The organism is uncultured Parabacteroides sp. (genome assembly GCF_947855115.1).
Lineage (GTDB): Bacteria > Bacteroidota > Bacteroidia > Bacteroidales > Tannerellaceae > Parabacteroides.
Window position 1 is genome coordinate 57,672 of the sequence record NZ_CANTZW010000014.1, and the last position, 53,823, is coordinate 111,494.

Annotated in this window: 39 protein-coding genes, 2 tRNA genes and 2 pseudogenes; 23 read left to right on the plus strand and 20 right to left on the minus strand. The window is 46.1% G+C overall.

All coding sequences use genetic code 11. The features are described 5' to 3' along the window. The first annotated feature begins 115 nt into the window (after nucleotides 1-115). The 9 genes and pseudogenes from Q0110_RS10220 to Q0110_RS10260 all read left to right on the plus strand — a co-directional run bounded on the left by Q0110_RS10220 (nucleotide 116) and on the right by Q0110_RS10260 (nucleotide 9,351). Nucleotides 116-676, plus strand: a complete 561-nt coding sequence (locus tag Q0110_RS10220; RefSeq protein WP_297906050.1) for a UpxY family transcription antiterminator — start codon at nucleotides 116-118, stop codon at nucleotides 674-676. Nucleotides 677-937: 261 nt separating this feature from the next. Next, nucleotides 938-1,757: pseudogene (locus Q0110_RS10225) on the plus strand (polysaccharide biosynthesis protein); the annotation flags it as partial. Next, nucleotides 1,757-1,936 (plus strand): annotated as a pseudogene (locus Q0110_RS10230) (DegT/DnrJ/EryC1/StrS family aminotransferase); the annotation flags it as partial. The pseudogenes Q0110_RS10225 and Q0110_RS10230, both read left to right, overlap by 1 nt. A 475-nt stretch (nucleotides 1,937-2,411) precedes the next feature. Next, complete coding sequence (locus tag Q0110_RS10235) at nucleotides 2,412-3,461, plus strand: DUF3810 domain-containing protein (protein ID WP_297906051.1); 1,050 nt, start codon at nucleotides 2,412-2,414, stop codon at nucleotides 3,459-3,461. Between the two features lie 167 nt (nucleotides 3,462-3,628). Then, nucleotides 3,629-7,051, plus strand: a complete 3,423-nt coding sequence (gene ileS / locus Q0110_RS10240; protein WP_297906052.1) for an isoleucine--tRNA ligase — start codon at nucleotides 3,629-3,631, stop codon at nucleotides 7,049-7,051. A 168-nt stretch (nucleotides 7,052-7,219) separates the two neighbouring features. After that, nucleotides 7,220-7,600, plus strand: coding sequence for a TraR/DksA C4-type zinc finger protein (locus Q0110_RS10245; protein WP_005855535.1), 381 nt, complete (start codon nucleotides 7,220-7,222; stop codon nucleotides 7,598-7,600). Continuing rightward, the gene (locus Q0110_RS10250; RefSeq protein ID WP_297906053.1) at nucleotides 7,601-8,218 is read left to right on the plus strand and encodes a lipoprotein signal peptidase; all 618 of its coding nucleotides are present in this window, start codon (nucleotides 7,601-7,603) and stop codon (nucleotides 8,216-8,218) included. Further along, a complete protein-coding gene (locus Q0110_RS10255) occupies nucleotides 8,219-9,001 on the plus strand; it encodes a DUF4296 domain-containing protein (RefSeq protein ID WP_297906054.1) in 783 nt (260 codons plus the stop codon). A gap of 20 nt (nucleotides 9,002-9,021) precedes the next feature. Further along, the gene (locus tag Q0110_RS10260; RefSeq protein ID WP_297906055.1) at nucleotides 9,022-9,351 is read left to right on the plus strand and encodes a hypothetical protein; all 330 of its coding nucleotides are present in this window, start codon (nucleotides 9,022-9,024) and stop codon (nucleotides 9,349-9,351) included. On the opposite strand, the gene Q0110_RS10265 is transcribed toward Q0110_RS10260, so the two are convergent. Continuing rightward, on the minus strand, nucleotides 9,274-10,041 hold the full coding sequence (locus Q0110_RS10265; RefSeq protein WP_297906056.1) for an RNA methyltransferase: 768 nt from the start codon (nucleotides 10,039-10,041) through the stop codon (nucleotides 9,274-9,276). The two genes, Q0110_RS10260 and Q0110_RS10265, sit on opposite strands and share 78 nt — an antisense overlap. A 76-nt stretch (nucleotides 10,042-10,117) precedes the next feature. Between Q0110_RS10265 and Q0110_RS10270 the strand changes: the two genes are divergently transcribed. Both Q0110_RS10270 and Q0110_RS10275 read left to right on the plus strand, forming a co-directional pair. After that, the gene (locus tag Q0110_RS10270; protein WP_297906057.1) at nucleotides 10,118-12,478 is read left to right on the plus strand and encodes a BamA/TamA family outer membrane protein; all 2,361 of its coding nucleotides are present in this window, start codon (nucleotides 10,118-10,120) and stop codon (nucleotides 12,476-12,478) included. 77 nt (nucleotides 12,479-12,555) lie between these two features. Further along, a tRNA-Arg gene (locus Q0110_RS10275) sits at nucleotides 12,556-12,629 on the plus strand. Between the two features lie 212 nt (nucleotides 12,630-12,841). On the opposite strand, the gene Q0110_RS10280 is transcribed toward Q0110_RS10275, so the two are convergent. Further along, on the minus strand, nucleotides 12,842-14,425 hold the full coding sequence (locus Q0110_RS10280) for an AbgT family transporter (protein WP_297906058.1): 1,584 nt from the start codon (nucleotides 14,423-14,425) through the stop codon (nucleotides 12,842-12,844). Next, nucleotides 14,422-15,693: a DNA recombination protein RmuC gene (gene rmuC / locus Q0110_RS10285; RefSeq protein ID WP_297906059.1), complete on the minus strand. Its 1,272-nt coding sequence runs from the start codon at nucleotides 15,691-15,693 to the stop codon at nucleotides 14,422-14,424. Before rmuC ends, Q0110_RS10280 begins: the two co-directional genes overlap by 4 nt. Nucleotides 15,694-15,857: 164 nt before the next feature. On the opposite strand from rmuC, the gene tpx reads away from it, so the two are divergent. Then, nucleotides 15,858-16,358, plus strand: a complete 501-nt coding sequence (gene tpx / locus Q0110_RS10290) for a thiol peroxidase (RefSeq protein WP_297906060.1) — start codon at nucleotides 15,858-15,860, stop codon at nucleotides 16,356-16,358. A gap of 103 nt (nucleotides 16,359-16,461) precedes the next feature. After that, a complete protein-coding gene (locus Q0110_RS10295) occupies nucleotides 16,462-17,745 on the plus strand; it encodes an MATE family efflux transporter (RefSeq protein ID WP_297906061.1) in 1,284 nt (427 codons plus the stop codon). Between the two features lie 45 nt (nucleotides 17,746-17,790). Here the strand turns inward: Q0110_RS10295 and Q0110_RS10300 are convergent, their stop codons facing one another. The 9 genes from Q0110_RS10300 to Q0110_RS10340 all read right to left on the minus strand — a co-directional run bounded on the left by Q0110_RS10300 (nucleotide 17,791) and on the right by Q0110_RS10340 (nucleotide 29,332). Next, nucleotides 17,791-19,497 (minus strand): acyl-CoA dehydrogenase family protein, encoded by a 1,707-nt coding sequence (locus tag Q0110_RS10300; protein ID WP_297906062.1) that lies wholly within the window; start codon nucleotides 19,495-19,497, stop codon nucleotides 17,791-17,793. 4 nt (nucleotides 19,498-19,501) lie between these two features. Then, a complete protein-coding gene (locus tag Q0110_RS10305; RefSeq protein ID WP_297906063.1) occupies nucleotides 19,502-20,521 on the minus strand; it encodes an electron transfer flavoprotein subunit alpha/FixB family protein in 1,020 nt (339 codons plus the stop codon). 4 nt (nucleotides 20,522-20,525) lie between these two features. Beyond that, nucleotides 20,526-21,404 carry an electron transfer flavoprotein subunit beta/FixA family protein gene (locus Q0110_RS10310; protein ID WP_297906064.1) on the minus strand — a complete coding sequence of 293 codons (879 nt, stop codon included), beginning with the start codon at nucleotides 21,402-21,404 and terminating at the stop codon, nucleotides 20,526-20,528. 160 nt (nucleotides 21,405-21,564) lie between these two features. Then, nucleotides 21,565-22,950: an MFS transporter gene (locus Q0110_RS10315; RefSeq protein ID WP_297906065.1), complete on the minus strand. Its 1,386-nt coding sequence runs from the start codon at nucleotides 22,948-22,950 to the stop codon at nucleotides 21,565-21,567. A gap of 116 nt (nucleotides 22,951-23,066) precedes the next feature. Further along, nucleotides 23,067-24,176 (minus strand): hypothetical protein, encoded by a 1,110-nt coding sequence (locus Q0110_RS10320; RefSeq protein WP_297906066.1) that lies wholly within the window; start codon nucleotides 24,174-24,176, stop codon nucleotides 23,067-23,069. 84 nt (nucleotides 24,177-24,260) lie between these two features. Further along, nucleotides 24,261-27,125 carry an aminomethyl-transferring glycine dehydrogenase gene (gene gcvP, locus Q0110_RS10325; protein WP_297906067.1) on the minus strand — a complete coding sequence of 955 codons (2,865 nt, stop codon included), beginning with the start codon at nucleotides 27,123-27,125 and terminating at the stop codon, nucleotides 24,261-24,263. Between the two features lie 12 nt (nucleotides 27,126-27,137). Continuing rightward, nucleotides 27,138-27,776, minus strand: a complete 639-nt coding sequence (locus Q0110_RS10330; protein ID WP_297906068.1) for an MBL fold metallo-hydrolase — start codon at nucleotides 27,774-27,776, stop codon at nucleotides 27,138-27,140. After that, nucleotides 27,773-28,456: a 16S rRNA (guanine(527)-N(7))-methyltransferase RsmG gene (gene rsmG / locus Q0110_RS10335; protein ID WP_297906069.1), complete on the minus strand. Its 684-nt coding sequence runs from the start codon at nucleotides 28,454-28,456 to the stop codon at nucleotides 27,773-27,775. Before rsmG ends, Q0110_RS10330 begins: the two co-directional genes overlap by 4 nt. Nucleotides 28,457-28,477: 21 nt before the next feature. Further along, nucleotides 28,478-29,332: a DUF3298 and DUF4163 domain-containing protein gene (locus Q0110_RS10340; protein WP_297906070.1), complete on the minus strand. Its 855-nt coding sequence runs from the start codon at nucleotides 29,330-29,332 to the stop codon at nucleotides 28,478-28,480. Nucleotides 29,333-29,793: 461 nt separating this feature from the next. Here Q0110_RS10340 and Q0110_RS10345 point away from each other — a divergent pair, with 461 nt between their 5' ends. From Q0110_RS10345 to rseP, 8 genes are all read left to right on the plus strand, one after another. Beyond that, nucleotides 29,794-31,608, plus strand: coding sequence for a sugar-binding domain-containing protein (locus Q0110_RS10345; RefSeq protein ID WP_297906071.1), 1,815 nt, complete (start codon nucleotides 29,794-29,796; stop codon nucleotides 31,606-31,608). Nucleotides 31,609-31,769: 161 nt separating this feature from the next. Continuing rightward, complete coding sequence (locus Q0110_RS10350) at nucleotides 31,770-32,267, plus strand: GNAT family N-acetyltransferase (protein ID WP_297906072.1); 498 nt, start codon at nucleotides 31,770-31,772, stop codon at nucleotides 32,265-32,267. 66 nt (nucleotides 32,268-32,333) lie between these two features. Beyond that, nucleotides 32,334-32,939, plus strand: coding sequence for a DUF4290 domain-containing protein (locus Q0110_RS10355; protein ID WP_297906073.1), 606 nt, complete (start codon nucleotides 32,334-32,336; stop codon nucleotides 32,937-32,939). Beyond that, nucleotides 32,936-34,240: a UDP-N-acetylglucosamine 1-carboxyvinyltransferase gene (murA, locus tag Q0110_RS10360; protein ID WP_297906074.1), complete on the plus strand. Its 1,305-nt coding sequence runs from the start codon at nucleotides 32,936-32,938 to the stop codon at nucleotides 34,238-34,240. Before Q0110_RS10355 ends, murA begins: the two co-directional genes overlap by 4 nt. Nucleotides 34,241-34,251: 11 nt before the next feature. Continuing rightward, nucleotides 34,252-34,782 (plus strand): ribosome maturation factor RimM, encoded by a 531-nt coding sequence (rimM, locus tag Q0110_RS10365; RefSeq protein ID WP_297906075.1) that lies wholly within the window; start codon nucleotides 34,252-34,254, stop codon nucleotides 34,780-34,782. Beyond that, complete coding sequence (locus tag Q0110_RS10370; protein WP_297906087.1) at nucleotides 34,779-35,642, plus strand: M23 family metallopeptidase; 864 nt, start codon at nucleotides 34,779-34,781, stop codon at nucleotides 35,640-35,642. Before rimM ends, Q0110_RS10370 begins: the two co-directional genes overlap by 4 nt. A gap of 6 nt (nucleotides 35,643-35,648) precedes the next feature. Beyond that, complete coding sequence (locus Q0110_RS10375) at nucleotides 35,649-36,800, plus strand: 1-deoxy-D-xylulose-5-phosphate reductoisomerase (RefSeq protein ID WP_297906076.1); 1,152 nt, start codon at nucleotides 35,649-35,651, stop codon at nucleotides 36,798-36,800. A 29-nt stretch (nucleotides 36,801-36,829) separates the two neighbouring features. Further along, entirely contained in the window at nucleotides 36,830-38,158 is a 1,329-nt protein-coding gene (gene rseP / locus Q0110_RS10380) for an RIP metalloprotease RseP (protein ID WP_297906077.1), read from the plus strand. A gap of 204 nt (nucleotides 38,159-38,362) precedes the next feature. On the opposite strand, the gene Q0110_RS10385 is transcribed toward rseP, so the two are convergent. The 6 genes from Q0110_RS10385 to Q0110_RS10410 all read right to left on the minus strand — a co-directional run bounded on the left by Q0110_RS10385 (nucleotide 38,363) and on the right by Q0110_RS10410 (nucleotide 47,101). Then, entirely contained in the window at nucleotides 38,363-39,106 is a 744-nt protein-coding gene (locus tag Q0110_RS10385; protein ID WP_297906078.1) for a hypothetical protein, read from the minus strand. A 150-nt stretch (nucleotides 39,107-39,256) separates the two neighbouring features. After that, complete coding sequence (ald, locus tag Q0110_RS10390; RefSeq protein ID WP_297906079.1) at nucleotides 39,257-40,351, minus strand: alanine dehydrogenase; 1,095 nt, start codon at nucleotides 40,349-40,351, stop codon at nucleotides 39,257-39,259. A 105-nt stretch (nucleotides 40,352-40,456) separates the two neighbouring features. Continuing rightward, a complete protein-coding gene (gene secA / locus Q0110_RS10395) occupies nucleotides 40,457-43,837 on the minus strand; it encodes a preprotein translocase subunit SecA (RefSeq protein WP_297906080.1) in 3,381 nt (1,126 codons plus the stop codon). 193 nt (nucleotides 43,838-44,030) lie between these two features. Next, complete coding sequence (locus Q0110_RS10400) at nucleotides 44,031-45,620, minus strand: alkaline phosphatase family protein (protein WP_297906081.1); 1,590 nt, start codon at nucleotides 45,618-45,620, stop codon at nucleotides 44,031-44,033. Continuing rightward, the gene (locus Q0110_RS10405) at nucleotides 45,617-46,804 is read right to left on the minus strand and encodes a DUF4105 domain-containing protein (protein WP_297906082.1); all 1,188 of its coding nucleotides are present in this window, start codon (nucleotides 46,802-46,804) and stop codon (nucleotides 45,617-45,619) included. Before Q0110_RS10405 ends, Q0110_RS10400 begins: the two co-directional genes overlap by 4 nt. A gap of 224 nt (nucleotides 46,805-47,028) precedes the next feature. Next, nucleotides 47,029-47,101 (minus strand) — tRNA-Gly (locus Q0110_RS10410). 77 nt (nucleotides 47,102-47,178) lie between these two features. Here Q0110_RS10410 and argB point away from each other — a divergent pair. Then, nucleotides 47,179-47,946: an acetylglutamate kinase gene (gene argB, locus Q0110_RS10415; RefSeq protein WP_297906083.1), complete on the plus strand. Its 768-nt coding sequence runs from the start codon at nucleotides 47,179-47,181 to the stop codon at nucleotides 47,944-47,946. Nucleotides 47,947-48,036: 90 nt separating this feature from the next. Next, the gene (locus tag Q0110_RS10420; RefSeq protein WP_297906084.1) at nucleotides 48,037-49,509 is read left to right on the plus strand and encodes an ATP-binding cassette domain-containing protein; all 1,473 of its coding nucleotides are present in this window, start codon (nucleotides 48,037-48,039) and stop codon (nucleotides 49,507-49,509) included. A 74-nt stretch (nucleotides 49,510-49,583) separates the two neighbouring features. Here Q0110_RS10420 and Q0110_RS10425 read toward each other — a convergent pair whose 3' ends face one another. Together Q0110_RS10425 and Q0110_RS10430 are read right to left on the minus strand one after the other, a co-directional pair. After that, nucleotides 49,584-50,954, minus strand: a complete 1,371-nt coding sequence (locus tag Q0110_RS10425; protein ID WP_297906085.1) for a RagB/SusD family nutrient uptake outer membrane protein — start codon at nucleotides 50,952-50,954, stop codon at nucleotides 49,584-49,586. 20 nt (nucleotides 50,955-50,974) lie between these two features. Continuing rightward, a complete protein-coding gene (locus Q0110_RS10430; protein ID WP_297906088.1) occupies nucleotides 50,975-53,788 on the minus strand; it encodes a TonB-dependent receptor in 2,814 nt (937 codons plus the stop codon). Nucleotides 53,789-53,823 lie beyond the last annotated feature (35 nt).

The window sequence follows — 53,823 nt, forward strand, 5'->3', positions numbered from 1 at the left end:
GAGAAAATAAAATATGATTTTTATATCATTGGTGTTAAGTGCCTGTTTTATAGATTTATATAGCCAATTTGGAGTAATTGGCTAGTAGGTATGGAGTGTATTGAACCTTAATTTTATGGAAAAAAAGGCACCTTTGAAAATGAGCTTTTGGTTTGTCGCACGTACGATAGCTCATGCGGAACTGAATATGCGGAAATACTTTGAGGACCATAATATAGAGTGTTTCGTTCCGACTAAAATAGAGATGCTTAAACGAAAAGGTGAAATAAGAGAGGTGGAAGTGCCCATTATCCATAATCTCATATTCTTCAAAGCTGATTATTTATTGGCGAACAATGTTTTTAACTTGAATTCCCAGAAACTTTATCGAATCCGTGATAAGAAAGGATTATTGTACGTGCCGGAGCAGCAAATGACCCCATTTATGCGTTTTATCCAAGAAAACTACAAAAAGGTGAAAATCTTAGATTCTTGTTATGTGGTCGGTGATAAAATGATGATCAAGAAAGGTCCATTCGCCGGTATGATCGGAAAAGTCATTTTGATCGACAATAAGAATTATTTTACCGTCAGTCTTGACGGATTGCTAGTTGCCGCCGTAAAATTTCCCAAAAGCTATCTGGTGAAAGTAGAGGATGCGGAAAAGAAAAATTCTACCAAAAACTATAACTTCTAATTTACGATAATCAAATCTCAATTAATAAAGGTGATTCTTGTCCGGCACCAGCCTATTTAGTTATCCGGAAAGAATTAAGATTGGAAAGATAAAGGCGACCGATATCGATCAAGTGGCCAGCTATCTCTAGTAGCGAGGAGCCCCCTTTTTCTTTAACCGATAGACTAAACCCTTGCTTTAGCTTATACCACTCCTGCCTCTTGGAAGGTTCGGTCGCTTAGTTTTTATGTTCTGATAAATAAGAATAAACAAATACATAAAATGAATGTGAGTTATGGTAGATGGCGTTTGGCCTTAGCCCGTCTGGTAAATTTACGGTATGTCAATCGTTGGATTATTTTTGGAGCGGATCTTTTCGTATCTCTATGTGTATCATTGATAGGTGTACTTGGATTGTTGTCTATTCTGCATGTGCGTATAGGAGAGGCTAATGTCCTGAAAGTAGGTATAGCCTCATTCGTAGCCAGTGTCCTTTCTTTTTTAGCGTTCAAAGTCTATCACGGGGTCATTCGTCATTCCACTTTACGAGGGTTATGGAGGATTGGAGGTGTCGCTATTTCCAAATCTATCCTTATGTTCCTGATTCTTGTAATGTTGAGAGCGAATTTCAGTCCTTCTGTATATTGGGTGTGGGGAATTACGGATTGTACGCTGACGATTGTGATGTTGATTACTTTGCGTGTATTCGTGATTAATGTTTATAATAGTGTCTTGTCTCAACTAGGGAAAAAACATAAACGGGTATTGGTGTTTGGCACAGAAGAGGAAAGCGTAATGATCGCAACCTCGGCAAACCGTCATGTATTTATGCAAAATTAATAGTATAGTGGGCTTTATAATGTTCGGAGGTTCCAAGAAAAGCCTTCGAATAGCCGAGCTGCCCGTTTATCAGATAGAAAACCTGGAGGACTTATATCGCTTGATTCCACGCAACAATTTGGATGGAATTCTCTTTCCCAATATAAAGGCGGCCCAATATGAACGTGATCGTTTGGTACGTTATTGTGAGCAGGCTTCCCTAAAAACATTAGTGGTTCCGGAGATGGAGGAACTTCATAATGGAAGCATGAAACGCTCTATCTACATTATAAACCTTTACCCATGATGACGGCCTATAAAAATTTAGGTTTTGATATCGTAGATTATCCAAATGCTTATAACCAATACCATAACGAGATTACTCTTCCTTTACATACCCAACTTTCTGATGAGGATATTGAGTATGTAATCTCTAATTTTATTGATATAATCTCTGAATAAAATAATCCAATAATTGATACTATATACCGAATGTATCCTTGATAATCCGTATAAAATAATCAAATATAATATGTCTGGTTATTTTGTAAATACATGAAGTGTGAAGATTGTGTTTACATAAATATAAGATAATAATTTAAAAATATCTACCACATTTACCATTATTGCTGAAGCTCTTTAATAGTTAATTGTTTATCTTATGGTGATAGATAGGAAAGTATCTGTCACCATAAGTTTTTTATTCATTACCATTTACAACTTTCCTACCGCTAGATATAACCTTCCTCTATCCATCTTCATCGGCTGTGTTATCGCCTGTCTTTCTCCTCGATATAAATAAAACAGCGGTTATCGTCAATATTTCCCAATTGTCTTTATAAAATCAATTACTTACGCAAACTTAGGGAGTGCCTAATAATTTATTTTCAGATAAAAATAATATGAATCGAAAAGTATATGATATCTTTGCCTTCCTATGATAAGGCTTGAATTTTTAAAAAAGATACGTGTTCGTTGGATTATATTAGTGATCCTTCTTGTCTTGGTATGGATCGTGATGGGAAATCCCAAAATGGGCGAATGGTATTCCTGCTCGATTTATCCATGGGTATCGGGTGTGCTGTCTCGTTTCTCCTGCTTGTTTCCTTTTTCCGTGGGAGACTGTTTTATTTATGGTAGCATCGCTGGGTTATTAGGGTATCTGTCGTATGCGATTATAAGGAGACGGAAGGTCGGGAGGACGTTAAGGCATATCGTAGAGTTTTTGGCGTGGGTGTATGTCTGGTTCTATATCGCTTGGGGATTGAATTATTTCCGGGAAGACTTTTTTACTCGTACGCAAACCCCTTATGTCTCTTTTTCCTCTGAACGTTTCCAATCTTTCTTGGAAGTTTATACGGACTCCTTGAATGCATCATGGGTTCCGATAGAAAAGATCGACCGGGAGGTAGTGAAAGAGGCTGTGCTGGAAGGGTATCGGGAATTACCGGCTCGTTTTGGCCTTACTGTTCCTGGAACGTATCTTCATCCTAAGACGATGTTGTTCTCCCGGTTGATGAGCGGAGTAGGGGTGATGGGATATATGGGACCGTTTTTTGCGGAGTTCAATCTGAATGGCCAGCTCTTGCCTGTACAATATCCCGCCACCTATGCCCATGAGATGGCTCATGTGCTTAGTATATCCAATGAGGCGGAGGCGAATCTATACAGCTATTTAATATGTACGGGTTCTTCCGTGCCAGAGATCCGGTTCTCGGGTTACTTTTCTTTGCTGCCTTATGTGTTGAGCAATGCGTATGTGGCTTTGGATAAGGATTCTTTTGAGGCTTGGAAAAAAAGATTACGCCCCGAGATCAAGGATTTGTATAACGAGAAAGTCGCCTATTGGCAATCCTTATATAGCCCGTTGATCGGTGAGGCGCAAGATGTAGTCTATAATCTTTTTCTGAAAGGGAATAAAATTTCTACCGGAACAGCGAATTATTCGGAGGTGATCGCTTTATTGATCGCCTTGGATGGAAAATGACTTGCTCTTTATTTAACCTCTTCCGGATAAGGTGGTCTGGCTTGGTAATTATTCGATTGGGTACCTTCATCACCTGCTTCCTTTAATGAAAATTCCATATTGTCTAATTCGAAAGAAATCACTAACTTTGCGGCAATTTTTTAGAAGCAAGATAAATACATCGCGATATGAGTAAGAAATTTACCGAATATTCTAGGTTTGACTTGTCGAACGTAAATAAAGAGGTGCTGAAGAAATGGAAGGATGGAGACATCTTCCATAAGAGTCTTGAAACAAGAAAGGGACATCCTTCGTTCGTATTTTACGAGGGGCCTCCTTCCGCAAACGGTATGCCGGGTATTCACCATGTTATCGCTCGTTCGATTAAGGATATTTTCTGCCGCTATAAAACCATGAAGGGCTTCTTGGTGAATCGTAAGGCAGGTTGGGATACGCATGGCTTGCCTGTTGAGCTGGGCGTGGAAAAGGCTTTGGGTATCACGAAGGAAGATATCGGTAAGAAGATTTCTGTCGCTGAGTATAACGCGGCTTGCCGTAAAGACGTGATGAAATTTACGAAGGAGTGGGAGGACTTGACGCAGAAGATGGGTTATTGGGTGGATATGGAAAATCCGTATATCACGTATGATAACCGTTATATCGAGACGTTGTGGTATTTGCTGAAAGAACTTTATAAGAAGGGACTTTTATATAAAGGGTATACGATCCAGCCATATTCTCCTGCTGCTGGTACGGGATTGAGTACGCACGAGTTGAACCAGCCGGGGTGTTACCGTGACGTGAAGGATACGACTTGTACGGCGCAGTTCTTGATCTTGGATCCGAAACCGGAGATGGCTGAATTTGGTGATCCTTTTTTCTTGGCCTGGACGACAACTCCTTGGACATTGCCTTCGAACACGGCGCTTTGCGTTGGGCCTAATTTTACGTATGTAGCCGTGCAGACTTATAATCCGTACACCGGTATGCCTATGACGGCGGTGTTGGCGAAAGACTTGCTGAATGTTTATTTTAATCCGAAAGCCGCTGAGCTGAACTTGTCGGATTATAAGGTCGGTGATAAGTTGATCCCGTTCCGTGTCGTGGGTGAATGGAAAGGGCCGGAATTGGCGGGTATGCACTATGAGCAATTAATTCCTTGGGTGAATCCGGGACAGAATGCTTTCCGTGTGATCACGGGCGATTATGTGACCGTGGAGGATGGTACGGGTATCGTGCATATCGCTCCGACATTCGGTGCGGATGATGATCGCGTGGCGAAAGCTAGTGGTATTCCTCCTTTGATGATGATCGATAAGGACGGTAATCAGCGTCCGATGGTAGACATGACGGGTAAGTTCTATAAATTGGAAGACTTGGATCCTGTGTTTGTACAGGATCGGATGAATGCTTCTGATTATGATCCGTGGCAAGGTAAGTTCGTGAAGAATGCTTACGATGACACGAAGACTGATAAAGACGAGACGTTAGATATTGAGATCTGTATGATGCTAAAGGCACAGAACCGGGTCTTCAAGATCGAGAAGCATGTCCACAATTACCCGCATTGCTGGCGAACTGATAAACCGGTATTGTATTATCCGTTGGATAGCTGGTTTATCCGTACGACCGCTTGCCGCGATCGTATGATCGAATTGAACAATACGATCAACTGGAAACCGCAAAGTACGGGTACGGGACGTTTTGGCAAATGGTTGGAGAATTTGCAAGACTGGAATTTGAGCCGTAGCCGTTACTGGGGAACTCCGTTACCTATTTGGCGAACGGAAGATGGTAATGAGGAGAAATGCGTTGGTTCTGTGGCTGAATTGTTTGATGAGATTGAGAAATCCGTGAAGGCTGGTTTTATGGAGTCTAATCCATATAAAGATTTTGTTCCGGGAGATTATACGAAGGAGAATTATGAGAAGATTGATTTGCATCGTCCGTATGTGGATGATATCATCTTGGTCTCCAATTCCGGTAAGCCGATGAAGCGTGAGACGGATTTGATTGATGTATGGTTTGATTCAGGCGCTATGCCTTATGCGCAGATCCATTATCCATTCGAGAACTTGAAGGAGTTCGATAATCGCCAGATCTATCCGGCTGATTTTATCGCTGAGGGTGTTGATCAGACGCGTGGTTGGTTCTTTACGTTGCATGCGCTGGGTACCATGATTTTTGATAGCGTGGCTTACAAGGCTGTCGTATCTAACGGTTTGGTATTGGATAAGAATGGAAATAAAATGTCCAAACGTTTAGGTAACGCTGTTGATCCATTCTCTACGATCGAGAAGTATGGCTCGGATCCGTTGCGTTGGTATATGATAACGAATGCCTCTCCTTGGGATAATATTAAGTTTGATATTGATGGTATCGAGGAAGTCCGTCGTAAGTTCTTCGGTACATTATATAATACGTATTCATTTTTCGCTTTGTATGCGAACGTGGATGGTTTCGATTACTCCGATCCGGATGTGGAATGGAACAAGCGCCCGGAGATCGACCGCTGGATCCTCTCTCTGTTGAATAGCTTGGTGAAGGATGTGGATGGTTATTTGGAGGCTTACGAACCGACTCGTGCGGGACGTGCTATCTCTGATTTCGTAAATGATAACTTGAGTAACTGGTATGTACGTTTGAATCGCCGTCGTTTCTGGGGCGGTGGCATGACGGAAGATAAATTATCTGCTTACCAGACTTTATATACTTGCTTGGAGACGGTGGCTAAGCTGATGGCTCCGATCGCTCCGTTCTATGCGGATCAATTGTTCTTGGACTTAATTGCCGTTACAGGACGTGAGAATGTTGAGTCTGTACATTTGTCTGACTTCCCGGTTTGCGATGAGTCTAAGATTGATAAGAATCTGGAGGAGCGCATGCGAATGGCGCAGGATATTTCGTCTATGGTATTGGCTCTTCGCCGTAAGGTGAATATCAAGGTTCGCCAACCGTTGCATACGGTGATGATTCCGGTTGTAGATACTCATCAACAAGAGAGTATCGAGGCTGTGAAAAACTTGATATTGAATGAGGTGAACGTGAAAGAGCTGAAGTTCGTAGATAATACGGCTGGTATCTTGGTGAAGAAGATCAAGCCGGATTTTAAGAAACTAGGCCCGCGTTACGGAAAGATCATGAAAGCCTTGGCTGCCACGATTCAGACAATGAGTCAAGAAGATATCAACGCTTTCGAGAAAGTCGGGACGTTTACCTTGATGGTAGATGGGCAAGAGGCGGTTTTGGAGCGCACGGATGTAGAGATCATCTCCGAGGATATCCCCGGTTGGCTGGTTGCGAACGAGGGGCGTTTAACGGTAGCATTGGATATTACCGTAACCGAGGATTTGCGTAAAGAAGGTTTGGCCCGTGAACTGGTGAACCGTATCCAGAACTTACGTAAGAGCAGTGGTTTTGATATAACGGATAAGATTCATATATCTATTCTTTCCAGCGAGGAAATGGATGAGGCAATCAATGATTATAAGGATTATATCGCAAACCAAGTACTGGCAGAATCTATCGAAATAATGGATAATGCGATCAGCGACGCTACGGAACTTGATTTCGAGGACTTCAAGTTGCCTGTAAAGATCGAGAAAGCTTAAAAATAGAATAGCATTTCTTACGGAAGAATTAGGAATGAAATATAGGAAAATCGATAATTATATTATCTTTGCATGCAAAGAAGAAATAATATGATTTTATATTCATTCTTAATTCTTCTTTTTGATTAATATTTGAACAATTGTTGAACCTAAAATTTTTTTAGAACCATGGCAGAGAAGACAAGATATTCAGACGCTGAGCTCGAGGAGTTCCGTGCTATTATATTAGAGAAGTTGGAGATAGCTAAGAGGGATTATGAGCTTTTGAGATCCGGGGTTACGAATTCCGACGGTAATGATGTGGCAGATACGTCTCCTACGTTTAAGGTGCTGGAGGAAGGTGCTTCTACGTTATCAAAGGAAGAGGCGGGCCGTTTGGCGCAACGCCAGATGAAATTTATCCAGAATTTACAGGCTGCTTTGATCCGTATAGAGAATAAGACTTATGGTATTTGCAGGGAGACTGGTAAATTAATCCCGAAAGAAAGGTTACGTGCCGTGCCTCATGCGACTTTAAGTATTGAAGCAAAACAAGGAGGTGCAAAGTAAATGAAATATTCTAAAGGTTGGGGAGCAGTGTTAATCATAATACTGCTCCTTCTTCTTGACCAAGCGCTGAAAATATGGATTAAGACCCATATGCAGTTGCATGAGAGTATAGAGATAACCCCGTGGTTTTATCTTTATTTTACCGAGAATCCGGGTATGGCATTCGGTATAGAAGTGATCGGGAAATTATTCCTTTCTATATTCCGTATCGTGGCTGTATTGTTTATCGGATATTATTTGTATAAGCTGGTTAAAGAGAATTATAAATTCGGTTTTATTGCTTGTATTTCTTTGGTTTTTGCGGGAGCGGTGGGTAATATAATCGACTCTATATTTTATGGCGTGATCTTCGACCATAGTTTCGGGCAACTTGCTACATTTATGCCGGAAGGAGGAGGTTACGCTTCTTGGCTGCATGGAAAGGTGGTGGATATGTTCTATTTTCCATTGATAGAGACTGTATTTCCGGATTGGGTCCCGATCTGGGGGGGGCAAGAGTTCATATTCTTTCGTCCTATCTTTAATTTGGCAGATTCGGCGATTTGCGTGGGAGTTTTCCTTTTGTTAATATTTTATCGGCATACTTTGTCGGCTAGCCTTTCGAAAGAGGAGAAATAAATGCGAAGAAAATTACGGACATATAGTATGGCTTTGTTGGCCGCGACATTGCTGGCTGCGTGTAGTAAAGTTCCGGATGGTATTCTGTCGGAGAAAAAGATGCAGAGTGTCTTGACGGATATGTTGCTGGCAGAAGCAATGGTGAATGTGGATTATAATACTTATAAGTCCGATACCATGAAGTTTGCGTTGTATGAATCTGTATTCCGTAAGCATGATATTACACAGGCGGTTTATGATAGTTCGTTGGTGTGGTATGGTCGTAATTTGGATATTTACATGGAGGTATACAACCGGGTCTTGGCCGACCTTAATGAACGAATCAATAACCTTGGGGATGTGCAAGCGGATGCGGCTCCTGTATCGAACCGGGATTCCGTGAATATTTGGCCCCGCCGTTCTTTTTTGGTCTTGTCTCCTGTCTCTGTTTTTAATGGGGTGACTTTTGATATACGTCCGGAAACCAGTTACTCTTCGGGAAGTAGTTTTGTGTTGGGTATGCGTGTATGGGGATTGGACGATAAGATGGCTTATAAACCGGAAGTCCGTTTAAGTGCGGACCAAGGAGATACGATCTTGACGGTCAATAATAAGATCGCCGAAGACGGCTATCACGAGACGATCCTTAAGACTGTACCTACCAAGAAAGTAAAACGAGTGTTTGGATATATCCGTATGGATAATATGGATACGACTTATTATAAGGTGTATATCGATAGCTTAAACTTGATGAAATATAACTATGGAAAGGAGTTTGCCGGGCTTAAGGACTCTATTAAATGATTTTTTTATTTACCCTTATTATGAGAAGAGTGGCCGCTCATTACGTTTGGTGTAAGCAAGTCTATCGTATGCATTATATTGAGCTGGATGATGAGGGGGCATTTTGTGGTATTTATCCCTTGAATGAGGAGATTGCCGGAACTGCGTTTTATGATGGAGTGCTGGTGCCGGTTCTTTCCTCGGAACCGGCGATCTGTTTTAAGCAAGTAGTGGAATTTTGGCCGGCGTTGACTGAAAAGATTATATGTGGGTGTCCGGTCTCTATATATCGTTTAAGCGGGATTCCCTTGGCGTCTGCGAAACTCGGCGCAGACTACGGCTGTAGCGATGGCCACATTGAGAGACTCTGAGGTGTCTCTTCCTTCCGGATAATTCGGGATATACAGTTTCTCGTTTATTAAAGCCTCGATAGCGGGGCGTATACCGTTTCCTTCATTACCCATTATCAAGATACCATTTTCGGACAAGGTTTTCTCGTATAGGTTTTCCCCGTCTAGAAAAGTACCATATAGAGGAATTGCTTGGGTGGATTGAGTTTGCAAGAATATTTCCAGATCTGTATAATGTATTTTTACGTGAGCGAGCGCACCCATAGTCGCTTGTACGGCTTTAGGGCCGAAAGCGTCGGCGGTATCTTTGCTGCATACGATATGGGATATTCCAAACCAGTCCGCTAACCGGATGATCGTACCTAAATTACCAGGATCTTGAATTCCATCTAAAGCAAGGATAAGTTCCTTCTCCGGTGTTATCTCCGTTATGTCCCAATCCGGGCGCTTGAAGATAGCGAGTACATCTTGAGGATTTTTCAGAAAGCTGGCTTTGCGAATATCGTCTTCCTCGGCTACCAATAATTCCTTGGCAGGAATATCGCCTTGTGTGGCCATCCATGATGGCTTGGCTATTAATAACTCGCATTCGAAAGCCGGCAACATATCAGCTACCAATTTATTCCCCTCGGCTACGAAAACATTATTCTCATTCCGGAACTTCTTTAATTCCAGAGAACGGATGTATTTGACTTTGGCCTTACTTAGCATCTTAGTTCTTTTTACAAAACAAAAGTACGGTAAATTCTTTAAATTCCAGTACATTCGCGATTGTAAAAAGCTTAGAATGATGGATCGATCCCTACGTATATGCTATTTTATCTGTACCGTACTACTCTTGGTCTCTTGTAGTACGACCAAGTTTGTGCCGGATGGGGAATATTTGCTGGATAAGGTAAAGATCGTGTCGGATAACAAGGATTATAAATCGGCAGATTTAAAGTCTTATCTTAGGCAACAACCAAATTTTAAGGTGTTCGGTTTGATGAAATGGCAATTGTTCGTTTATGATTGGTCTGGCAAAGATGAGAAAAAATGGATCAATAAACAGTTACGTAGGATTGGTGAACCTCCGGTGGTATTGGATACGGCATTGGTGGAGCAGTCTGCTATGGAATTAAAGCGTTTTTACATCAATAAGGGGTATGTCCATGCGGATGTAACAACGACGATTGATACGACACACCATAAGAAAGCAGTCGTTACTTATCATATAAAGGCAAATGATCCGTATAGGATTCGTAATTATACGATGAAATTCCCAGACCCTAAAATTGATAGTTTGGCACACCTGAAAGCGCCTCATCGATCTCCCTTGGCTTCAGCGTTTCGATCTTCACAAGAAGAATATAACCAATTGGTTAAGGAGGGAACTTTATTTGACCGGGATATATTGGATAAGGAGCGGGAGCGTATTACGACCTTACTGCGTTGGAATGGGTATTATGGTTTTAACCGGGATCATTTGGGATATATCGCTGATAGTTCTTTTAACCAGAATGTGGTGGATCTCGATATGTCCATGAAACCTTATCGGAAAGTGTTGCCTAATGGGGCGGTGGAGAATCAGCCGCATCGTCAGTATTATATTAAGGATGTAACAGTTTTAACCGATTATAATCCGATGGGGATAGGAGAGGACGCTCGTTTTTTACCCACGGATACGATGCTTAGCGCAGGGGTGAATATCATATATGGCCGAAACGGGAAAAGTATCCGTCCGAGCGTGCTTCGGAGGAGTACTTATATTCGCCCGGGACAATTGTTTAATGAGAAGAATATAGAGCAGACTTATTCAGCGTTCGCCTCTCTAAGGGCTTTGAGAAACGTGAATATACGTTTTACGGAGGTTGAGGAGCAAGATACGATGAAGTTGGATTGTTACATTCTTACTTCTCCCGCAAAAATAAATACGGTAGGGGTGGATTTGGAGGGTACTAACTCTGCGGGTGATTTTGGCTTCGCTTCGAGCTTGAATTACCAACACCGGAATTTCTTTAAAGGATCGGAGGTTTTTTCGGCACGGGTACGTGGGGCGTATGAGGCGTTATCCGGAAATAAAGCGAGTGGCTTTGGTAGCTACTGGGAATTAGGGGCTGAAGGATCAATGTTATTTCCTCGTTTTTTATTTCCTTTCTTGAGCCATGATTTCCGCCGTAGGCTGCGAGCCTCTACCGAAGCGAAAGTAAGTTATAATTTGCAGACTCGCCCGGAGTATACGAGAGCGATCTTGTCTGGTGGATGGAGTTATATTTGGCAAGACCGGGGTAATACGCTAGCTCGCCATACGTTTAAGCTTGTGGATTTAAATTATGTATACCTGCCCGACAAGAATCCTGATTTTATTAATACGTTACCGGACTATATGGTATTGTATAACTATACGAACCATTTTATCATGAGTTCGGGATATACATATTCTTTCAATAATTATTCTCCTCAGAATCGTTTGCGGAATACGCATTCTTTACGTGCGTCTGTTGAGATTGCGGGAAATTTGTTGAGCGCTTTCTCGCATCTTACGGGAGCGAAGAAAAATGATTCCGGCTATTATGAGTTATTTGGCACGGAATATGCGCAATACGTGAAACTCGACTTTGATTTTAGTAAGGGAATCGTATTGGATAGCCGTAATAAATTGGCGTTTCATGTGGGGGTAGGTGTCGGAATGGCTTACGGTAACTCGGATTATTTACCTTTTGAACGGGCCTATTTCTCTGGGGGAGCGAATAGTGTGCGTGGGTGGTCTGTACGTGGGCTAGGCCCGGGTAGTATGAAAGTTACGGATTCGACTTCTTTTGCCCTTCGATCTGGGGATATCCGATTAGATTTGAATTTGGAATATCGTACGAAACTTTTCTGGAAGTTTGAGTTGGCCGCTTATGTGGATGCCGGTAATGTTTGGACCCGGAATGTCTCTGATGAGCGAGGTAAGGCTGGTAATTTTGACTTCTCCCGTTTTTATAAGGAGATCGCCGTATCTTATGGTTTGGGGCTCCGTCTGGATTTCGATTTCTTCTTGCTTCGTTTGGATACGGGCTTTAAGGCTTATGACCCTCAGGAGAGAAAGTCTAGGCGTTGGGCGATAACCCGTCCTAATTTCAATGATAATTTCGCCTTACATTTTGCCGTAGGCTATCCATTCTGATTTCAATATGCAAAAAACACACTAAAAGTTTGCGGGAAAAAGAAAAATTCTTACCTTTGCACCACGAAAATAAGGATGGTCAGGTAGCTCAGCTGGATAGAGCAACAGCCTTCTAAGCTGTGGGTCCTGGGTTCGAATCCCAGCCCGATCACAAGGGAGATTCTAAAAAGAGTCTCCCTTTTTTGTTATGATCAACTGCCTGTTTTCTTTTTTAGCTGGTTTTCGATCGTTGTGTACTGTTTTTTTAATTGAGGATTCGATCCGCACCCACTTTAACGATCTTCAAGAAAGGCGAGATCGTTTGGCTATCGTCCGGTGTGATGGATTACGGAAGCCTCTTGCGGAGGTACAAAACGATATCGGTTAAAAGCCGTTCATCGGGATCAATACCGTTGGGATCAGTAGAAGGAATCCGAGGATCACTAGGACAAGGATAAACTTCCATACCCATTTGAACCATTTATCGTAAGGGATACGGCTTACTCCTAGAACCGCTATCAAGACACCGGATGTGGGAGTTATCAGGTTCGTGAAACCATCACCAAACTGAAAGGCCATGACGGTGGCTTGCTTGGATAAGCCGATCAACTCCGAGAATGGGGCCATGATAGGCATGGTAAGGGCGGCCTTGGCACTTCCGGAAGGAATAACTAGATTGATAAGCGTTTGAATAACATACATCATCCCGACCGTGGCTACTTGTCCTAATCCTTCCATACCTTTCGCCAAGTTGAAGAGGATCGTATCGATTACCTTGCCATCTTGTAGGATTACGATAATGCCTCCGGCTAATCCAACGACCAAGGCTGCACTCATGATATCCTTGCAACCCTCTAAGAAAAGTTTCACAAGCTCATTTGGATTACGTCCATTAGCTATTCCCGCCGTAATACCTAAGGCGAAGAATAAAGTAGCTATTTCCATAATGTACCAACCGTAGCCCATTACGCCTGTAATCAAAAAAAAGATTGTGAAGAATAAAAGGTTCAATATGTACAGGTGTACGGTTTTTCGTAGGGTGAATATAGAGCAGATCACGAAAGCTGCACTAAGGACCGGGATTAAAGGCAGTCCATCGATAACGCTATTTCCTATTTTTAAAGAAGTTTGAGGATAATAGATCGAGAAGATAGCTAATATGATTGCCAATAGGACAAAACTGACCCATGCGGCTTTCGGGGTTCTGTACACGATTTCCAAGGAACTGGTACTATGCAAATCTCTCCAGTATTGATCATCTTCATAGACTGGAGACAATAGAGGATTCTTTTTTACTTTGGCGGCATAACGCAGTATCCATGTAAAACCTACCGCATTGATAATACACCAGCAAATGATACGATACTCGATACCGGAGAAAAGGGGAATCCCTGCCAAGCCTTGCGCTATACCGATCGTGAAAGGGTTTAATATCGCCCCGGCAAAACCTAATCCCGCCGCCACGAAAACCATACATACACCGGTTATAGAGTCGTACCCCATGGATATTGCCATCGGGACTAAGACCAGACAAAAAGCGATGGTCTCCTCGCTCATCCCGAATACAGCCCCGAATATACTGAAAAGTAGCATGATGGCGGTCAATAAGAAATTATCTACACCTATTTTGCGAAGAATCGGGTTATTCTCCATTTTGCGTGCTTTCCGCAGGAAACTGACTGTTCCTATATCAAATGCCTTACTATCGTTCACGATCCAGAATGCCCCTCCGATGATAAGGATAAAGACGATGATATCTGCCTTGTCTACGAATCCTTTATAAAAGGCAGAGAGTACTTCCCATGTTTGGGGTACACTTTCTACGGATTCATATACAACTGTCCGTTCCCCGTTGGGGCCGAGACTTTCTGTATATTGCCCGCCGGGAATAATCCATGTCAATGCGGCGCAGAATAAGATGATATAAAAAATAATTACATAGGTGTGGGGGATTTGTCTCTTTCTCATGATTCTGTTTTCTCGTCTTCTTCAGTTAATATTCCGATCTCGGGAAGGATGGCCCGGGCCTCACGGTCACTAAGTGTATCCACGTCCTTAAGCTTGCGTTGGATGGCCCGGGTACGGGTGCCTAGGACCTCTTCGATTTGCCCGCTGGCGGTTTGCAGGTTCTTTTGGGCCTTCTCGAGCATACCGCCTACTTTTTCGAATTCTTTCTTTACGGCCCCTAAGATAGTCCAGACCTCGCCTGAGTGTTTTTGGATCGCCAAGGTACGGAAACCCATTTGCAAACTGTTTAATATGGCTGCGAGAGTGGTGGGGCCTGTTACGACTACCTTATAATTTCGTTGCAAATCCTCCAATAATGCGGAGCGACGTACAACCTCGGCGTAGATACCCTCGAATGGCAAGAACATAATACCGAAATCAGTCGTGGCGGGCGGTGCCAGATACTTGTCCGAAATATCTTTTGCCATTTTTTTGATCGTGGTCTCCAGCAATTTCCCGGCTGCCTCTATCGCTTGGGGATCTGCTGCGTCGTAGGCATCTAAGAGTTGTTCATATACATCTTTCGGAAATTTTGCGTCTATGGGAAGATATACGAAGTCTCGGGCGTCATCCTTTCCGGGGAGCTTGACGGCGAATTCCACGACAGCGTCCGATCCTTTGCGAGTACGGACATTCGCCTCGTATTGCTCAGGGGCCAATAGCTGCTCCAATAACATACTGAGTTGGATTTCCCCGATATTTCCCCGGGTTTTTACATTACTGAGTACCCGTTTCAAGCCTCCTACGTCTTGCGCTAAAGTCTGCATCTCGCCTAGCCCTTTCTGTACGCTCTCTAATTGCTCGGTGACTAAACGGAAAGATTGCCCGATACGATCATTCAATGTCTTTTGAAGTTTCTCGTCTACGGTAACCCGGATCTCTTCCAGTCTCTTTTCCGTGTTATCTACTAATCTCTGTTGGCGTTCATCCAAGGCGGTGAACTTTTCTTTCTGCAGTCGGTTAAAAGAATCAATCCCGCGTTCGAAAGCTTCCTTGAACTCATTCATGGAATGAGCCAGTTCTTCCCGGTTGTCTTTCGCTACTAAACGGCTCTCTTCCCGGTTCAGGCGGAAGTCTTCCCTGAAATTTTTCTCGATACGGTCGAACGAGCGTTGTATCTCGTTTAATAACTTTTCCAAGTCCTCTATGTTATTCTTTAATTGCTTAGGACGCAAAAGGATTTGCGTCACAATAATTATAAGAAATCCACCGATAATAATCCACTCCATCTGTTTTTAATTTTGACGTCAAAGATAGGTAATCTGCATTTTGTAATAGTAGTTAAATAGAGTTAAACAGGGGAACATTGTTTATTTTCGTTTGTTTTATCGACAGAAAGCTGCTTATATTTGTGCAGCCAACTTAAGTAAGAATATTTAATTTACATACAAAGATGGCAAAAGTAACATTAAAAGGTAACGAAATTAATACGAACGGCGAATTGCCGAAAGTCGGGGTAGAAGCTCCGGACTTTAAAGGTGTAAAAAGTGATTTATCCGAGTTATCGTTAAGCGACTTAAAAGGAAAGAAAGTTGTAATAAATGTTTTCCCGAGTTTGGATACAAGCGTATGTGCGGCCTCGGTAAGACGTTTCAATAAAGAAGCCGCTTCACATCCGGATACGGTGGTATTAGCTGTTTCTAAAGATTTACCTTTTGCGCATGGACGTTTCTGTACTACGGAAGGTATTGATAAAGTGATTACGTTGTCAATGTTCCGGTGTTCATGTTTCGAGGATAAGTACGGGATGCTTCTGGTAGACGGTCCGCTGAAAGGGTTATTAGCCCGTGGTGTGATAGTAGTCGATGAGGCAGGTAAGGTGGTTTATGAGGAACTCGTTCCCGAGATTACTACCGAGCCAAATTACGATGCGGCTTTGGCTGCGTTGAAATAAATGTAGTAGATTATTGTTTTTCATTGGTTAAAGTTAAGGGTTAGTGTAGGAGGCCGTCGGATGTGAATCCCGCGGCCTCCGTATTTTTAATACAAGCTATTATATGAATAAGAAAATACTTCAACTGGCGATACCTTCTATTATTTCTAATATAACCGTTCCTTTATTGGGGCTGATAGATGTGGCGATCGTAGGGCATCTTGGATCGGCATCATATATAGGAGCTATCGCTGTAGGTGGGATGTTGTTTAATATTATCTACTGGATATTCGGGTTTCTTCGGATGGGTACAAGCGGTATGACCTCGCAAGCTTACGGAAAACGAGACTTGACGGAAGTTACCCGGATTTTATTCCGGGCTGTCGGGGTTGGTTTCTTGATTTCTTTCTGTCTTTTGATACTTCAATACCCGGTCTTGAAGGCTGCGTTTACTTTGATAGACACGACGGAAGAGGTAAGGCGATGGGCCTCTCTTTATTTTAATATTTGTATCTGGGGAGCGCCTGCCATATTAGGATTATATGGTTTTGCCGGTTGGTTCATAGGCATGCAAAATTCTCGTTTCCCGATGTTTATCGCTATCACGCAGAATGTCGTGAATATTGTGGCCAGTCTATGTCTCGTATTTGTTTTAGGCATGAAAGTGGAAGGTGTAGCCTTTGGAACGCTGATCGCCCAATATGCGGGTCTCTTTATGGCATTAACCCTTTGGCTGAAATATTATGGACGCTTGAGGACGTATATCGATTGGAACGGGCTTTGGGGCAAGGAGGCGATGCGCCGTTTCTTTTCCTTGAATAGTGATATATTTTTCCGTACCCTGTGCTTGGTCGTTGTCACCACCTTCTTTACTTCTACAGGAGCGAGGCAAGGAGATGTGATATTGGCGGTAAATACCCTATTGATGCAGTTATTTACCTTGTTCTCTTACATCATGGATGGCTTCGCTTATGCGGGAGAGGCGTTGGCCGGACGATTTATCGGAGCCAGAAACGATATGGGGCTACGTAAGTGCATTCGTTGCTTGTTTTTGTGGGGTATCGGTCTTTCTTTATCTTTTACTGTACTTTATGGGGTGGGAGGAAAAAACTTTCTGGGATTGTTGACAAACGATACTTCAGTCATAGAAGCCTCCGGAGAATATTTCTACTGGGTATTGGCGATCCCCCTGTGTGGATTCTCCGCTTTTCTTTGGGACGGTATTTTTATCGGGGCCACGGCTACACGCCAGATGCTTTATTCAATGCTTGTTGCCTCGGGAACTTTTTTTATTATTTATTATCTGTTTTATCAATCAATGGGAAATCATGCGTTATGGATGGCTTTTCTCGGATATCTGTCTTTGCGCGGAGGCATGCAATGGATACTTTGGCGGGTAAAAAAATAAGGAGGAAACCACGATTCCCTCCTTATTATATCATAGGAAAGCGAATTATTGTTGTTTGTAATAAGCTAAATCCTCACGATTGAAGTTGTTGATGAAAGATTCGATCTTATCCACCTCTGCTTGCCCGTAGTTCACGTAAACCTCGGCAGAGCGACGGAAGCTATCATCCTTGTTCGCGTCTTGCAATAACAAGTAGCCGAATACGCAATGAGCGGCAGCCTCAACCAAGCGACGAGCTTGGAAATCGATATATTCGCTGTCTTTTGTCTCAGTGACCTTGGTTACCATTTTCTCGTATTTCTCGGTCATGACAGCCAGTTTATTCTTTAGAGCCTCCAACTCCGGCTTGTACTCGATCGCTTGATATTCATGAATCTGATTCAAGTAAGTACCTGTGGTGACGTGACGGATAGCCGCTACGACTTGTAATTGGGTAGTACCTTCATAAATATTCGTGATACGAGCGTCTCGGTAGATACGTTCACAAGCATAGTCCTTCATGAAACCGGAACCTCCGTGAACTTGGATGGCATCGTAGGCGTTCTGGTTTGCGTACTCGGTGGTCATACCTTTACCCATCGGAGTGAAAGCATCCGCAAGTTTGCTGTATTTCTTGAATTCTTGACGCTCTTCCGGAGTTAGTTTACGTTCTTTGGAGATATCGTCTAGCGCTTTATATACGTCAACGAAACGAGCGGTCTCATATAACATAGAGCGGGAAGCATCCGCTTTCGCACGCATCAAGGCGATAATCTCGGCGATCGCCGGGAACTCGATGATTGATTTGCCGAATTGTTTACGATCTAAAGCATAAGCGTAAGCCTCGCGATAAGCAGCTTCGCTAAGCCCTACAGCCTGTGCCATGATACCCAGACGGGCCCCATTCATCAAAGCCATCACATATTTGATCAAACCCAGTTTGCGGTCTCCGCAAAGCTCGGCTTTTGCGTTCTTGAATACCAACTCGCAAGTAGGAGAACCCTTGATACCCATCTTGTTCTCAATACGACGAACGTTTACACCTCCGTTACGCTTGTCGTAAATGAACATGGAAAGTCCGCGGCCATCTTTCGTGCCTTCTTCCGAACGAGCCAATACCAGATGAATGTCAGCGTCGCCATTCGTGATGAAACGCTTTACACCGTTCAGATACCAGCAACCGTCAGCCTCGTTATAAGAAGCTTTCAACATGACGGATTGAAGATCGGAACCTGCGTCCGGCTCAGTCAGGTCCATAGACATGGTCTCACCATCGCAAACACGAGGAATATACCGTTGGCGTTGATCCTCGTTACCGAACTCATACAAGGTCTCGGCACAATCTTGCAAGCCCCAGAGGTTCTCGAAACCGGCATCGGCACGAGAAACCAGGTCGGCAGCCATGATATAAGGAACAATCGGGAAATTCAATCCATTGTAACGGCGAGGCATAGCGATACCCATCAAGCCGGCCTTGCGAACGGCATCCAGGTTTTGCTGTGTTCCGGAAGCGTAAGTAACACGTCCGTTCGCGACTGTCGGGCCTTCATGATCTACGCCCTCAGCGTTCGGGGCGATAATTTCCCCGCAAATCTCACCCACGATCTCCAATACTTTCTCGTAACTGTCCATTGCGTCCTCGAAATCGATCGGAGCATAATCGTATATATCCTTGTCGGCATAGCCGCGTTCTTTCAGCTCTACGATACGCTTCATCAACGGATGGTGAAGATGATGCTTCAAGCTGGGATTATCTGTATAGAAATTAGCCATAATCTTACTTACTGTTCTTTTTGTAATACTTAATCATCTTTGGGAGCACCTCTTCTACCGTGCCATTGATTACGTAATCGGCGATTGCGTTGATCGGGGCGTTCTCATCATTGTTAATTGAAATGATGATGCTGGCATCTTGCATACCGGCGATATGTTGGATCTGTCCGGAAATACCACAAGCGATATATAATTTGGGGCGCACCGTAACACCTGTCTGACCGATCTGGCGGTCGTGGTCGCAGAAGCCGGCATCGACAGCCGCACGGCTGGCACCTACCTCGGCATGAAGCTCTTTAGCCAAGTCAAACAATAAATTGAAGTTTTCTTTGGAGCCTACGCCATAACCTCCGGCTACTACGATCGGGGCACCTTTCAGGTTGTGTTTCGCTTTCTCTACATGGCGATCGATAACCTTTACCACATAGTCTGTCTCAGGAACGTATTTAGCTACGTCATGCTGGATAACCTCTCCTTTATAGTTCTCGTCCAAGATCTCCTTCTTCATCACACCCTCGCGAACGGTTGCCATTTGGGGGCGATGTTCGGGGTTGATGATCGTTGCCACGATGTTTCCTCCGAATGCCGGGCGAATCTGGTATAATAAATTCTCGTAAGTAATCCCTGCTTTTTTATCTTCATGTGAGCCGATTTCCAAAGAGGTACAATCGGCTGTCAGGCCGCTAGTCAAGGCAGAGGATACGCGAGGCCCTAGGTCACGGCCGATTACTGTGGCACCCATCAGGCAGATCTGCGGTTTCTCCTCCTTGAACAAATTGATCAAGATGGAAGAATGGGGGAGCGACGTATAAGGGAACAAACCCGGAGCGTCGAATACATGAACTTTGTCAACGCCGAAAGGCAATACTTGCTTCTCTACGTCCTTAAGGCCGGATCCGGCGATGATCGCTTCTAATTGGCAACCCAATTGATTAGCCAATTTACGGCCTTTTGTCAGAAGCTCAAGACTTACATCGGCAACATTCGTGCCTTCTATCTCACAATATACAAATACGTTGTTCATAATCTTATCCGATGGTGTGGTTTGCTAATAGTTCGACAATCAAATCCTCTACCTCTTGGTCGGAGCTTGAGATCGTCTTGCTTTCCTTGGCTTGGAAGACGATGTTTTCGATCGCTTTCACCTTTGTCGGCGAACCGCTGAGACCGCATTGAGCCAAGTCACCATTCACGTCTGCAACGCTCCATTCCTGGATATTCAAATACGGACGGGTCTCGTATAATTCCGGGTGACTGGCAGGACGCGTACCTCGTTCCTGTTTACCCATGGCGTGTTTGTATTTCTGTACCAGCTTTGCGTTGCGAGGGCGACAGGGAGCCGCGGAACCATTCACCGTGATTACGATAGGAAGTGGGCCTTCCACCGTCTCTACACCTCCGTCAATATGACGTTTTACGGTGATACGTCCGGCCTCTTTATCTACGTTCAGTATTTCCTCGGCATACGTGATCTGGGTCAGTCCCAATTTTTCCGCGACTTGCGGGCCCACTTGTGCCGTGTCGCCATCAATTGCTTGACGACCGCCGATAATAATATCATAATCGTTGATTTTCTTGATAGCCATGGCAAGTGCGTACGATGTGGCTAATGTGTCGGCTCCGGCAAACGCTCGGTCGGTCAACAAAAAACCGCCGTCAGCGCCACGATATAAACCTTCGCGGATAATTTCGGCGGCACGTCCCGGGCCCATGGTCAGCAGCGTAACTGTTGTTCCGGGGTAAGCGTCTTTCAAGCGTAATGCCTGCTCCAACGCATTCAGGTCTTCCGGGTTAAAGATCGCAGGCAAGGCGGCACGATTGATTGTCCCGTCTGCTTTCATGGCGTCCTTTCCCACGTTGCGTGTATCCGGAACCTGTTTCGCTAAAACAATAATTCTTAAACTCATATTATATTAGGAATATTAGATTTTTATATTGATATAATACTTCTACTTATTTGTTAATCTTGCGTACAAAAGTAATCAAACATTCTTTATAACAAAGAACTTTTGTAAAGGAAATTGCACACTTCGTACGTGTTTGAGCATGCTTGATATGGGTGGAAGCCTATTTCCGCGCATGTCTGGCGTCCAGCCACTGTACCACTTTTCCGTAAATGATGAGGGCGAAGGCCGAGACTAATGCAATCGCTCCGAAATAATACCAGATATAATGTGCGTTCGCGCTAGCGGCGAGCCATTCTTCGTGAGAGGCAAACAGGGTGGGTTCCGGACAGTATTTGCTCAGGAGGAATCCGGATAATCCGAACCCGAAGATAGAGGATAAGAAAGAATGCAAATGGCTGAATCCTAGATACAGGCCTTCTTCTCCCTTCGGGGCCTGTAAAGAGAAATACTCGAGGAAACGAGGAGAGATGAATGTTTCAGCCAATCCTTGAAAGACGATACCTACTACCATCATGAAAGCTACGGGATGCATTCCTAGGATGTGAGAATTACTATCCAGCATATTACCGGAAGCCATGCAAAGAGCGGATATCGGCATGATAAACATTCCAACTGTCATAGAAGTGAGCGCGGTCTTTTTGCGCATCATCTGTGTTACCAGATTTACCATGAGCACTACGACCAAAGGGTTTACATTGGCATACCAAGAGGGAGAGGCCCCTTCGCCGGCCAGACGAAGCACGTATTTAGGCATCGTGGCGTATAGCTGGTGTTGAACCATCCAGAAACCTGTGATAATAAGGATCAAGATCAGCAACCTTCCGTTACCGCAAACCTTGATCAGGGCATTCCAAATCTGCCCAAACGTCTTACCTTCGCCCGAATGCTGCGCGCTTTTATAGAAGAACCAGATCGCTATCAACGCAAGGAAAGTCATGGTTGCCGAGAAATAATTCAAGGTAATTAATCCCTCGTTACCCAATGCCTCGCGAAGTGGTTTTACGATAGTCTTCCCGGAGAAAGCCCCTATATTTACCATGGCATAGAAAATAGAGAATCCTTTAGCCCGGGTTTCCGGGGTGGTTTCTTTAGCGACCGTGCCGGAGATGACACTTTTGATAAAAGCCCCGCCACATACGATCAGCGCCATGATGGGAATAATACCGTATCGCAGATTACTTTCCAGTAAACCCGTAAAGGTAGTCGTGGCGCTATACTCCACCAGTCCGGCGGATTGAAGCCAAGTAGGATAAAGAGCCAAGCCGCTATAACCGATCGTTAACAAAGTAAAAGCCAGTAGCATAGAGTTACGGAAACCGATCTTGTCGGCCAACGCCCCGGCGAATGTGGGCAGTAGATACAGGCAGGCGGAAAAAATACCCGCGATGCTGGCGGCCTGAATGTCATTAAAGCCTAGGATACGGCTAAGATAGAGAGTGATAACGATAAACACGCCGTAATAAGCGGCTCGTTCGAACAATTCAACGGTGTTCGCTACCCAAAATGCTCTGCTGAACTTGATTTTCTCTTGTTTTTTAGTAGTCATGATATTATTTGTTATTAAGATAGATTAGATCGATAAGTTTTAAGAAGGAGGCGCAGGTGAGAAAATGAAGAGCTGCGCCTCCTCGTCTTTGGTTTATCGTGATTGATAATTACAGATTACGGCTTTACGATATAAGATTGATGGATAGCCTTGTCGAAAGCTTTCCAATGCTCATCCGTCATATTACCCGGTGTAAACAAGGCTACGCCAGCCGCCCCGTTTTCCATGGAGCCTCTTACGGCCTCCTCGATCTCGGACGGGATCAGGCCGTGGCCTTCCGGATCTTTGATATTCGCCTTGTTTTGCCAATCCTTGCAGATAAACAGGCCGCTATAAACAGGCTTCTTACCTTGTACGGAGGCTACTTCCTCTTTTACGATCGGAGCCAGCCAAGAAGCGTCTTCCAGATAGAAATCGTTATAGTTCATCGGGAAGAATGCGTCGACGTTCCATTTATTCCATTCTTGGCGAACCATCCATTTAGCGTGAGATTCCGGTCCTGGGAATACGGCGGCGCTCACTTTCTTACCTTTGCCGTGAACCTCGTCGGCGATACGGTTAACCAATTTCGTGATCAGGTCGCAACGAAACTGCGCCCATTCCTCACATTTGGAGGGATCTTCTACGGATTTGATATCGATACCGGTAGCGGCCTTGAAATCGGCTACACATTTGTCGCAATAACAGTAATCAGCCGTAGGATACTCCTCGTCCATAACCAAACCGTATTTTTCCCAAAGTCCGCGGGCCAAGATGACATCTACGTAGCGGATATAATCCAGATGGATATAATCCACCTCCGGGATATCGGCTACCTTGCCATAGAGATTCAGTAAGAACTCTGCCGTGCCTTCCTGGTTCGGGCATAAACATTTGTAATAAGGTACATACGCTTGTACGGAATAGGCCGATTCACCTTTCCGGTTCACGGCGTAGAGGGTGGAATCCAGTCCATGTTGCAACATGGCGGGAATCCATGCGTGATATTCCATGCCGTTGGCATGGGCAACTTTGGCGGCACGTTGGATCTTCTCCGTATCATGGCCGGCGTTGTAACACATTCCGTCTACACCATGGGCATGCCATTTACTAAAGTCTGCCTGTAAAGTCTGCTCGGTGGTATTCTCACCTTCGCCTTGCCATGCGTAAACCTTGACTGTTTTCTCAGGAGCCTTGACGCAAGCTGTTAGAGCAATAGCCGCCAAAGCGGTAAAGAGCTTCTTCATTGTATTTGTGTATTTGATGATTTAATAAATAAAAGGCTATCTAGAAATCCGTATTTTTAGATAGCCTTTGAAACTAGCTAGATATTACGTTGTTAACGTTTGTCCGCAGGCGCATAAGGTCGGGATCAAGTTACGATCGCCGTAAGCGTTATCCACACGGGCTACATTAATCCAGAACTTACTGTCGTGCAACCATTCCAGCGGGAACGCTGCCTTACTGCGAGGATACTCGTGTTTCCACTCATTGGCGGTTAGCTCGTATTCCGGGTGCGGAGCGTTCTTCAAAACGTTATCCTCCTTGGAAGCTTTACCTTCTTCCACTTCCTTGATCTCGCTCCAGATACATTCCATTACCTCCACAAAACGATCCAGCTCGGCCTTGCTCTCGCTCTCGGTCGGCTCTACCATCAAGGTTCCGTGTACAGGGAAAGATAAAGTTGGAGCATGGTAGCCGAAGTCCATCAAACGCTTGGCGATGTCGCTCTCATCGATACCGGAGCGTTCTTTTACCGTGCGGCACTCCAAGATCAACTCATGGCCTACACGACCTGTCGCTCCGGTATAAACAATGCCGTAAGTATCCTTAAACTTAGCAGCCAAGTAATTAGCGTTCAATATTGCGATCTTCGTCACCGTCTCAAGGCCTTCCGTACCCAGCAGGCGAATGTAAGCATAAGTGATCGGTAAGATACCGGCGCTACCATACGGAGCGGCGGATACCGTATTCAAATCGCTACCCCAAAGCACCGGATGTTGCGGCAAGAACGGAACCAGATGCTCGGCAACGCAGATCGGGCCTACGCCAGGACCACCGCCACCATGAGGAGAGGCGAAGGTTTTATGCAGGTTCAGGTGACATACATCGGCGCCGATCGTACCCGGATTTGTCAATCCTACCTGTGCGTTCATATTGGCGCCGTCCATATAAAGTTGTCCTCCACAAGCGTGAACGATCTCGCACATCTCCTTAATGTCTACCTCGAAGATACCATGCGTAGACGGGTAGGTAATCATGCTGGCGGCTAGATGTTCCTTGTTCTCCTCGGCTTTCGCACGGAAATCATCCAAGTCGATATTACCGTTCTCGTCGCATTTCACGGTTACGGTCTTGTAGCCGCACTGGATAGCGCTGGCCGGGTTCGTTCCGTGAGCCGAAGCCGGGAGCAAGACGATATTGCGATGGCCTTGGCCGATACTTTCCAGATAAGCGCGGATCACACGAAGACCCGTGTATTCACCGGCGGCACCGGAGTTAGGCTGTAACGTGCAACCCTTGAGACCCGTAATCGTACATAAATAAGAAGATAGGTTCTCGATCAGCTCTATGTAACCTTCCACTTGCTCTTGTGGGGCGTATGGGTGGATATTCATGAACTCCGCACGGCTGAGCGGGAGCATGGAAGAGGCCGGGTTCAGTTTCATTGTACAAGAACCCAAGGAAATCATGGATTGAGCCAAAGAGACATCCTTGCGTCCTAGACGGGTGATGTAACGCATCAACTCGGTTTCCGTATGATATTTCTTAAACACTTCTTGCCGCAAGAAATCGGAGGTACGCGCGAATTTAGTGTCGAAATAAGTTTGTGCCGGGATAGACTCGCTCAACATATAATCTTTTCCGGCGGCGCCGGCGAAGATGTATAATAATACGCCTATGTCCGTGGGCTGTGTTGTCTCGTCTAGGCTGATACCTATTTGCCCACCCTCGAAGTAACGTAAATTCACCTTGCATTCCAAGGCGATTTCACGTAGTGCGTTGACAGACACGTGTGCGGGAAGCTGTATTTTTAAGGTATCGAAATAATCCTTGTTCAATTGCGTATATCCCAGTTTCTCCAGCTCCCTGGCCAAGAATCCGGCCGCGGAATGAATCCGTCCGGCGATATTGCGCAGCCCTTCCGCTCCGTGGTATACGGCATAGAAGCCGGCCATGGTAGCCAACAATGCCTGTGCCGTACAGATATTAGACGTAGCCTTCTCGCGTTTGATATGTTGCTCGCGGGTTTGCAAGGCTAGGCGATAAGCCGGATGGCCGTAAGCGTCTTTGGAGATACCGATGATACGTCCTGGGATTGTACGTTTATAATCGTCTTTTGTGGCGAAGAAAGCGGCGGAAGGACCTCCGTAGAACATCGGGATTCCGAATCGCTGGCTACTACCGAATACGACGTCTGCTCCCCATTCTCCCGGAGGAGTCAGTAATACCAGACTCATCAAGTCGGCGGCTACACCCACTTTAGCGCCGGCGGTGTTGGCGCGGGCTACGAACTCCTTGTAATCCTCGATCGACCCATCGGCGTTCGGGAACTGTACGATAGCGGCGAACACGTCCGGCGTGAACTCGAATTTCTTATAATCGCCCACTACCACCTTGATACCTTGAGGGATCATACGGGTATGGATTACGGCCAGTGTGGAGGCAAATGTATTCTCATCGACAAATACCGTGTTCGCTTCTGCTTTTACCTGCGCACGGCTACGTGAACCATGGAACATGGTAACCGCCTCGGCTGCCGCTGTCGCCTCGTCAAGTAGCGAACAGTTCGCCAATGGTAATCCCGTCAACTCACAGATGACGGTCTGGAAGTTCAGCAACGCTTCCAAGCGTCCTTGGGATACTTCTGCCTGATAGGGAGTATAGGAGGTGTACCAAACCGGGTTCTCGAATACGTTACGTTGGATCGGAGCCGGGCAAACCGTATCGTACCAACCCATACCGATATAAGAGGTAAATACCTCATTCTTGGAAGCCAGTTCGGCGATGTGTTCGGCGAACTCGCGCTCCGTCATGGCCTCCGGAAGGTTCAACGGCTCTTTCAAGCGGATGTTGGCAGGGATGGTCTGATCGATCAACTCGTCCAAAGACTTCACGCCAATCGTCTCCAACATAGCGGGAATATCCTCCGCTGAGATGCCCACGTGGCGGTTTACAAACTTATTTGTGTCCATAATTCTAGTATTTTATAAATAAGGATTATTTAATTTCTCGTCAATGATCCGTGTCTCGGGACCATGCCCGGGGTAGACAACGGTCTCGTCCGGTAGCGACAGCAATTTGTCTTTGATAGCTGCAAGCAATATATCTTGGTTACCTCCCCATAGATCGGTACGGCCGATGCTTCCTGCGAACAGGGAGTCTCCTACGATCACGAAGCCGTTCTTCTTGTTGTAGAAAGCCAAGCCTCCGGGGGAATGGCCGGGGACGGTCAATACCGACAGCTCTGATTTCCCGAACTTTATGATCTCTTCGTTTACCAGATATTTCCCTACCGGGATGTTCCTCACCTTCATCGGCAGGCCGAATGCTTTGGCTTGCTCTTCGGGAGAAGGGAGACCTTCTACGTCTGCCTTATGGGCTTCCGGACTTAATCCGTAGGTGTCATATATGAATGCGTTACCGAAGATATGGTCCAGATGGAGGTGTGTGCAAAGGTAACGTTTCAGCGTCAGCCCGTTCTGGGCGATAAAGTCGCTTACCTCTTTTTGTTCCTCTTTGCGCAGGCAACCACAATCGATAAGGACCGCCTCCTTGGTATCGTCGTATAGCAAGTAAGTATTCTCGGAGAAATAGTTTACCTCGAAAGATTTTATCGTAATCATAATGGTACGTACACTACTTTTTTGGTTTCAAAAAACTCTTCTTTAAAATGGTCTTTCAGATCCATGCTGATCGCCTGGTTCCGGAAGGGCAGTATCTCGTGCGCCAGCTCGCCACCTTTCAGGCAAATCAGCCCGTTGGGCAACGCGTTGATCTGTTTTTTCTTTATGTTCTTGCGAACGATCTTTACCAGATCTGCCAAAGGCATCACGGCACGGCTCACGACGAAATCGAAAAGCTGCTTTTCTTCCTCGCCCCGGCAATGACGGAAAGATACGTTTTCCAGCCCGATTGCCTCAGCCACGGCTTGTCCTACCTTGATTTTTTTCCCGATACTGTCTACCAAGTGAAAATGGCTCTCCGGGAATAAGATCGCTAAGGGGATACCGGGAAAACCGCCTCCCGTACCCAGATCCATCACCGAGGACCCCGCCTTGAAACGTAGCATATGGGTAATTCCCAGCGAGTGGAGTACGTGATGCGGGTATAGGTTCTCGATGTCTTTTCGCGAGATCACGTTGATCTTGGCGTTCCAGTCCGTGTATAAATCATACAAGGCGGTGTATTGTTCTTTTTGCCGATCGGTGAGATCGGGGAAGTAGGAGAAGATGGCCGACAATTGGCAATTGACAATTGCGGGTCGTTCTTTATCTTTATTCTCGGTGTTATTAAGATAGTTCATTTATTCGTTTGTTTTTGTGCGTCAAAAGTCAACTATTAACTGGCTTATCGGACTGTCGTCCCGTAGCAAATGGCGGATTTCTCCGTAGGGGAGATGGACGTTTGTCACTCCTACCACATAGGCTGCGATCTCGTATTCGTTGAAAGAATAGGTGATACCCGTCTTGTCTACGAGGAAGTTCCCGTTCGGGAAGATCTCGTCCACACTAAAGAAACCTATATTTTCCAGTTCCTTGGCATCGGATACGTTGTTTTGCTTGGCGATTTGGTCTACCAATATTTGAGCCAGGCTGTCTTGATAATCATCCACGAATATCTCTTCCTCGGTGACCGGTTTGCCGGTCTTTAGGTTCACTACGTGATTGTTGTAGGAATGTGCGCCATGCGCTCCACCCGTATAGTTTTCGAAACTTACCGTATAGCTGATGATATCGTCTTGATTGAAGGCTATATCGTCTGATGACATCTCGTAATAAGAGAACCAAGAGCCTACCGGGATCTCGTCGGATTTCGCTACCTCGGCTTTGTAGTCTTCTTCCAGGTCTTTGTAAGCCGTCAGGTAATCATCGGTATATTTCCGTACCGCCTCCTCTGGAGATAGCTGCTCATAATTCTCGCCGAAATAGGAGGAGACGAATTGCCTCTGCAAGTTCTTAAGGATCTCTTTATCCGCATATTTCCGGGGATAAACGAACTTGATCTCTAGGTTACAATTGGGATTATCCGGGTTATCTAGCAAATGATAAGTCTTTTCCACGCTGATAGAATCAAACGTGATACTGTTCTCGGAAGCTTTCTTCGTTCCGGTATTACAACCCGTGGCTAAAATACCTATCAAAAGAAGCGCCAGCATGCTTGCGCGTAAATGCGTTCTCATCGGACTACAGATTTAATTTATTTGTACGCGAATGTACGTTATTAAATTGTATAATCAAATTACGAGTCGAAGTCTTTTCCGGGTATCCCTGGATAAGAAGAATTTTACAATAAACGGAAAATCAGGTTGTGTTTTCAAGGGTTTGAAAATCAGGGTCGTAAAAATATCGTAATGTTTGTGTTGAAACACGTACATGTTTTTCCGAAAAGTCGTACATGTTTTTGGAAATTCACGTACGTGTTTTTCCGGGAATGATATTGATGTAAAATAGGAACATTAAAAAAATACAATAACCTTACCTTGTGGGATTCTGTCATAAGAGATATTCCGGGCATTTTTAAAGTTGGATCGATTTGGGTACGGTTCTTTATAATAGGTATCCGAGGTGATGTGGATTTTGGATATTTTCTATTATCTTTGTCAACCGAAAGTGTATTATCAATTCAAAAAGTAATAATATCATGAGAAAATTATTGTTAGCCGTTTGTGCTTTTGCTACGGTTTGTAGCGTTAGCGCGCAATGGAAGCCTGCCGGAGACAAGATCAAGACGGATTGGGCAGAGAAAGTAGATCCCCGGAATGTATTGCCAGAATATCCGCGTCCCGGGATGGAACGTGCGGACTGGCAGAACCTGAATGGCGAGTGGGAATACGCCATCCTTCCGAAAGGACAGGTAGAGCCGGCAAATTTCGATGGGAAGATCTTAGTCCCGTTTGCCGTGGAATCTTCCTTGTCCGGTGTACAAAAAGAGGTGGGAGAGAAGAATGAGTTGTGGTATAAGCGAACCTTTACGGTACCTTCCTCTTGGAAAGGGAAAGACATCTTGCTGAATTTCGGCGCCGTGGATTGGAAAGCGGACGTGTTCGTGAACGATATCCTGATCGGTTCCCACACGGGTGGCTTTACCCCTTTCTCCTTGAATATCACTCCATATCTGAGTGGTAAAAGCACGCATAAACTGGTGGTTCGTGTATGGGACCCGAGCGATAAAGGTTATCAACCTCGTGGTAAGCAAGTGGCTAACCCGGAAGGAATCTGGTATACGCCAGTCACCGGAATCTGGCAAACCGTATGGCTGGAACCGGTCGCTTCCTCGCATATCACTTCTATCAAGGCGATCCCGAATATTGATAATGGCGTGATGAGTGTGACGGTTGGGGCTTGCTCTACTTCTCCGGCATCGGATATTGTGGAGGTAAGTTTGCTAGATAAGGGGCAGGTGGTAGCTACCGCCAAGGGCGTGCAAGGGAAAGAGTTGCGTCTTTCCGTACAAAACCCTACGCTGTGGGAACCTTCCAATCCTTATTTGTATGATATGAAAGTGAGCTTGTCGAAAAATGGCAAGAAGGTAGATGAGGTGAAATCGTACACTGCTTTCCGCAAGATATCGGCCGAGCGTGATGCCAATGGTATCATGCGTATGCGTTTAAACAACAAGAACCTCTTCCAATATGGCCCGCTGGATCAAGGGTGGTGGCCCGATGGACTTTACACGGCTCCCACGGACGAGGCGTTGTTGTATGATATCGTGAAGACGAAAGCATGGGGCTTCAATATGATCCGTAAGCATGTGAAGGTAGAGCCGGCTCGTTGGTACTATCATTGTGATAAGGAAGGTATGCTGGTTTGGCAGGATATGCCTAGTGGCGATATGGGTAACCAGTGGGCTCCTCATACATATAATGGCGGTACCGACAAGGAGCGTACCGAGGAGTCTATCAATAATTATTACAAGGAATGGAAGGAGATCATGGACTTGTGCGTCTCGAATCCTTGTGTAGTGGTATGGGTTCCGTTCAACGAGGCTTGGGGACAGTTCGATACCGAGAAGGCTGCTGAGTGGACCAAGGCTTATGATCCTTCTCGCTTGGTGAACCCGGCCAGCGGTGGTAATTTCCGGGCATGCGGTGACATTTTGGATTTGCATAATTATCCGGGTCCGGCGATGTATCTGTTCGATCCGGTACGTGTGAATGTGCTGGGTGAGTATGGCGGTATCGGCTTGGCTGTAGAGAACCATTTGTGGTGGAACAAACGTAACTGGGGCTATGTGCAGTTCAAGAATAGCGATGAGGTGACTGCCGAGTACGTGAAATATGCCCGTGAGTTGAAGAAGCTGGTATCTAAGGGTTTCTCTGCCGCCGTTTATACGCAGACCACAGATGTGGAGGGCGAGGTGAATGGCCTTATGACATACGACCGTAAGGTTCTCAAGATCAACGAGGCCGAGGTTCGTAAGGTAAATCAAGAGGTGATCAATGCGTTGTCCGAGTAGAAAGCCGAAAGAATAGTTATTTGATTCGATGATAGATCCGGTCCGGGTAAGACTCTCTCTCTGCCCGGACCGGATTCTTTTTTGTCGGGACTTATGAATCGGATGTACGTGTTTTTCTGGAAAAACATTAACTTCGCAACATAGGATAAAGCGAGATGAATATGATTCGGAATGTGAGTTTGCGAGACGCCAAGGCGATCGTGGATATATACAATGAATATGTCGTGAATAGCATGGCTACGTTCGAGACGGAACCTTTGCGGGTGGAAGAGATGGAGGCGCGCATAGCCGGGATCTCGGCAAGCTATCCTTATCTGGTGTACGTGGATCGTGATGAGGTCGTGGGATATTGCTATGCCCACGCATGGAAAGAAAGGGCGGCCTATAAATATACACTTGAGACCACCGTTTATTTATCCCCGGGGCACAAGGGCAAGGGAATCGGCCGGCAACTTATGGAAAGGCTGATCGAGGAGTGTCGGGCAGGCGGCTACCACGCTTTGATCGCCTGTATCACCGAGGGGAATGAGGCTAGCTTCTCGCTGCATGAGAAGCTAGGATTCAAAAAAGTATCCCGCTTCGAGAAAGTGGGGCTAAAATTCGGGCGATGGCTGGACGTGATAGATTATGAATTGATAATTAAGCCTAACGAGAGGTAACTTTCAATTCTCGATTTTCAATTCTCGATTAATATACCTATCTTCGCGATAAACAAAATGTAAAGAATGAAATACAATACAGAAGGAAAAAGATTGACTTTGCCCGAATACGGACGTAATATCCAAAATATGGTAGACTATTGCGTCACCATCCAAGACCGGGAGGAGCGCAAGCGTTGTGCCAACACGATCATCAACATCATGGGAAACATGTTCCCGCACCTGCGAGACGTGAACGACTTTAAGCATATCCTCTGGGATCATCTGGCGATCATGGCCGATTTCAAGCTTGATATAGACTATCCGTACGAGATTATCAAGAAGGAGAATCTGTATAGCCGCCCGCCCCGTATCCCGTACAATAATAATCGTATACGCTACCGCCATTACGGAAAGACCTTGGAGTTGATGATCCGTAAGGCTACGGAGCTGCAGCCCGGCGTGGAGAAAGATCAGCTCGTGCGCTTGTTGGCCAACCAGATGAAGAAATCGTTTCTTACTTGGAATAAGGAAAGCGTGGATGATCGTAAGATCTTCAAGGATCTGGATGAACTGTCTGGCGGTAAGATCGTATTGAGCGAGGAAGAGCATAAACTGGCCGAGAGCCGCGATATCTTGGCTCGTAATAACAGTGGCGGAAACAAGAGAAATTTTACGCGTAAAGGCAGATGAGTTCGTTCGTTATAGAAGGTGGTTATCGTTTGTCCGGCGAGATCGTTCCACAAGGTGCCAAGAATGAGGCGCTGGAGGTAATCTGTGCCACACTGCTTACCCCGGAGAAGGTAACCATCCGCAATGTTCCTGATATCTTAGATGTGAATAACTTGATCCAGCTCCTCAGGGATATGAGGGTCAAGGTGGAGCATCCGTTCGCCGATACTTATACGTTTCAGGCAGACGAGGTGGATATGGAGTATTTGCATACCGAGGAGTTTTTGCGCAGGAGCGGTAGCTTGCGGGGATCCGTGATGATCGTGGGACCGCTGGTAGCCCGTTTCGGTATGGCGTTGATCCCGAAGCCGGGGGGCGACAAGATCGGACGCCGCCGGTTGGACACGCATTTCGTGGGAATTCAGAAGCTGGGCGCTTGCTTTAGCTATAATGCCGAGCGGCAGGTGTATGAGATCGAGGCTCGTCAGTTGAAAGGTACCTATATGTTGCTTGATGAGGCTTCTGTGACCGGAACGGCCAATATTTTGATGGCCGCGGTACTGGCCGAGGGGGTGACGACAATCTATAACGCCGCCTGTGAACCATATCTGCAACAACTTTCCGCAATGTTGAACCGCATGGGAGCGAGAATCTCCGGTGTTGGCTCCAACCTGTTAACGATAGAGGGTGTGCGGTCGCTTTCTGGCACGGAGCATACCATACTCCCCGACATGATCGAAGTGGGTAGCTTTATCGGTATGGCTGCTATGACCGGATCGGAGATCACCATCAAGAATACTGGATACGATAAACTGGGGATCATCCCGGAATCCTTCCGGCGTTTGGGGATTACCGTGGAGCAGCGGGGTGATGACATTTATATCCCCCGACACGATTCTTATGAGATTGATACATTTATCGATGGTTCTATCATGACCATAGCTGACGCTCCTTGGCCGGGGCTTACGCCAGACTTGTTGAGCGTCTTCCTTGTCGTGGCTACACAATCTGTGGGAAGTGTATTGATCCATCAGAAGATGTTCGAGAGTCGCTTGTTTTTCGTGGACAAGCTGATTGACATGGGGGCTCAAATTATCCTTTGCGACCCACATCGGGCTACGGTGATCGGGCTGGGTAACCGTTTTAAGCTGCGGGGTTCAACGATGGTATCTCCGGATATCCGCGCGGGGATCGCTTTGCTGATCGCCGCTATGAGCGCCGAGGGTACTAGCACGATCCATAACATAGACCAGATCGACCGGGGATATCAAGGGATCGATAAGCGATTGAACCAGCTAGGAGCACGTATCACGAGGATTTAAAATTTTAGGCGATGATTAGAGAAGAAGAGGTTTTCAAGATCGGGCGGTTTGCCAAGCCCCATGGTATCAAGGGGGAGTTGTCGTTGGTGACGAACAGCGATGTGCTGGATGATGCCGAAGACCCATACATCGTTTGTGAGATGGATGGTATCTTGGTGCCGTTCTTCGTGGAGGATTTTCGTTATAAGACTGATACGGTGGTCTTGGTGAAGCTGGAAGACGTGAATTCCGAGGAGGATGCCCGCATATTTGTCAACAAGGACGTGTTTTATCCCTTGGATGCTGTGGATGAGGAGGATCTCGTGGGGGATATGACGTGGGACAGCTTTGTTGGTTATACCGTGACAGACGTGCATAAGGGGTATTTAGGGAAGATAACGGACGTGGACGAGACTACGATCAACGTTCTTTTGCGTGTTGATCACGAGGGTGGGGAGCTGTTGATCCCTGCCGTGGAGGAGTTGATCACGGAAGCCGACCATGAGGCCCGTAATCTTACGGTATCTTTGCCGGAGGGGTTAATTGAGTTGACTGTAGACTGAATATGAGGAGTACGAAATCGTTTTGGCACCGGATCCGGTTTAAATATAAGCTTTCCTTTATCAATGAAGGGACGTTGGAGGAGGTGTGGTCTTTCCGGCTTTCGCAGTTATCGGCTTTTGTCACTTTGGCGGTGTTTGCCTTTTTCTTGATCGCCGTTACTGCTTTTATCATTATCAAGACTCCGATCCGTAACTATTTGCCGGGCTATCTCGATGTGGAGGTTCGTAAGGAAATCATGCAGAATGCTTTGCGGGCAGACTCGCTGGAACGAATGATTGAGATACAGTCTCTTTACTTGGATAACATGACCGGGATACTTTCTGGTACAATGTCTTTAGACTCGATCCGTCAGATAGATTCTTTAGCCAGCAATGATATTAACTATGAGATTCCCCGCAGTAAGGAAGAGACACAGTTCGTGAAAGATTACGAGGAAGAGGAGAAATACAATTTATCGGTATTAGCCGATCCGGGAAAGGCCCCGACCGAGGGAGTCTTTTTCTATAAACCCGTGAATGGCGTGGTGTCCTCTCACTATGAGACGGATATCCATCATTATGGCGTGGACCTGGCGGCTACCCCGAAGGAGAGCGTGTTGGCTACGCTGGATGGTACGGTGATTTATACCGGCTTCGACCCGAACCACGGGAACGTAATTCAAGTACAACATAAGAACGGATTCATCTCGGTTTATAAGCACAACGAATTGTTGCTGAAAGAGGTGGGAGACCATGTGGTGGCCGGTGAGGCGATCGCTTTGGTTGGGAATACGGGAGAATTGTCTACCGGGCCGCACCTGCATTTCGAGTTGTGGTATAAAGGTAACCCTGTGAACCCGGAAGAATATATAGCTTTTTGATAAACCATGAAAAAGAGACAGTTAGCGATATTAGGTTCGACCGGTTCCATCGGGACCCAAGCCTTGGAGGTAGTTAGCGAGCATTCCGATCTTTTCGAGGTATATGCCTTGACAGCAAATAACCAAGTGGACTTATTGATTAACCAGGCCCGGAAATATATGCCGGAAGTGGTGGTGATCGCCAACGAGCGGAAATATCCTGAGCTGAAAGAGGCTTTGGAGGACCTGCCGATCAAGGTCTGGGCGGGTGCTGATGCTATCGCCCAGATGGTACAGTCGGAGCCGATTGATATGGTGCTGACGGCGATGGTGGGTTATTCCGGTTTAAAGCCGACGATCTCGGCTATCAAGGCGGGAAAGGCGATTGCCTTGGCGAATAAGGAGACCTTGGTCGTGGCCGGCGAATTAATCATGAGGCTGGCTGCCGAGCATAAGGTGCCTATCTTGCCGGTGGACTCGGAACATTCGGCCATTTTTCAATGTTTAACAGGTGCGTACGATAATCCGATCGAGAAGATCTTGCTGACGGCTTCCGGCGGTCCGTTCCGACAGAAGACACTGGAGGAACTGGCTACCGTGACGAAAGCGCAGGCCTTGAAGCATCCGAACTGGACGATGGGAGCGAAGATTACGATAGACTCGGCCTCGATGATGAACAAGGGGTTTGAGATGATTGAGGCGAAATGGTTGTTTGATGTCACGCCAGACCAGGTACAGGTGGTGGTACATCCGCAGTCGGTGATCCACTCCATGGTACAATTTGAGGATGGAGCCGTGATTGCTCAATTGGGAATCCCCGATATGAAATTGCCGATTGCTTATGCTTTCTCGTTCCCTACACGTATGAGAAGTATGGCGCCTCGGCTGGATTTCAACCAATATTCTACCTTGACATTCGAGGAACCGGATATGGAGCGTTTCCGAAACTTGGCTTTCGCTTTCGAGGCTGCTCGCCAAGGAGGAAATACGCCCTGCGTATTGAACGCTGCCAACGAGGTGGTGGTGGCCGCTTTCTTGCAAGACCGCATCGGTTTCTTGCAAATGAGTGACGTGATCGAGCGGACTATGAGGAAGGCCTCATTTATCGCCAATCCCTCGTATGAGGATTACGTGGCTACCGATGCCGAGGCTAGGCGGTTGGCAGCCGAGTTATTTTGAAATAATTTAAAATAGAACAAACAATAGTGATGGAAACTTTTTTGATTAAGGCGTTACAGCTTATCTTGAGCTTATCGATACTGGTGATTGTCCACGAATTCGGGCATTTTATCTTCGCCCGGATTTTTAAGGTGCGGGTAGAGAAGTTCTACCTGTTCTTCGACCCGTGGTTCTCACTATTCAAGTATAAGCCTAAAAACAGCGATACGGAATATGGCGTAGGCTGGCTTCCGCTGGGTGGATATTGCAAGATTTCCGGCATGATCGACGAGAGTATGGACAAGGAGGCGATGGCGCAGCCGCCCAAGCCTTACGAGTTTCGTTCCAAACCGGCCGGACAGCGTTTGATGATTATGGTGGCGGGGGTGGTGTTCAACTTCTTGCTGGCCTTGTTTATCTATTCTATGATCCTGTTCGCTTGGGGGGATACGTACCTGCCCTTGAAGAACATGAAGATGGGTATGAATTATAGCGAGACGTTCCAGAACGTCGGTTTCCGAGACGGCGACATCTTGCTGAGAGCGGACGATGAGGAACTGGAGCGTTTCGGTAGCGACTGTTTCCGCAAGGTGGTGGAGGCGAAGACTGTTACGGTGCTCCGCGACGGACGGGAGACCGTGATCTCCATTCCGGAGGACATGATGCAGCGTTGCATGCGTGACGGGAAAGGTTTCGCCGATCCTTTACGTATCCCGATGGTCGTTCGTGAGCTTCCCGACAAGAATGCCCCGGCGGCTCTCGCCGGAATGCAGCCAAGGGATAGCGTGGTGGCTATTAACGGTACGGCTACCCCGACGTTTTATGATGCCTCCGGATTGTTGTCGGAGAATAAGGGACAGGACGTGACGATCGATTTTTATCGGGACGGTAAGTTGGAATCGCTGACCATGCGTACGGACTCGACTGGGAAGATTGGCGTGGCGGTGATGTTGCCTACGGAGCTCTATCAGACCGTGACTCACGAATACGGTTTCTTTGAGTCATTCCCTGCCGGTATAAAACTTGGTATTAATACGTTGAAGGGATATGTGAATGACATGAAGTATGTGTTTACGAAGGAAGGTGCCTCTAGTCTGGGTGGTTTTGGTACGATCGGAGGATTGTTCCCGTCTGTCTGGGATTGGCGGATTTTCTGGGAACGTACAGCTTTCTTGTCTATCATTTTGGCATTCATGAATATCTTGCCGATTCCGGCTTTGGATGGCGGGCATGTGATGTTCTTGATCTACGAGGTAGTGGCCCGTCGTAAACCGAGCGATAAATTCCTTGAGTATGCTCAGATGACAGGTATGTTTATCCTATTCGCCCTGTTGATCTATGCAAATGGAAATGATATATTCAGGTTTTTCTTCAAGTAGTGTATGGTGAATTACCCTATTGTCCTGTTATCCTATTGTAGAGACGCAGCGTGCTGCGTCTCATCCTATCAAAATGGTAACTTAGAATACCAGCAGACTGTGGTGAGACGCAGCACGCTGCGTCTCTACAACTAGGTACAAAAAAACTCCCGGATCATATAAAAAGTGATCCGGGAGTTTTTTGTATGAATAGGGTCCTCTTTCTTATTTCAGGATATCGTTGATAGAGGCTAAGATCTTCTTAGAGTTCTCGTCTTTCGGGTCGAGTTCGACAGCCTTCGTCAAATATTCTTTTGCTTGCTTGAAGTCTTTGTCGGCTTTCGCTTTCTCGGCGTTGTATTTATCCGGGTCGGAAGTAGCGATTGGGGTAGCAGCTTGTAATATCTTCGCTCCATTACCGTATAGCATAGCTCCTAGGCTGTAGTAAGCGTTGCTCTGGTAATCTTTGCTTGATACGATTAAGACTTCTTTGTACATTTTCTCGGCACCTGCCAGGTCTCCCTTCTTTTGGGCGGCCTGTCCTTGCTTGATGCAATATGTGTAAAGTAACTTTTCCAGATTAGTCTTGTTCTTGTTTCCATCAGGAATTGCCTTTAATCCCTCTTTTACGGTAGTCAAGAATTCTTCTGTTTTGTTTAAATTACGGTATGCCATGGCCTCGCCTACATAAGAGTCGTCTACATTGTAGTTCATTTTAACGGCCATGTCGAAATACTTGGCAGCCTCGGTGTAGTTCTTCGCTTGGTTCGCCGCGAACCCGCAATTGAAGATACGAATTGTGTCTTGGTAATTGTTTTGCTTTAAGTACTCGCCGTATTTTGTCACGGCGGTAGCGTAATCTTTAGCTTTCAAGGCTGCGTCACCTTCATCTCTTAACTTGTCGGCGTCTTGTGCGAATATGTTTCCAGCACATAGGCATAAAGCCACCAATAAAACAATTTTCTTCATGGTTATTATTAATTATTTGATTTGATGCTCTAAGTTAAGATGTGTGGAAAAAGATGCCAAGATATTTTACGTTTTTTAGAAAACAATAGCGATAGAAAACATAAAAAGGGATTGCTTTGGGCAATCCCTGGTAATAAAAGCCTTTTGTTTTTATACCTTCAGAGAGGGAAAGGCCTCAGCCACGGCAGGGTAGGTGATCTTTCCTTCCACTATGTTTAACCCCAGTTTTAAGCCCGGATCTTCCTCGCAGGCTTTTTCCCAACCATTGTCGGCCAGCTTGATCACGTATGGCAAGGTAACGTTGGTCAGGGCCAGCGTGGAGGTCTGCGGGACCGCTCCCGGTATGTTGGCTACACAGTAATGGATGATATCGTCTATCTCGTAGACCGGATTAGCGTGCGTAGTCGGGTGGGAGGTCTCGAAACAGCCGCCTTGATCAATGGCTACGTCTACCAATACGCTACCGGGTCTCAATAGCTTCAACATGTCCCGTGTGATCAAGTGCGGGGCCTTGGCGCCGGGGATTAATACGGCACCGATCACCAAATCGGTAGTCGGTAGTTCTTGTTCTATGTTGTGCGTGGAAGAAAATAAAGTCTTCACGTTTTTCGGCATCGTCTCCGACAGGTAACGCAGACGGGGAAGCGAGATATCGGCGATCGTGACATCGGCACCCAGTCCGGCGGCCATCAAAGCTGCGTTGTGACCTACAACGCCACCACCTAACACCAATACCTTGCCCGGTTTCACTCCCGGCACACCTCCCAGCAATACGCCTTTGCCCCCTTGTGGCTTCTCAAGGAAACGGGCTCCTTCCTGTACGGACATACGTCCGGCTACCTCACTCATGGGGATCAAAAGAGGCAATGTGTGATCTGGGTTCTCCACAGTCTCGTAAGCTAGGCAAACGGAGCCGCTTTTCATCATGGCGAGGGTGAGGGATTCGTCGGACGCAAAATGGAAATAGGTGAAAATAAGCTGTCCTTTTCGTACCAAGGAATATTCGCAGGCGATCGGTTCTTTTACTTTCACGATCATGTCGGCAATTCCATATACATCGTTGATATCCGGGAGTATCCGGGCCCCGGCAGCCACGTAGGCATCATCGGTGAAACCACTGTTTGTACCAGCCGTGTGTTGTACATACACGGTATGGCCTCTTTTCACCAACTCTTTCGCCCCGGCGGGAGTAAGAGCTACCCTGTTCTCGTTGTTTTTGATTTCTTTTGGAATTCCAATAATCATAATGGTAGCATTTAATGGGTTTATATGCCTGCAATATACAAAAAAGAGGAACAGATTGTTATTCTGTCCCTCTTTTTTATCCTGTTTTCTGGTCTCTTATAAACTTTATAAACCTTGTCCGTGGCAATTCTTATATTTCTTGCCACTTCCGCAAGGACATGGATCATTACGTCCTACCCGTTTCTCTGCGCGAACCGGGGCTTGCTTTGGCTGAGGAGCCTCGGCTTGCGTGTTTTTTCCGCTTAAGTCGCTTTTCTCCGTGCGGTAACGGCTCATGTCCTCATGCTTTTCCGGGGCGGCCTCTTGTACGGCGATACGCTGGCGAGCCCTTTCCTCGGCGATTGCCTGAGCTGCTTGTTGGGCTACGGCAGCTTGGCGGGCTTGCATGGCTTGGCGTTGCTCCTCGGTCGGTTCCTCGCGTACAGGGATTTGTCCGCGCATCAAGATAGCGGCTGTCTTACGGTTCATGTTGTCTACCATTGTCTTGAACAAATTGTAAGACTCGAGTTTATAGATCAACAATGGGTCCTTGTTCTCGTAGCTGGCGTTCTGCACGGAGTGACGTAACTCGTCCATCTCACGTAGGTGCTCTTTCCAGCCCTCATCGATCATATGCAACACGATTGATTTCTGGAAGGATTTAACGATCGCCTTACATTCTGTGTCGTAAGCCTCTTTCAGATTGCAAGCTACGTTATACATACGCTTACCATCCGTGATGGGGATCATGATATTCTCGTACATCGCCCCTTGGTTCTCGTATACTTGCTTGATAACCGGATGAGCTACTTGCGTCATGCGTTCCATACGGCGTTTGTAAGTCTTCAATGCCTCATCGAACAGTCTCTCTATCAGTTGTTCCGGTTTCATGCTCTTGAACTCGTCTTCCGTGAACGGACTTTCCATGGCGAATGTCTTGAACAATTCCAGCTTGAAGCCTTCGAAATCCTCGGCATGTTGGTCGGCGATAGCCGTAGCGGTATCGTAAATCGTGTTCAATACGTCCAAGCCGATACGTTCTCCCATCAAGGCATGACGGCGGCGGGTATAGATTACGTTACGTTGCGAGTTCATCACATCGTCGTATTCCAACAGACGTTTACGGATACCGAAGTTGTTTTCCTCTACTTTCTTCTGGGCACGCTCTACAGACTTACTCAGCATGTTGTGCTCCAAGACCTCGCCTTCTTTGAAACCCAGCTTGTCCATCAAACCGGCGATCTTCTCGGAGGCGAACAAACGCATCAAGTCGTCTTCCAAGGATACGAAGAACACGGACGAACCCGGGTCTCCCTGACGTCCGGCACGACCGCGTAACTGACGGTCTACACGGCGGCTCTCATGACGCTCCGTACCGATGATTGCCAAACCTCCGGCATCTTTCACCTCCTTCGACAGCTTGATGTCGGTACCACGGCCTGCCATGTTGGTAGCGATCGTAACCGTACTCTTCTGACCGGCCAAAGCCACGATCTCGGCCTCTTTCTGGTGCAATTTCGCATTCAACACATTGTGCTGTATCTTACGCATCGTAAGCATACGACTCAGCAACTCGGAGATCTCCACGGAAGTGGTACCCACCAATACCGGACGGCCTGCCTCTGTTAATTGGACGATTTCTTCGATAACGGCGTTGTATTTCTCACGCTTGGTCTTGTAGATACGATCGTTCATATCCTTACGGGCGATCGGACGGTTGGTCGGGATCACTACTACATCTAGTTTATAAATATCCCAGAACTCGCCTGCTTCCGTCTCGGCCGTACCGGTCATACCGGATAGCTTGTGATACATACGGAAGTAATTCTGCAAGGTGATCGTGGCGAATGTTTGCGTGGCGGCCTCGACTTTTACACGTTCCTTGGCCTCGATCGCTTGGTGCAAACCATCGGAATAACGGCGACCGTCCATGATACGACCCGTCTGCTCGTCTACGATCATGACTTTGTTGTCCATTACCACGTACTCATCGTCTTTCTCGAATAAGGTATAAGCCTTCAGCAACTGGTTGATGGTATGTACACGTTCACTCTTAACGGAGTAGTTCGCCAATATCTCGTCTTTCCGGGCTTGTTTCTCTTCTTCTGTTCCTTCCATGTTCTCCAATTGGGATAACTGGGAGGTGATGTCCGGCAATACGAAGAATGTTGGATCATCTGTCTTTCCGGTCAGCAAGTCGATACCTTTATCTGTTAGCTCGATACTGTTGTTTTTCTCATCGATCACGAAATACAACTCATCAGTAGCCTCGTGCATATGGCGCATGTTCTCAGACATGAAGTATTCTTCTGTCTTCAGCATTTGTGCCTTTACGCCTTGTTCGCTTAAGAACTTGATCAACGCCTTATTACGAGGATATCCTTTGAATGAGCGATAAAGAAGGATGGAACCTTCTTCCACCACTTTCTGATCATTACTTGCCATTTTCTTTTTGGCCTCGATCAATAATTTGGAGCAGAGGTCTTTCTGTGCGTTCACGACAACCTCCACGTTCGGGCGGAATTGCTCGAATAATTGCTCTTCGCCTCGGGGAACCGGGCCGGAGATGATCAAAGGCGTACGGGCATCATCAATCAATACGGAGTCTACCTCATCGACAATCGCATAATTATGTTTACGTTGTACCAGATCTTTCGGGCTGATTGCCATATTGTCACGCAAGTAGTCGAAACCGAACTCATTGTTTGTTCCGAACGTGATATCTGCCTCATAAGCCTTACGGCGAGCCTCGGAGTTAGGCTGGTGCTTGTCGATACAGTCTACGGAAAGTCCGTGGAACATATAAAGCGGCCCCATCCACTCGGAGTCACGTTTAGACAAATAATCATTCACGGTTACTACGTGCACACCATTGCGTGTCAAGGCGTTCAAGAATACCGGTAGGGTGGCTACCAAAGTCTTACCCTCACCGGTTGCCATCTCTGCGATCTTACCTTTATGAAGGACGACGCCACCGAATAGCTGGACATCGTAATGGATCATATCCCAAGTGATCTCGTTACCACCGGCTTTCCAGTGATTTGCGTAGATGGCCTTATCGTCCTCGATACGGACAAAGTCGAAACGAGCGGCTAAGTCTCGGTCGAATTGGTTTGCGGTAACTACCACTTCCTCGCTCTCGGCGAAACGACGGGCCGTATCTTTCATGATGGCGAATACCTCGGGCAAGGATTGCTCCAGCACCACTTCCATTTTGTCCGTGATGGTTTTCTCGATCTTATCCACCTCGGTCCAGATCGCCTCACGCTCTTCCAATTCCTTATCCTCGATGCCTTTGCGGAGTTCCTCTACTTTCGCTTTCTCCTCGGCTACGTAGTCTTGGATACGTTGTTTGATCTCGTCTGTTTTCGCACGCAACTCGTCGTTCGAGAGCGCCTTGATCGACGGATATACGGCCTTTACCTTATCTACGTAAGGTGTGATTTCTTTAAGGTCACGCTGCGACTTATTGCCGAACAGCTTCGTCATAAACTCATTAAATCCCATGATATAGTTTCGTTTTATTTATTTTCTGTCTGAAAGGGCGTATACTTGACGGTTGACAAATGATAACCGGCGGTTAGATGTCCTTTATCCTATTCCCTGTATCCTTGTCGCTAGTCCTACCAGCCCATTAATTTTATGAATTATAATAATTTAGATAAATTCGAGAGTTTGTCAGTCTGCGACTGTCTGGCTGTCATTTGTTTACAGTCAACTCTCTCAGCGGAAGGCTTTGAGTAGCATTGGGTGGCCTGATTCTTAGCACGTGGGTTACCGTAGGGGCTATCTCCGTAGCCTTGACTTCGCGGTAGATATGTTGGGGTTTCAACCCGTTACCCATAAACACCAGCGGGGTAATAACGGCATTATTGCGTATAATCTTTACTTTTTCTTTCGGATTATCGAAATTTACTTTCCAACCGGGTTGTAACTCGATTATCAGATCGCCCCGTCTCAGGTGATGCGTGCCTTGGCGAAACTTAGCGGTTCCCTCGTTCCAGTCACCCATAAGCAAGCTCTTGTCCGTGGTGACAAGTTGTACGCCACTGAACTCTTGTATGAATTCGGCGGCTTTGTCTTGCAAAGTCTTCAAATCCAGCTTGGCATCTTCTATCGCCTTGCGGTTCAGGTAGATCTGGTTGTTATAGTATCCTTGTACCCAACTGGTATGTTGGCCATAGATCGCCATCAGGTACATGTTTAACAAGGCCAAGCAACGTTTCGGGTGGAACTCGCCACCGTTCACCATCATGCCGTCCGGGTAGGATTCCTCGCTTTTATAATAACCGGAGCCGGTAAAGACTATCAATGTGTTGGCCAAGCCTACTTTTTTATCGATAGCGTCGAGCAACTTCTCGATATCTTGGTCGAGTTGATAATACGTATCTTGAATCTCCCGGGTATATTCCTTGCCCATCGTACCCCGATAATTACCGGCGTAATACGTGATAGACAACAAATCCGGGCAGCTACGTGTACCGAATGCCCCATACTCCAAGAATTGGAGAGCCAGCCGGTTAATCTCTTTATTGATAAATGGTGAGGTTTTCAGGTTCGGATAGCAGTTCGCTGATTTCTCGCTGAATGTATAGCGGAAAGGAAGATCATCCAATACATAAGGAAAGGCACTGTATTTCTCCAACGGAAGAGATGGTGTCCATACCATCGTTTCTAGGCGAGACGCCAAAGATTCCGGACCGTTGTTATAGCGGTCTACATACCAAGGGATTCCTTTATAATATGTCGTGGTAGCCCATTTCCCATTGGTGTTATCCATCCAGAAAGCTCCGTTGGCCGCGTGTCCGGCAGAAAGGAGGGCGCTCTCTGCATCTGGGGCGATAGAATATACATCACTCCTTCCTTGGGAGGCGATCTTCAACTCATCTCCGATCGTGGAACTAAACAGGTTCTTGGGGGAGTAATTCTCTTTCGTATAGTTACCTAGATATTCCGGGTCATTTAGGATAGAGACCTCTTTCTCTCGCTCGAAATCAAATATCTTATTTCCGGTGATACCGCTGAAGCAAGGGTTGCTTCCCGTGAAAAGGGTCGCGAATGCGCTGGCTTGGTCTATGTCCGAGAACTCGAAGCGGATATTGTTGTACACCAGCCCCTCGTTCATCAAACGCTTGAAACCGCGTTCGCCAAAAGTATTATAAAAATATTCTATATAATCGCCCCTTAGCTGATCCACGGTGATACATACCACCAATTTGGGGGTACGTTGTTGCGCCTCAAGGTTTGTTACCACGAGGATAGCTATAAGTGACGTTATGATTTTTCTCATCCGATTCTCCATATCTTTCTGTAAACACCCCAACCCGAACGAACCCAAATTGAGGCTACAAGCGGAATAAAGGCACTATTTAGATGTTGCGGGATGAGATACCATCCCAGTAACATCAACGTAAGCGCCGCAAAGTTAATAAAATGATAGTAATATGCAGCTTTCTTCAGCTTTTTTACGCAAAACAAAATAACGGCGATCAGGTCTAACGGTTGTAACCATACCAAAGACCAGTTTGGCCATGTGCAGGGATGAACGGATATGAAGCTAAGAAAGAAGAGGATGACACCTCCGGCTCCGGCCATTGAAAAAAGGACGCAATCTACCACCCGGAAGTATTTTCTTTTGCGCCATTCGATCCCGGTAAATCCCAAAACGATCCCAAACAGGAACCAAGCGCAAACTAACGGGGTAAATAAATCCCAGATATCTTTCTCCGGCTCATCGGCTTCCCCGGCTCCGATCAGGTTGGTTTGGCTTACCAACGGACGTACTGTCCCGTCCGGGTCTGTGATGGTAGCTTTGGCGAATGCCTCTTTTAGGCAAGTGGGAAGGAATAGCATCTCGTGTTGGGTAGCTTCCCGGTCGGTCGGGCTACCCAACGCCAAGTCGCATCCGAATGTGAGCCACGGATGGTTTCGGGTACAGTAATTGATAAGCTCCCGGAATGTCTGGGATTGATAGGGATAATTATAATCTATGCTTCCGTTTATCTCTTTTTCCAATATGGCGGCAGGACGAGTGGCGCAATTGTCGAAAAAGAAGTTATAACGATACACCCTGTTCTCCGGCCTGTAATTGATAAGCAATGCGTTCCATATGTGCTCTTTCTCCTCTTGGGTGAGGTTCAATACTTGCTCCGTGATATCGCTACCCCGCATTTGGTACTCGATCACGTAATCTTGGAAATCGGCTACTCCCAGCTTATAATCCGTCTCTCCTTTGGCGAACCGGTAGATGAAATTCGGTTTGGAGAAATCGAATATACCATAGTTGAATATATAATCTATATTTTGCTTGGGATCGTATATCCGTAAAGCGGCATGCCCGTACACGGTGAATACCTCCTCATCATACGGTGCGCTGGTCATCAAACTGATACGGGCTTCCTCGCTCAGCTTGGGTTGTGCGATCACTGATATGGAAAGAATCCCTAACAGGAATAGAAATACGCTCTTCTTCATTAACCTTGAATTTGTTTCTCTATTATAGATTGAGGCTAGTCTTTTATCTTTATTTAGGTTCATCCGCATGAAACGAAAGTTTCTCTGGGACGAAACTTCAGTTTCTTCAGCATGAAACTTCAATTTCTTCAGCATGAAACTGAAGTTTCTTCAGCGTGAAACTGAAATATATCCTAGCCTATATAAAAAAAAGGAGTCACCTTGCGGAGACCCCTTTCTTTTTGAGCGGTAGGCGAGGCTCGAACTCGTGACCCTCAGCTTGGGAAGCTGATGCTCTACCAACTGAGCTACTACCGCATTGCGAGTGCAAATGTATATAATTCTTTCTTTTTTTACTAACTTTGGCGAGAAAATTTTATAAAAAAGATATAAGAATGGAAAAACTGGTCTTGATAAAAGTAGGTGGGAAGATCGTAGAGGAGGAGGAGACACTTCGCCGATTATTGAATGATTTCGCTGCTATTGAGGGATATAAGGTCTTGGTTCATGGGGGAGGACGCTCGGCTACGAAGCTTGCCGCTCAATTGGGGATCGAGAGTAAGATGGTAGGGGGCCGACGTATTACGGATGCCGAGACCTTGAAAGTTGTCACGATGGTATATGGCGGGCTGGTGAATAAAAATATTGTGGCGGGCTTGCAGGCATTGGGCGTAAATGCCTTGGGATTGACTGGTGCGGACATGAATTTGATGCGCTCCGATAAGCGCCCGGTGGCCGAGGTTGACTATGGTTTCGTAGGAGACGTGAAGGAGGTGAACTCCGATTTGCTAGCCTCTCTTATCCGTCAAGGAATCGTACCGGTACTGGCTCCACTTACGCACGATAAACGAGGCCATCTGCTGAATACGAACGCTGATACGATAGCGGGAGAAGCGGCCAAGGCGTTGGCAAGACATTTTGAGGTGACGTTGATGTTTTGTTTTGAGAAAAAGGGGGTCTTACGTGACGAGGAAGATGATGAGAGCGTGATTCCGGAAATCGATCGCATGGCGTTTAAGGAATACGTAGAGCGAGGAGTTATCCAGGGTGGTATGATTCCAAAACTGGAAAATGCGTTCCAAGCGATAGATGCCGGGGTAAAGCAGGTGATCATCACCCGTGCCTCGGAGATTCATCAAGGAAAAGGGACGAGAGTCTTTTAAATAGGAGAGGGGCTGTAGACTGCTTCTCACGTACATTATAATATATTACTAAATATAAAATAGCCAATATCCGGCTTGTTTAGAGAAAACATGGAAAAAGAAGGAAAGATGGTAGTCGATATCAAGAATATCGTTACCCGTTTGCCGGAATTACGGTTCACGGCTCCCGTGAGCTGGAGGATTGATGAAGGACAACAATGGGCCGTGATCGGTCCGAATGGTGCGGGTAAGACTTTGATAGCGGATATTATGCAGCGTAAGTTCGCTTTTAAGGAGGGTGAAGTTGTATTCTCCGGAAATGGCAAGGTGAGCGACTTTATCAAGAGTATAGCGTTTAAGGATATTTATTCGTTGGCAGATTGCCGGAACTCTTATTACCAGCAACGTTGGCATTCCACGGAGACGGATGAGATGCCTACCGTCGAGGAGTTGTTGAAGGAATATGCCGGATCGGATAATTTAACGGAGATATTGACTCTTTTCGGCATAGAGGATTTATTGCCTAAGCGGTTGATCTTCTTGTCCAGCGGAGAGTTGCGTAAATTCTTGATCACCCGTACATTGCTCAGTCGTCCTCGTATCTTGATCTTGGATAATCCTTTCATCGGCTTAGATGCTCCGTCTCGGGATTTATTGGTGGAGATGTTGGGACGGATGACAGACTTGGACGGGGTACAAGTCGTTCTATTATTGTCGAACCCCAACGACATTCCGGCAATGATCACGCATGTGTTGCCTATCCATGATCGTACTTGCTTACCTCCGCTGACCCGCGAGGAGTTTATGGCAGATAAAGAGTTGATCGCCCGTCTTTTTCCGACGGAAGGAATCTGCTCATGTGAGGAAACAAGGAAGGTGTGCCTACCGGTGGATATGGATAAAGCGGCCTCTTCTCATGAAATAACCTTGCGTATGGAACGGGTGAAGATACGCTACGGCAGTCGTACGATCTTGAAAGATTTGGACTGGGAAATCAAAAACGGAGAGAAATGGGCCTTGTTCGGTCCGAATGGAGCCGGTAAATCTACGTTGCTGAGTCTGGTTTATGCGGATAACCCCCAGTCGTATGCGAATACGTTGTATTTGTTCGATAGAAAAAGAGGTTCCGGAGAGAGTATCTGGGATATCAAGAAACGTATCGGGTATGTATCGCCGGAGATGCATTTGTATTATAAGGAGAATGTCCCGACCTTGAATATCGTAGGTTCCGGCTTTTTCGACTCGATCGGTTTGTTTCGTAAGTGCAATGCCGAGCAAGAAAAAATAGCGTTGGAGTGGATGAGAGTCTTTGGCATCGAGCATTTGAGAGACCGTTTGTTCTTGACCTTATCGTCCGGAGAACAACGTCTGGCTTTATTGGCGAGAGCTTTCGTGAAAGATCCCGATTTGATTATATTGGACGAACCCCTACATGGCCTAGACGTAAGCAACAAGAAAAAAGCAGCCGGCATTATTGAGCAATTCTGCGACCGTCCGGGGAAGACCTTGATTTACGTGACCCATTATCCGCATGAGTTGCCTGCTTGTGTGGATAAACGGTTTGAATTGGTAAAACACTCATGATCGTGAGATAAAAAAAGAGGATGTGCCGATGATGACACATCCTCTAAAATCAATAAGTGATTATGGATAATGGATTAATATCCCGGATTCTGTATTAACTGACCTTTTGATACGGTGATCTCTCCGACAGGGATTGCCATGACTGTACGGTAATCGTCTGGTTTAACCTCGCCCACAAACTTGTTGTTGACCGACTTGCCGTTGCGCCAAGCGTCCCAAGCCGTATGTCCTTCCGTGAATAACTCCAGACGTCTTTCCAATAAGATATCATCCAACGTGACAGAAGCGACATCCGTATAATTCTCGATACGGTTCTGGCGTAATGTGTTTATATATCCGGCGGCAGCGGAAGTATCCCCTGTTTTTAACGCAGCCTCTGCCGCGATAAGGTAAACTTCGGAAAGGCGTACGATTTTCGGATTGTTCACATAGATTTGTCCGTCGCGGCCTTTATACTTTTGAGGATAAGTTCCGTTGTAGCCATTATCGGTTTCCTCGGCGAATAATTCCGTACGGACATCTCCCGGATGTTTAGCCAGCTCTTCCAAGAAAGACTCGGTGGCGGCACACTCGCCGTAACCCGACGCATGCGTGAAATAACCGATAGAATTACGTTGTGCGTTGTAATTCGGGGTGACTAAGATCTCGAATATAGCCTCGTTTGTCCCTTCTTTATCCCATACGCCAACGTACTCGTCGCGCGTATATAATTTATAGGGAGAAGAAGCTATTATCTCTTTACAATCCGCTAGGGCCTCTTGGTTCTTCTCTAGGTAAAGATATGCACGCGCACGGATCGCTAACGCTCCCCAATAATTAATGTGCCCGGTTTGTTTGTCTTTACTTAAAAGAGGCAGTGCCGTTTCGATATCTTTCAATACTTGGTCGTATGTCTGCTGCAAGGTTGCCCGGGTTCCGATATAATCCGTGGGATAAACCTCCGTGGAGAGTACGATACCCAGATCGCTCATATCCGTTGTCGATGGTAATTTAGCGAATACTCTGGCTAGATCGAAATGATATAAAGCACGCATGGCGTATAACTCGCCTTTCAGAGCGTCTGCGTCTGCGCCTTCGAATGTCTCGGCGGCGGCTAATACGTTGTTCAGGCGAGCCAGGCAGTTGTAGAATAGTTTATAGAAACTGTATACCATCTCATCGTTTTTACCTGTTTGGTAACGATACATTGGCCCGGCATGATTCACCGTGGAGATAGATTGGAAATCTCCGCTTCGTAAGTCGGCCAGTAATGTGAATTCTGCGCCATACGAGCCTACCTCTGTAGCTTGTTGCTCGTATACACCATTCACTGCGTTTGTCAAGTCGGCTATGGAAGAGATCGCGTCTGCTGTAGGCAACTGGGTAGAGGATGTCTTTTCTAAAACATCGTCGCAGGAGGCCGTTAATAAGGCGAACGCTAAACCTACTAAATATATCTTTTTCATATAGATTCTATTTTAATAAATTATAATGTGATGTTTACACCAAAAACAAAACTCTTAGATACCGGGGTATCTACCTGACGGTAACCATTCAAGGGGACATCCGGATCGATACCTTTCGCCTTAGCCCAGATCATGAACGGGTTATTCGCACGGAAGTATATGCGCAAGTTGTTGAATATATTCTTCAATACCGGTACGTTATATCCTAGGGTGATCTCACGCATACGGATATTGTCTGAAGATACGATCGTACGGCTGGAGAAACGGTCCGAACGATACGGGTTCTGATAAATAGGCTTCGGATACAAAGCTTCGTCGCCCGGATTCATCCAATAATTCCCCGCTACGTTCTTATCTAGGTTGAATGAGCCTAGACGGAATCCGTCGTGGTGGAAGAAATAGTTCGGATAATCGAATATATCACCGCCAAACTGATAAGTGATCAAGAATGAAAGGTCGAAATCGTACAGCCGGAACGTATTGGTCAAACCTCCCGTTACATCAGGAATAGCTTTACCCACGATACCTTTTTCTGCCTCGTCATACTTGTTCACGACTCCTTTACTATGATCGTTCGGGTCTTTCCAAAACTCTCCCAGACCGGTTTCCGGATTCACGCCTTTCCATTCCGGCAAGTAGAAAGTATACATGGATTCTCCCTCCCGGTGCAAGTACATGTCACCGTCTCCATATTCGATGTCGTTGTGATCCGGTAATTCCTTGATTGTCGCTTTCTGGAACGTAAAATTGAAATTCGTGTCCCATGAGAAGTTCTGATTTTTGATGTTCTGGGAATTTACCTCGATTTCTATACCGCTATTGCGTAGCTTTCCTAAGTTTTGCCAGTTTGTCTCGAAACCGGTGACGATAGAAGTCGGGATCTCGAATAACAAATCGGTTGTTGTTTTATTGTAATATTCTACCGTCAAGCTAACCCGGTTGAATAAATTCCAGTCAAAGCCGACATTCATGTTCTTGGATTTCTCCCAACCTAATTCCTCATTTCCTGCTTGATTCCAGTAGATAGCGGAAGAAGGGCCGTAACCGCCGGAGAAAGCATAAAGCGCTTGATTCGCATAATATGAGCCTGGCAGGTTTCCGTTGGTTCCGTAAGAAAAACGAACCTTTAAATCGGAGAACAAATCATTGTCTTTAAGGAAATTCTCGCCACTGATACGCCATGCACCGGATACAGACCAGAAGTTTGCCCAACGGCTATCTGTACCCAGACGGGAAGAACCATCCCGACGGAAGCTGGCCGACAGATAATACTTGTTGTCATAGTTATAATTACTTGTTGCCAAGTAAGATACGATTCCGGAGCCAAATACTTCGCTGGATGCGCTATCCGGTTGCCCGTTTCCTAGTTCCGGTAATTTGTCGGTTGAATATTGTTTTGCGGTCGTATAAATAGCGGTTAGCTCGTCCTCTGTTACCTCAAAACCACCCAGAATATCAAAATTATGGACATCGTTCCAAGTATTGGCGTAACGTAATGTAGAGGAACTTGTCAAATTACGGTTCTCGTAAGTATAGCGAGATCCTAAGCCACCTACGGCTTCGCCATCCACGCTGTTGGGAGACCAGTATTCAAAGTGCTTCGTATCGATGTAATCGTAACCGAAGATCGTCTTGAAAGACAATTGGTCGGAGAACTTTATACCTAAATCGATATTAGACATACTACGCATTACACGGGATTTAATCCATTGCTCCTTGCCCAACATTAGGTGTGGGTTGGAAGCGGCTCCCCAGTTAGCGTCGGCATTGTATGTGCCATCGGGATTCTTCACGGGCGCTGTTGGGTCTGAGGAATATACCAAGCTCAACGGAGAAGCTGTACCGATACCTTGACCTTGGTTTTGCTGGTCGCGGAAACCATTTTGGGTAGTGAACGCGATCATTTGTTTTACCCCTACGGTCAACCAGTTGTTTACTTGATGGTCTAAGTTGATACGACCGGAGAAACGCTCGAAATCACTACCGATTACGATACCTTCTGCGTTATTGTAGCCTAAACCTACATAAAATTGTGTACGGTCGCTACCTCCATTGATGGACAACTGATGATTGTGTGTCAAGGCTGTACGATAAACTTCGTCACGCCAATTGGTATCTGTATTACCTGATGGGTCATTGAAGAAGGCTGCCATATCGCCTTCTTGGTCGATCAATGCGTACGCTTGTTCACGATTGCTGGCAAGCCCGTTTAGGATATAATAGTTGGAGATTGCTTCTTTACCGTATAAAAGCAATTCGGCGGCGTTCATTGTCTCGTATTGCTTGACAGCCATGTTACTCCAGCCAACCTCACCATTATAGCTTACTTTTGTTTTACCTCTTTTTCCAGCTTTAGTCGTGATAATGATAACTCCATTTGCCGCACGGGAGCCATACAAAGAAGCTGCCGCCGCGTCTTTCAATACGGTCATACTCTCGATATCGTCCGGATTTAAGGAACTTAGCAAACTAGACTGTTTCCCATAGTACGCCATATCCGTATCTGATTTTACGGGTACACCATCAACAACGTATAAAGGTGATTTACCGGCACTGATAGAACCGACACCGCGGATATTGATATCGCCGGGAGCACCTGGGTCACCAGTGTTGGAGGTTACGCGTACACCAGACATTTTTCCGGAAAGGGCCTTATCCAAAGACTCTTTAGATCCTGCTACGATATCCTCGGCGTTTACCGCTTTAGCGGATCCTGTGAAAGATGATTTTTTAGCCGTACCATAAGCAACGACCATAACTTCGTCTAGCTCTGTTGCTGCCGTGTTCAAAACAATTCTCATTACGTTTTGGATCGGGGCTTCTTTTGCCACCATTCCGACGTATGAAAATACCAGAGTCTTCGCGGAAC

Excerpts from the sequence above, each read along its gene's own strand:
- Q0110_RS10220 (WP_297906050.1), top strand. The coding sequence starts at position 116 with ATGGAAAAAAAGGCACCTTTGAAAATGAGCTTTTGGTTTGTCGCACGT.
- Q0110_RS10235 (WP_297906051.1), top strand. The coding sequence starts at position 2,412 with ATGATAAGGCTTGAATTTTTAAAAAAGATACGTGTTCGTTGGATTATA.
- ileS (WP_297906052.1), top strand. The coding sequence starts at position 3,629 with ATGAGTAAGAAATTTACCGAATATTCTAGGTTTGACTTGTCGAACGTA.
- Q0110_RS10245 (WP_005855535.1), top strand. The coding sequence starts at position 7,220 with ATGGCAGAGAAGACAAGATATTCAGACGCTGAGCTCGAGGAGTTCCGT.
- Q0110_RS10250 (WP_297906053.1), top strand. The coding sequence starts at position 7,601 with ATGAAATATTCTAAAGGTTGGGGAGCAGTGTTAATCATAATACTGCTC.
- Q0110_RS10255 (WP_297906054.1), top strand. The coding sequence starts at position 8,219 with ATGCGAAGAAAATTACGGACATATAGTATGGCTTTGTTGGCCGCGACA.
- Q0110_RS10260 (WP_297906055.1), top strand. The coding sequence starts at position 9,022 with ATGAGAAGAGTGGCCGCTCATTACGTTTGGTGTAAGCAAGTCTATCGT.
- Q0110_RS10265 (WP_297906056.1), bottom strand. The coding sequence starts at position 10,041 with ATGCTAAGTAAGGCCAAAGTCAAATACATCCGTTCTCTGGAATTAAAG.
- Q0110_RS10270 (WP_297906057.1), top strand. The coding sequence starts at position 10,118 with ATGATGGATCGATCCCTACGTATATGCTATTTTATCTGTACCGTACTA.
- Q0110_RS10280 (WP_297906058.1), bottom strand. The coding sequence starts at position 14,425 with ATGAGAAAGAGACAAATCCCCCACACCTATGTAATTATTTTTTATATC.
- rmuC (WP_297906059.1), bottom strand. The coding sequence starts at position 15,693 with ATGGAGTGGATTATTATCGGTGGATTTCTTATAATTATTGTGACGCAA.
- tpx (WP_297906060.1), top strand. The coding sequence starts at position 15,858 with ATGGCAAAAGTAACATTAAAAGGTAACGAAATTAATACGAACGGCGAA.
- Q0110_RS10295 (WP_297906061.1), top strand. The coding sequence starts at position 16,462 with ATGAATAAGAAAATACTTCAACTGGCGATACCTTCTATTATTTCTAAT.
- Q0110_RS10300 (WP_297906062.1), bottom strand. The coding sequence starts at position 19,497 with ATGGCTAATTTCTATACAGATAATCCCAGCTTGAAGCATCATCTTCAC.
- Q0110_RS10305 (WP_297906063.1), bottom strand. The coding sequence starts at position 20,521 with ATGAACAACGTATTTGTATATTGTGAGATAGAAGGCACGAATGTTGCC.
- Q0110_RS10310 (WP_297906064.1), bottom strand. The coding sequence starts at position 21,404 with ATGAGTTTAAGAATTATTGTTTTAGCGAAACAGGTTCCGGATACACGC.
- Q0110_RS10315 (WP_297906065.1), bottom strand. The coding sequence starts at position 22,950 with ATGACTACTAAAAAACAAGAGAAAATCAAGTTCAGCAGAGCATTTTGG.
- Q0110_RS10320 (WP_297906066.1), bottom strand. The coding sequence starts at position 24,176 with ATGAAGAAGCTCTTTACCGCTTTGGCGGCTATTGCTCTAACAGCTTGC.
- gcvP (WP_297906067.1), bottom strand. The coding sequence starts at position 27,125 with ATGGACACAAATAAGTTTGTAAACCGCCACGTGGGCATCTCAGCGGAG.
- Q0110_RS10330 (WP_297906068.1), bottom strand. The coding sequence starts at position 27,776 with ATGATTACGATAAAATCTTTCGAGGTAAACTATTTCTCCGAGAATACT.
- rsmG (WP_297906069.1), bottom strand. The coding sequence starts at position 28,456 with ATGAACTATCTTAATAACACCGAGAATAAAGATAAAGAACGACCCGCA.
- Q0110_RS10340 (WP_297906070.1), bottom strand. The coding sequence starts at position 29,332 with ATGAGAACGCATTTACGCGCAAGCATGCTGGCGCTTCTTTTGATAGGT.
- Q0110_RS10345 (WP_297906071.1), top strand. The coding sequence starts at position 29,794 with ATGAGAAAATTATTGTTAGCCGTTTGTGCTTTTGCTACGGTTTGTAGC.
- Q0110_RS10350 (WP_297906072.1), top strand. The coding sequence starts at position 31,770 with ATGATTCGGAATGTGAGTTTGCGAGACGCCAAGGCGATCGTGGATATA.
- Q0110_RS10355 (WP_297906073.1), top strand. The coding sequence starts at position 32,334 with ATGAAATACAATACAGAAGGAAAAAGATTGACTTTGCCCGAATACGGA.
- murA (WP_297906074.1), top strand. The coding sequence starts at position 32,936 with ATGAGTTCGTTCGTTATAGAAGGTGGTTATCGTTTGTCCGGCGAGATC.
- rimM (WP_297906075.1), top strand. The coding sequence starts at position 34,252 with ATGATTAGAGAAGAAGAGGTTTTCAAGATCGGGCGGTTTGCCAAGCCC.
- Q0110_RS10375 (WP_297906076.1), top strand. The coding sequence starts at position 35,649 with ATGAAAAAGAGACAGTTAGCGATATTAGGTTCGACCGGTTCCATCGGG.
- rseP (WP_297906077.1), top strand. The coding sequence starts at position 36,830 with ATGGAAACTTTTTTGATTAAGGCGTTACAGCTTATCTTGAGCTTATCG.
- Q0110_RS10385 (WP_297906078.1), bottom strand. The coding sequence starts at position 39,106 with ATGAAGAAAATTGTTTTATTGGTGGCTTTATGCCTATGTGCTGGAAAC.
- ald (WP_297906079.1), bottom strand. The coding sequence starts at position 40,351 with ATGATTATTGGAATTCCAAAAGAAATCAAAAACAACGAGAACAGGGTA.
- secA (WP_297906080.1), bottom strand. The coding sequence starts at position 43,837 with ATGGGATTTAATGAGTTTATGACGAAGCTGTTCGGCAATAAGTCGCAG.
- Q0110_RS10400 (WP_297906081.1), bottom strand. The coding sequence starts at position 45,620 with ATGAGAAAAATCATAACGTCACTTATAGCTATCCTCGTGGTAACAAAC.
- Q0110_RS10405 (WP_297906082.1), bottom strand. The coding sequence starts at position 46,804 with ATGAAGAAGAGCGTATTTCTATTCCTGTTAGGGATTCTTTCCATATCA.
- argB (WP_297906083.1), top strand. The coding sequence starts at position 47,179 with ATGGAAAAACTGGTCTTGATAAAAGTAGGTGGGAAGATCGTAGAGGAG.
- Q0110_RS10420 (WP_297906084.1), top strand. The coding sequence starts at position 48,037 with ATGGAAAAAGAAGGAAAGATGGTAGTCGATATCAAGAATATCGTTACC.
- Q0110_RS10425 (WP_297906085.1), bottom strand. The coding sequence starts at position 50,954 with ATGAAAAAGATATATTTAGTAGGTTTAGCGTTCGCCTTATTAACGGCC.
- Q0110_RS10430 (WP_297906088.1), bottom strand. The coding sequence starts at position 53,788 with ATGGTGGCAAAAGAAGCCCCGATCCAAAACGTAATGAGAATTGTTTTG.